The organism is Aliiglaciecola lipolytica E3 (assembly GCF_000314975.1).
Taxonomy (GTDB): domain Bacteria; phylum Pseudomonadota; class Gammaproteobacteria; order Enterobacterales; family Alteromonadaceae; genus Aliiglaciecola; species Aliiglaciecola lipolytica.
Genome location: NZ_BAEN01000022.1, coordinates 115,344 through 173,014, shown reverse-complemented (window position 1 = coordinate 173,014; position 57,671 = coordinate 115,344). Strand labels below are relative to the sequence as shown.

The following is a 57,671-nucleotide window of genomic DNA, read 5'->3' as shown; positions in this document are numbered from 1 at the left end:
ATTTCACTGGCAAACCTATTGCTCAGTTGAACTGTTTGAATAATGCTGCTGAGTTCGTGCTACAAACCAAAAAGCTTGAGCATCGCTTCATGGCATTGGTGAAACGATTGAAGGCAGCCTATGACGTTTGCTGTGGTAGCGAGAAACTTAACCAAAAAGACCGAGACCTGATCCACTTTTATCTTGCAGTGCGTTCCATCGTGTACAAGCTAACCAAAGGCAATGCGCCAGATACTGCGCAGATGAATGCCAAAGTACGCGAAATGATCACCGAGGCCTTAAAGGCTGATGGCGTAGAAGAAATCTTCAAGCTTGGACAAGGCCAAGATGGAATAGATATCTTCGACGATGATTACCTTGCCAAGATAGAAAAGATAAAGCTGCCAAATACCAAAATACAGTTACTTCAGCAGATGCTGGCAAAAGCCTTGGGCGAGTTCAAAAAGGTTAATAAAACTAAAGCGTTTGACTTTTCAGAGCGATTTAAATCACTGGTCGAAAAATATAACGAGCGAAAAGAAGAAGACGTTCTGGTGAGCAAAGTACTGGAAGATTTTTCAGACGAAATCATCAACATGTACAACGACCTCAGAACCGAAATGAACTCCTTTGAAGATATGGGCATCAACTTCGAGGAAAAAGCGTTCTATGACATCCTGCTTGCCTTAGCCGCCAAATACGACTTCAACTACCCCGAAGATAAATTACTAGAGCTAGCCAAGGCTGTAAAAGAAGTTGTAGACGACAAAGCCAAGTACACCGACTGGAGCCAACGCGACGATATTAAAGCCGAGTTGAAAGTGGACTTAATCATACTACTAGCTAAGCACGGCTACCCACCAGTCGATCGCGACGAGGTGTACAAGGAGATCTTCGAGCAGGCTGAGAACTTTAAGAAGAATAGGGAGAAAGTATGAGCAGTAAGACGCGGGTAGACATGATCATCGAGACGTTGCGTGATCATAAACGTGAGAAGCTGACCGCACGTGATCTTGCTCAACTTATTAAGATTTTGAACACGCACTAATTTAAGTAGGGAAGAAATATGACCATGCCTAGGCCTGTGCGCCTATTTCATATTACCGCTATTGATAATCTTGAAATGATTTGTCGGCAAGGAAGCTTACTTAGTAATACTAAAAGTCAGCAGCTCGGTTTGCAATATCATAATATTGCTCATAGCGGAGCCCAAGGGGCTAGGGCGATTAAATCTGTGAGCAATCCACCCGGAGGCTTGGTACATGAATTTGTGCCTTTTTATTTCGCGCCTCGATCACCAATGCTTTCTGCCATTCATAATGGAACAGTTCAGAATTGTAATTATGAGCAAACGGATATAATTTATTTTGAAACAACAATTGAAAACGCTCTGCACAATGGTTTGCAGGAATTTGTTTTTTATGACCGAAATGCGACGCTAGATTACAGTCAGTGTTTTACTGACCTAAATCTCTTGGCAAGTTCTGTCGATTGGTTGACAATGACCGAGTCTCCACGGTTAGACGGGTTTTGTAAGTACTTTATGAACTCTCATGCCAATCCAAGGTATGTGGATCGAGGAGAAAAAAGGCAAGCAGAGTTTTTGATTAAAGAGCAGGTGCCCTTGAGTTGGATGACGCGAATTGGTGTAGCCAATGAGGATAAGGCAACTGAGGCTAGATCAATCCTAGCGCAAAGTAATATTAACTTAACCGTCGATGTAATGACTGATTGGTACTTTTTGGGACAGTAGATGACGATAATTTCCACAAAAGGGGATCTGCTTAAACAGCAAGATGTTGATGCCATTGTCAACACGGTTAACTGTGTCGGCGTAATGGGAAAAGGCATAGCACTACAGTTTAAGAAAAAGTGGCCTGAGAATTTCAAAGCGTACGCCGCTGCTTGTAAACAAGGTGATGTAAAACTTGGGCAGATGTTTACATTCGAACTTGGTGCTCTAGCAACTCCCCGTTATATCATCAACTTTCCTACTAAGGGTCACTGGAGAAGTGCCTCGAAACTGGAGGATATTGAATCGGGCTTAAAGAGCCTTGTAGACAATATTCAAAACAAAAATATTAAATCAATTGCTATACCACCTTTGGGTAGCGGTTTAGGCGGGTTGCCTTGGATTGAAGTGAAGAAACTAATCTTTGCTTACTTAGAACCAATTGATGATTTAGAAGTCAGGTTGTTTGAACCCAACGATAGCATTAAGGCAACACAGTTAGACATTAATACCCCCAAGCCAAAGATGACAGCCGGACGAGCGGCTATTTTGGCCTTGTTAGAGACTTATCGTTCAGTAAATTTTGGTTTATCTAAAATTGAAGTGCAGAAGCTTGCTTACTTCCTTCAAGAAGCTGGCGAGAATATGAAGCTTCAGTTTCAAAAAGATACTTATGGTCCATATGCTGACGCTCTAAGGCACGCACTCAATACTATGGATGGGCATTATATTCAGGGTGTCGGTGATGGTGTTGTGGAATCAGAAATAAGGCCAATCGAATCAGCTTTGGAAGATGCTAGGCAGTTTCTTGAAAGTTCAAATGAGACTATAAATAGTAGAATTCAAAGAGTGGCAGAATTAATTGACGGTTATCAGTCACCATATGGTGTTGAGCTTCTTTCTACTGTCCATTGGGTCAACAAGAACGAGGGAGCTTCGAATCCGAACGAAGCCCTTAGAGCTATCCATAAGTGGAACGATCGAAAGAAGGTACTGATGACGCCTTTACATGTTGAAGCGGCTTGGAAGCGACTTGAACAAACCGGATGGATTCACTAGTAATTTGATTGCGGAACTAGCTGCTGTTAATCACCGCCGACATCAAAAATGTTCGCAGCGATAACAACTATAAATAGCTCCATTTTAATATGAATTAACACTGACTATTTTATCTGAGCATTGAAAGAAATCGTCGTTCCTGCCGAGTTGCTAGCGATCAGCAACTCACACCCCATCAGCATTGCTCGCTCATGCATCGAGACAACACCTAAGGAAGAGGGGGCACTCGGTTGCTCGAAACCAACACCATCATCTTGGATTGTTACTGCCAAATTGGATTGCCCATAGTCTAATTGTATTTTTACTAAAGAAGCATCAGCATGCTTTATGATGTTGGTTAAAGCTTCTTGAATAATGCGATAGGTATTTATTTTTAAAGTATACGGCAATGCATCGATTGAGCCTTTTGCATCTATTTCTACTTTTAGGCCAAGCCTCTTCGCAGATTTGATAATGTCTGAGTTGCGGATAACCTCCTCAATAGGCAATGTGTCGATACCATGTGGCCGTAGTTTCCCAATACTTTTTTTCATTGCATGATGCAATGCGTCAAGCTTATCTGAAAGGTTGTCAAAAAAAGTAAAGTTTGGGCTACTTGAAGTTTTGGCTAAGCTAAGTTGTAACTGTAGTTCAACAATTCGATGACCAAAATCGTCATGAAGATCCCTCGATAATCGCTTTCGCTCATCTTCTTGAGAAGAAATCAATTGATTGGTTAGACGGTGAATGTTGTCCAAAGCGTCTGTAAGAAGAGTGTTCTTAGCGTTTATCTTGTCATTCGACAGCTCAAGTCGACGTTGCATTTGATTTGTCTGATAAGTCGCCGCACCTAGGATAAGTGAGCTTATAGACATGGCAATAACATAAAACTGATGCTCAAGTGGTGTAACGTCTGAATCAATTGATGCTACGAATGCCGTTATTCCTATCAATAGGTTTGAAAAGGCAGCCCCCACAATCGCGTATCTGTAAGCTAAAAATAAGGCAGGAAGAATAGCAAGGTGTTTCAAATGCTATGAAAAATCAAAACCACTCGTTAGAAACAAGTGAGACACAACGAGCGTGAGAAGCCACATTGATACAGACAATGCCAAACCTGACGAATATCCATTTCGCTGTGTGGAACTCAATAGTAATAGGAGCGGTGATAAAACGAGAATGCCAACGATATCACCAAGCGTAAATTCAAAAAGCGTCGACCAAAAATGTTGACTTACTTGTGAACCTTCAAATGCTTTTCTTCCCAAGAACAGCAGACCGAAAGACATGCTCATTATCAAGCTATAAATGAGAAACGAGATCGTTGATTCAACAGAGGCAATGTAAGGTGCGGAGAATTTTCTTTTAATGACCCAAGCTCCAGCCATAATGACGCATGGCGCGGCTATAAAATGAACCAAATACCATCCGACAGAGCCACTGAAAAAGTAGTCTTTATCTAAAGCCGCATTCGGACTAAACAGAACATAAAAAAGTACTTTTTCACAGACGATAAGCATTGGCCAACTGCGGTAAGGAGCAATGATGAACGCTGCTAGTCTGAGACCGGCTGGAAGATACCAACTCACTGTGTTAACTACAGTTTCAAGTTGAGTACTCAAATACCACAAGCCATGAAAAGTGGTTGAGTATAAAGCGCCCCAAAACAGAAATTTAAGGGTTAAGTACTGCCTCGAATATCGGACAACGTTTTCTGTTACATCTTTTGCACTTAAGACAGGTTTCAAATTTAATTCCATCAATTTTGTAAAAGTGTTAAGGCGGTCTGAGGTCTGATATTTGCCTGAGCAAGCACGGATAATGATGCCTGCTGTACTATCTGGCTTTTGCTCAACTCAGCGGTCTCAACGGCATAATCAGTATCTTTAATTCGACTTCTTGCGGCTTGGACATTTTCTTCGATATTTGAAAGGTTTCTAATCGTAGACTGAAATCGGTTTTGTAAAGCGCCGAGTTCTGCTCTGAAAGAACCTATTCGAGAGATTGCACCATCAATTATCGATAAATTTGATTCAAAACTATCTGTAGATAGTGAAGTTAAGAAGTTAGTTGAAATACCAGTTAATGAGTTGATGGTGGCTAAATCGCCTGTCGGTCCAATTTTGAATGCGATTGAAATTGTACTCCCTGACAGTAATAAGTTACCCCCTGTAGCAGCAACAGAAGCACTTCCTGGAATTAATGTAGGATCGGTTATCAAATTTATTGCATCAGCTATTGCAATAGCATTTGGACCGGACCCGCCTGGCAAATTTAAAGATGGTAGGTTTACAAATCCTTGATTATCAACACTAACTTGTAACCCTGCCAAAACACCTGAGGAGCTAGGTACTGATGCGAATACTCCCCCAGGCACGGTCCCTAGAGAAATTAAGTCACCTCCATCGTCGTCGACAATCGTAGGAGAATCCGGTGTTCTTACATCAAGTCCTCCTATGCCAATATTTTCAGTGCCGAACCCCCTGCTGGTTGCAAGAGACACGGTGATATTTTGTCCTGCATTTGCACCAACAAGAAACTGGCTGCTGTATTGGCCATCGAGCAAGTTCTGCCCAGCGAATTGCGTTGTTTGCGCAATTTTGTCAATCTCCTCTTTAAGCTCAGCAACTTCCTTTTGAATTGCTTGTAGATCGCTACCTGAGTTAATTCCGTTTTGCGCCTGCACCGCCAAAACACGCATGCGCTGCAATGCAGTTGTTATCTCTTGCATAGCACCATCAGCCGTTTGAACTACAGAGATGCCATCATTGGCATTTCTAACTGCCTGATTAAGCCCGTTCACCTGAGTTGTCATCCGGTCTGAAATTTGTAGCCCTGCTGCATCATCTTTGGCACTGTTGATACGAAAGCCAGATGACAAGCGTTCATAACTTTGAGTGAGAGAACTTTGAATGTTACCCACTTGTCGAGTCGCTCCGAGCGATGGCACATTTGTATTGACGAATATGCTCATAACTCGTCACCTCTCCTAACACAGCTTTCACGTTCGCAACACAAAGGTCACAACGAATGTTTTTGTTGTTTGGAATAGGTAACGTACAATTAAAAAATAACTGCATAAGTAAGAGCTTTATGCGTTCTAAGCGGATTGCTTAGTTTTGTGAGACGTTGAGAATATCCTCAACATCCAAAATACCTTCTGCAAGTGCAAGCCGGAGTAATTCAAACTGAGAACTGGCACCAAGTTTGTTATAAATGTTGGTGCGATGAACCATGATTGTTTTTGGCATGGTATTCAATACTTTGGATATTTTCTTGGGCGGTAAGCCTTTTGAGAGATGAAGAAACACCTCTTTTTCACGGTCGGTTAATCCATTGAAAGAATTATTTTTACTGAATGCGAGTGAATTACTTATATCTGAACTCAGATAGTTATCACCATTTTCTACAGCTCCCAACGCTGCCATTAACTCTTTTGTGGCCGCAGTTTTGGTGACATAACTATCTGCTCCTAATTCCAGAGCTTTACTTACATATCCTATGTGATCATACATGCTCAACATGACACACTTTATATGGGGGTAGAAAGATTTAATTTTCTGAAGAATACTGAAACCTGACTCAATTTTTAGTGAAATGTCTAGGATTGCCACGTCGGTGTTATCAAATAAGTCATTGCCATTATAGTTCGGTAATTGAGATGCAGAATAAATAACTTGCCAGCCAAACTCTTGTTCTATTAGGCCCTTTATTCCGTCACGGATAACTTCATGATCGTCAATTAGAATGATATTCACATTTTCTCCTTTTCTATATTTCATTCTATTGAGATTTTTTCGTAATGAGAATAAGCCTTAGGCTTAGATACAGCCGCGTGTCTTATACTCAGCTGCCCATTCTTTAAATCGTTTCTCATCGCGTTCCATATTTTTGGAATCCACAGTTTGCCTTTTTTTGGACTTTGGCAGTGGCTTCTCTTTGTCAAATGTCACACCTGACAGGGCAACTGCAAACATCTCAGGTTTAACATGACTGTAGTGCTGCTCAATCATGGCGACGCTGGTGCCACATTGTTTGGCAATGACATCCATAGTCTGACCATTAAGCAATTGCCATGTAATGTAAGTGTGTCTAAGCGAGTAGAGTGTACGTGGCCCCATAGGGGATTGCTTTAGATTTTCACGTTGCAGCACTTTTTCAAATGCTTTGCTCAACTGTGGAGTAGACTCTCCGCTCGCTAATCGCATCAATATGTCTGTAGGTTTTCTGTTTGGGAATCGCTTCCTGAGTCTTATAAGGGCGCCAATCACGTCTTTTTTGCAAACTACTTTTCTGGTACCAGTGTGTTTGGTTGTTTTACCCTTCCGTACGTGAATAAAAAATTGAGCCTTTTCATTCTGGCTGCGTAATTCAATATCACCCCACGTTATGGCCTCCATTTCAGTGCCAGGTCGAATTCCTGTGTTTACTGCAATCTCGCAGTAGTCATAAAGCAGCTCTCGAATTTGTCGTGTTTTTTCAGTATGGGCATTGGATTCACTCTCATATATGCCTTCGAGTACAACTTCATACTCTTCCTCTGAGAACGCCGCTCGTCGAGTACCCGACTCACCTTTAGATGATAATACTGGCACTTGAGCGGCAATCATCCACCTTCGTTCAATTGCTTCCTTAAACACTAATTGGAGTGCAGCATTATGAGTTTGCAATGTGGATGAAGCGGGTTTTCTTCCTAACTTATTAGCACGCCATTCGTCAAACTCACTGATTGCTTCTTGGTCTACGTTTGTGATGTACTTCTTGCCAAAGTAGGGGATATGGTAGTTTTTGAGTGCACGTGAATAATCATGGAAAACGGGGTCATTGTCCTGTCTCTTAGAGCCAATCCGATCATTAGCTTCAATATAGTCGACTAGCTTTTCAGGCGGCACTTGTTTTGACCTTAGTGCCTGCTTCATTGCGAATTCGGCTTCTAGTTTGTCAATTACGTTATCTGCAATATGTTTGAAGCGTTTACTTTCAATTAGCGTTCCTGCTTCAAAGCGAATTTCTTGGTCAAGGTAGATTCGATGAGCCATAGCAATGGCTTCATCCTTATCTTTTTTCTTGGTTGATTTGGTACGCCACTTGGTATCTTGTTCGAATCTAAAACGCACATACCAACGCTCGCTGTTATCCTGTTTATAGATATACAGCGTGTCATTGATGTCATGCCGAGCAGTGTATTTAGCCATGCTGATAGTAGATCATGAATCAACAAATTATGCAAAGTTTTTGCAAAGCTAATTTTTATGCATGTAACTATTTGATTTTATAAGTTGTTTGGCGAAGCTGTTTATTGAAAATCCGCGTGTCCCTGGTTCGATCCCGGGTCGAGGCACCATTTATTCCAAGAGCCCTGCATGAAAATGCGGGGCTTTTTCGTTTAGGATTAAAACAAAAGAATCGTACCAGCGCCACGCTCGTGTCCCGCTGCTGCGCGTGCGTATCGACAACGAGTCTGGTTTAACAAATACCTTTACTGTTATTCACAATGTAATTTCATATAAACAAAAATTAACTACATTAGCCTCATCTAATAGTTAGTTTGGGATTTTCATCTATTTGATATTTAAATTAAATTTAAAAATTTAAAATCTATTTCACTTTTTAATTTCCTGACATCGCATTTTTGTTTTTTTTATACATTCATAAAAACCTCAACCTTAAATTGTTAAATATATGTTGAATCTTTATTGTTTTAAGTTTATAAATATAAAAAGACAACGTTGTTTAAATGAATTGCACTCACATAAACAGGATGAGATACATGATAAAGCCAAAATTAAATCAACTATCGTTAAGCATAAGGGTGGCGTTATTTAATTGCTCTTTAATGTTCGCGATCCCTGGCGTAACGCATGCGCAGGATGTTGATAACCAAAATTCCCAAGTACCAGCAGGCGAAGATAATTCTGCCAATTATGAAGATATCGAGGTTATACAGGTTAGTTATGGTTACAGCTCAGTAGAAAAATCTGATTTAACAGGCGCTATATCAACAGTAGATTTATCGGAAGTTGTTGATTTACCAGCTGGAAACATAATGCAAAATTTGCAGGGGCGGGTACCTGGTTTACAAATCACCACTAATGGCAATCCCAGTTCAAGCGCAACTGTGCGTATACGTGGGCAAGGCTTAGGTCCATTAGGAAACAATGATCCCCTATACATTGTAGACGGCATTCCAACCAAAGGTGGCATGCACGAACTAAATGGCAATGATATTGCTGATGTGCAGGTACTACGTGATGCAGCTGCGGCGAGTATTTATGGAGCGCGCTCCGGCAATGGTGTCATCGTTATCACTACCAAAAAAGGTTCCGACGACTTTAACGTCAATTTCAGATTCAACCAAAGTTTTGAGGATTATTCTTTTGATCTTAACCCGTTAACAACTACCGAACGTGGGCAGGCAGTATGGCGGGCAGCCGTAAATGATAGACGAAATCCAGATTCAGTCAGTCCTTTATACACCTATGATTGGAATGAGGATTTTGATAATCCTGAATTGAATAGTGTCATTTTACCCGCGTTTACTGATGCAGACCAAGTGCAGCGTCCAGCAAATACAAACTGGTTCGATGAAGTCACGCGCTCTGCAATGACTACAGATATGAATTTGTCGATTTCAGGTTCAAGTGATACATCACGATTTTATGCTTCAATAGGTTCGTTTGAAGCGGAGGGTATTGTAGATGGTTCGCAATTTGAGAGATTGTCGTTTCGCGTGAATTCAGAACACGAGATTATTAAGGACAAAGTTACAGTTGGTCAGAACTTTACAATTACCAATCAACGAGAAAATCTAGTTAACGCGCTTGCTGGCAATATTTTAGGCCTATCTATAGAGCAGCAGTCTATTGTCCCTGTTTACAATGAAGAAGGTGGTTGGGGAGGGCCGGTATCTGGCATAACCGATCGTGATAATCCAGTTCGTTTAATTGAAATGAATAAAGACAACGTTAATCGCTATAACAAGATTATGGGTAACCTCTACATTGAATATACACCGATTGAAAACCTTAAACTACGGAGTAATTTTGGTGTTGATTACGGACAACTTTATTTTCGAAACTATACTCGCAGTTTTCGGGCTGGGAATTTAAGTTTTGGCGATTTATTAACAGTAGATGAAAATTGGAACCGTAGTTTAGTGTGGTCGAATACCGCAGAATACAAACTAGTTCTGAATGATGATCACAAGTTTACCTTTTTGTTAGGTACTGAAAATATTGAATTTGATACAGAGTACACGCGTGGATTCGGTTCAGGCTTTGCATCTGATGACCGTGATTTTGCATTTTTATCCCAAGCCACTGACGATGTCAGAGTAGAGGGGGGAGGAGATAGTTGGAAAATTAATTCCTACTTTACTCGTGCAGATTATAATTATGACAAACGTTATTTAGCTGGTGTGACTCTAAGACGAGATGGTTCGTCGCGTTTTGGTAAAAATAATGAGTACGGTAATTTTCCTGCAGCCTCTGTAGGGTGGGTTGTTTCGAACGAAGAGTTTTTTGATATTGAACTAATTTCGTCGCTAAAGTTTCGTGCCAGTTGGGGTGAAACAGGAAATCAGGAAATTAGTACAAGTGCTACCAGTACAACTTATCAACCACGCTATGCCACTCAATCACTATTTACGGACCTTCAGGATGAAGGTACTGCTTATGATATTACAGGGGCTAATTCAGGTACGTTACCTTCTGGTTTTACACGGGCTCAAACGGGTAATCCGGACTTGAAATGGGAAACTTCAACACAAACTAACTTCGGTGTCGATTTCAGCCTTTACTACGGTACGGTTTACGGCAGTTTTGATTATTTTGAAAAAGAAACTAAAGACATACTTACTCTTACTCAACCGATTGCTACTTTGGGTGAAGGGGCCCAAAAGTTAGTTAATGGTGGAACGATCGAAAATGTTGGTTACGAATTCATTATCGGATACGAAGATTTTGTGCAATTTGATTTCCTAGCAGAAGAGTTATCATTTGACCTTACCTTTAACATTTCAAAAGCAGATAACAAAGTTATTTATTTACCCACAGATGTGGTCAACTCATTTGGTGGAAATGGACAAGACAAAACTATTGTCGGTCATTCAATTAATTCTGTATTTGGCTACATTGCTGATGGTTTGTTTCAGTCCCACGAAGAAGTTGATGCTCATGCTGAACAAGCAGGAGCAGGTCCAGGTCGCATTCGTTGGAGTGACCTCAATAACGACGGCGTAATTGATGAGCAAGATCAAGATTTCTTTGCAAGCTCAGATCCCGATTATATCTACGGAATGAATTTTTCGGTGAGTTACGGAAATTGGGATTTCAACATGTTTTGGCAGGGAGTTGAAGGTGGTTATGTTCGCAATAACTGGCGAACTTTTACCGACTTTACGTCACTGAATATTGGTTCTAACTATGGCGATCGCGTGTTAACCGCTTGGACCCCTGAAAATACGCAGTCAGATGTACCTGCTCTCACTTTAATTGATAACAATGGCGAAGGTCGTCAATCAAGCTTTTTCTACGAAGACGCTTCTTACCTTAAGTTGAGAAACCTTTCAGTGGGCTACACGCCCGATGAATCTTTACTCAATGATTACGGCATTAAGTCTGCTCGGGTTTACTTGCAGGGCTCTAATTTACTGACAATTACGCCTGACGGCACGTTGAGTCAGGATCCTGAAACACCGAATGAAGTATTCCCGGTAGCGAGACGATTCACAGTGGGAATAGAGGTAACGTTCTAGATGAAACTTGCCTTGCAAAGAACCCGATTAAAGTTCAGAAATCAGAGAAAAATTATGAAAAATGTATATCAATTATTGACAAGTAGTTTACTCGCGCTATCGGTTATTTCTTGCGGCGGGGGAGATTTAGATGTACCTCCAAAAGCAGTATTAACCGAATCTCAAGTAACCAACGCTGAAAATATAGATGGCTTGGTAATAGCCGCTTATTCTTATTTAGGCAACGATCATTACACCGCACCAATGTTTTTATGGCCAACAGGTAATTTACGTGCCGGTGATGCCCATAAAGGGGGAAATGGTCCTAGTGATATTTTCGCTTATCATGCCTTATCCATGTTTGCGCCGTTGGTGCCTGATATGGAATCTTTTCCGCCTGACTTGATTGACCTAAATAATAAAAAGTGGACCCGCAACTATACAGGTATTTCTAGGGCCAATGCCGGTCTACAAGTCATCGCTAATGCCGATGCGTCATCTATCCCAGACGCGGCAGCTAAACAAGCTGAACTACGTTTTATTCGTTCTATTTTTTACTTCGACTTGAAAATTCATCATAAGCATATTCCGTGGATTGATGAAACTATGACACAAGAGCAAATTCTGGCGACCACTAACCGAGATTTAACGGATCAGCAACTATGGGACAAAATTGCCGATGATTTTCGGTTTGCTTCGCAAAATTTGCCTGATGTGCAACAAGAAGTAGGTCGTGCTTCAGCTTTGTCTGCCAAAGCGTATTTAGCTAAAACCTTACTATATCAAGCTTACGAACAAAACGATGTACATGAGGTGGTTTCTATCGACCAAGAAAAACTCAATGAAGTCGTGAGCTTGGTCAACGATATTGAAGCTTCAGGCGTGTATGCATTATTGGAGGATTTTGGTAATAATTTTCAAGCTGAATATGACAACAATCAAGAATCTGTTTTCGCGATACAGCGTTCCCTCAATGATGGCTCGCCAGATGGTCGTGGCTCCTGGCCTACAGCCTTGAATGCCCCTCAGGCTGGTGGCTTTGGCTGCTGTGGTTTCCATGTTCCTACTGAAAACTTTGTCAATGCCTTTAAAACTGACAACAACGGCTTGCCTTTATTTACCACGTTTAATGATGCTGTCTACAATATGAACAGCGATCAAGTGGACCCACGTCTTGACCATACCGTTGCGATGGAAGGTAAACCGTTTAAATATGACGCTAGTTTAATTCACGGTGGTGATTCTTGGGCACGTGCACCTGGGATTTATGGCAATTTTACCAGTATGAAGGAGTTAGAGCATCCGGAGTGTGATTGTCGTGGTGAAAATGGCCCCTTTACTATCTGGTCTATGAATACGGTTTTAGTCCGCTATGCCGATGTGCTTTTATGGAAAGCCGAGGCATTGATTCAGCTTGATCGTTATGACGAAGCTTTGCCGATTATCAATCGCCTGCGCACTCGCGCAGCCAACAGCACTGATATGCTAAATGATGCCAGTATCTACAACATCAAACCTTACAGCAGTTTTGCCACTAAACAAGAAGCCTTTACTGCTTTGCGTTGGGAGCGTCGTCTAGAGTTAGGTCTTGAAGGACATCGCTTTTTTGACCTTGTGCGTTGGGGGGTTGCAAAAGAAACCCTTGATACCTATTTCGCGATTGAACGCGGCAGAAAGGCCTATCTCGACGATGCGGCTTTCACTAAAGGTAAACACGAGTACTTGCCTATTCCAAATCAGCAGGTCAATTTGAGCGGCGGAATTTACGTTCAAAATCCCGGCTATTGATTTTATTTAATATCGCTTAACCGACAATGAGCTTGTGTCGGTTAAGCGCTTGAAAACAGTAAATGAAGAGTAATTATTATAATGGGTAAAATCGCCTTTTGGTCTATCACTGTCGCTGTCGCTGGATTTTTATTTGGTTTCGATACTGCAGTTATTTCAGGTGCTGATAAGCCAGTTCAGGCTTTATGGCAATCTTCTAATTTATTTCACGGTTTGTTTGTCATGTCGTCGGCATTGTGGGGAACTGTCTTAGGGGCATTAGGTGGCAACTATCCTTGTGACAAATTAGGTCGTAAACCAACATTGGTTTTAATTGGTCTGTTGTATTTGGTTTCGGCGATTGGTTCTGCCTTAGCTCAAGACCCTTATACATTCGCAATATTGCGGTTTATTGGCGGCATTGGTGTGGGTATTTCTTCTATTGTGGTCCCAGCATATATTTCTGAAATAGCGCCTGCTAAACATCGTGGAAGGCTTGTAGCGATTTATCAATTTCAAATAGTGTTTGGGATTTTGATCGCTTTTTTATCTAACTATTTGATATCAGGTATTTCAGACTATGACTGGCGCATTATGCTGGGAGTTGAAGCCATCCCAGCTTTGGCATATTTCCTGTTAATTATCCGTGCACCAGAGAGTCCGCGTTGGCTCATATTACATGGTAACAATGTCAACAAAGCCAAGGACGTGTTGCGACAATTGGGTGATGACGATGCAGATAGTATTGTCGCTGCCGTTCAAACAGAAGTAAATACACAAAAAACCGCTAAGTTATTCTCAAAACACTATACCTTGCCAATGTCGTTGGCTTTTTTGATTGCCGCTTTTAACCAGTTGTCGGGAATTAATTTTATTATTTATTATGCGCCACGCGTGTTCGAGCTAGCTGGTTTAGATGCCAGTTCATCCTTATTGTCCTCTGCCGGTATAGGAATTGTTAATTTGGTATTTACAATGTTGGGCATTTACTTAATTGACAAAGCAGGACGTAAAACTTTGATGTACCTAGGGTCGGTCGGCTACATCATTTCTCTTTCCGTGGTGGCTTGGGCGTTTAACAGTGGTCAAGGAGGCATGCTGGTGGTGTTTTTTGTGTTTTTGTTTATCGCCTCACATGCAATCGGTCAAGGAGCAGTTATTTGGGTATTTATTGCCGAAATATTTCCCAATAGTGTGCGTTCTAAGGGACAGTCACTTGGTTCGGGCACACATTGGGTATTTGCGGCGCTCATTACTCTATTTATGCCCTTTTTCTTAGAGCAGTACAGCCCAGGGGCGGTGTTTAGTTTCTTCACTTTTATGATGTTTTTGCAACTCCTATTTGTGTTTTTCATGATGCCTGAAACCAAAGGTAAATCATTAGAAGCGCTTTCTTCCAATTTATCTAACAATCAAAAGGCGCAAAGCTAATGAGATGGATACTATTACTTTCGATCAGTCTACTTACAACTGGTTGTTTTATGACACAACAAAACAAAAATGCTGATACCAATTCTACAACGGAGGCAGAAGCGTTTCGCCCTAAATATCATTTCACACCAGCCGAAAACTGGATGAACGACCCTAATGGCATGGTTTACTATGCCGGAGAATATCATTTATTCTATCAATATCATCCTGAATCGACGGTATGGGGACCCATGCATTGGGGCCATGCCGTTAGCAGGGATATGGTAAATTGGGAACATTTGCCCATCGCTTTATTTCCCGACGAATTAGGTACTATTTTTTCAGGTAGTGCAGTGGTTGATTGGAATAATACGTCAGGATTGGGCACAAAAGACAATCCGCCAATGGTGGCGATATTTACTTATCACAATGCTAAGTCAGAAAAAGCAGGTAACAACGATTTTCAAACCCAAGGTATAGCCTATAGCACTGACAAAGGTCGAACGTGGACTAAATACAGCGCAAATCCAGTGTTGAATAACCCTGGTAAAGTTGTGTTTCGCGACCCCAAAGTATCTTGGCATGAGCCGTCTCAGCGATGGATTATGGTGTTAGCGCAAGGTGATAATATCGGTTTTTATTCATCTACTAACCTGCGTGATTGGGTAGCCGAAAGCAGCTTTGGTCAAAACTGGGGTGAGCACGGTGGAGTTTGGGAATGTCCTGATTTAATTAGAGTTAACGTTTCAGGCACCGATGAATATAAGTACGTATTAATCGTCAGTGTAATGCCGGGAGCTCCAAATGGCGGCTCGGGCACGCAATATTTTATTGGTGATTTTGACGGTTCGGTATTTACGCTAGCTCCAGAAATACAAAATGCACTACAACCAATACCAGGTGTATTTCCGAAAGGTCAGGTATTTGAAGACTTTGAAGGAGATTTTAAAAATTGGACTGTGTCTGGATCGGCGTTTGGCAATACCCCTGCCAAAGGAGCCTATGGCAATCAGCAAGAAGTAACAGGTTTTAATGGTAATGGGTTAGCCAATTCTTTTAATACCGGCGATGAAGCTACAGGACGACTGAGTTCACACGCGTTTACATTGACACATCCATTTATTAATTTTTATGTAGGTGGTGGCAGTCATGTCGAACAAACAGCAGTTAATTTGCTAATAAACGGCAAGGTTGTGCGTTCGACATCAGGACCCGAGTCGGAGAAATTACAACCCGCTAGCTGGGATGTCGGTGAATTTATAGGGCAATCCGCAAGTATTGAAATTGTTGACTCTGCACAAGGTGGTTGGGGACATATTCTTGCAGATCAATTTGTATTTGCAAATGAGCCAGCGAATGCGGCAAAACATCCTGCTTTGTGGTTAGACTATGGAACCGACAATTACGCAGGAGTTACTTTCTCTGACGTACCTAAAGACGATGGGCGATTGATGTTAATGGGGTGGATGAGCAACTGGTTTTACGCCAATCAAGTGCCTACCCAAAAATGGCGTAGTGCAATGACGATACCCCGCTCGTTGAGTTTGCAAAATACCCGATTGGGTTTGCGGTTGATTTCTAAACCTGTCACTGAGCTCGACTTTATTTCCATTCAACAATTCCAGCAAGACAATCTACAAGTACATAAAGAAACCCCCTTATTTAGTGATGTAGATCTGCGTGCCGGATCAAATAGATTACGTATTTCGTTGAAAGATTTTAATGGCAAAGAGCTCGTTTTTGAATATCTCAATAGTTTACAGGAAAAAGTATCGATAACCGTGGATGTATTATCAAAACAGATGTTAATTGACCGCACTCAGTCAGGTAATGTGGATTTTGAAGCCCGCTTTGCGGGTGTGCAACACGGTTTACTAGATACTGATTTTAATCATCTTGAGTTTGATATTTTTTATGATAATTCATCCATAGAAGTATTTGTAAATGGAGGGGAACTGGTTATGTCAGCATTGGTCTTCCCCAACGAGCCTTTTAATAAAATTACGCTAAGCAGCGACACACAGACACACGTAGAAAAAGCAACATTGGATTTATTGTCAGCTGACATCAAATAACTACAGAAGTTATTTACCTATTATAGACAACGTTGTTTAGCTCTGTGTGATAAAAAACACGATTAACAACAATTTGAACAGTTGGACTAAGTGAGAAACATAATATGAGAATTTCTAAATTAACTAGCATGACTGTTTTACCAGCACTAGCGCTAGGTTTAGTCGCATGTAAGACAGAGATCGAAGATCCTGCAGGTAATCGAGTCGATCCGCCAGCAAATTTAATAATTTCACCCGATCCGGTACCAGAGGTACCGGTGGACAACGGGTACAGCGAAGAAAACGTTAATGAAACACTGATAAATATCAGTGTTTCAGTGGACGCATTTGTACAGGTAATCGGCAGTTTTGATGATGCTACCACAAATGAATGGACAGCCACCGGCGCTTTCGCCAATCCAGCAGGTGCAAATGCGTGGAAAGGTACCAGCGGTAATACTGAATTTGACCCTGCCCCTGCATATGTAGGACTCGGCGCAGTCAGTACCTGTGAGATAAATGACAATGCAGAAGGTTGCGATGCGCCAGTGGGTACCTTAATTTCACCTTTATTTCGGGTTGATGCTAATAGACCTATTCTTAATTTTTTAATGGCAGGTGGAAATGGCAGCGCGGCAGTAGGAATGCGTGTGTTGGATGATAGCGATAATGAAATATTTTCCTTTACACCAGATACCTGTTCGCCACCCCATGTTGATAATGACGATGATTGGCAAGCTATTGATTTAACTTCAAAGATAAATGATTTTGTGCGGGTAGTTATATTTGATGAAGAAAGTGGCGGATGCGGCTTCATCGGCTTTGACCATTTTTATATGGGAGTAACGGCAGGCCCAGGGCAGCAAGATTTTCGTGAAACTAACGTTGATGAAACCGTATTTAATGTCACCTTGAATGATAATGCATTTGAACAAGTGATTGGTAGTTTTGATGACGCAACCACGAATCAGTGGTTGGCAACTGGCGCGTTTGAAAATCCCGCTGATGCAGATGCATGGGTGGGAACGGCAACAGAAAGCTTTGACCCCCCGGGTGCAAAGGTAGGATTAAGATCAGTTACAACCTGTGAAATGAACGCCAATAGTGAAGGTTGTGATGCGCCTGTGGGCTCGTTAACTTCCCCACCTTTTTTAATTAATGAGGCACGCCCACTCCTTTCCTTTTTAATGGCGGGAGGGAACGGCTCGGCACCCGTCGGTTTAAGGGTGTTGTTAGCTTCCGATGATTCAGAGTTAGCCTTATTTACACCCGATTCCTGTGGACCTCCTCACATTGATGGTGATGATGATTGGCAATCCATCGATTTGACTGCTTATGCAGGACAATTTGTTAAGGTGCAGGTATTTGATGAAGAAGCCGGTGGGTGCGGTTTTGTTAGTGTCGACCATGTGCACATGACTGGAGTAGGTATGGAGGATTATGTCGAACAGAATGTGAACCAGAGTAATACCGGTTTAACCATTACAGATGACACATTTGTACAGGTTATCGGTAGCTTTGATGATGCATTAACAAATGGATGGACCGCTACAGGCGCATTTGCGGATCCTGCCATTGCTGGCTCGTGGAAAGGCACAAGTGGCATTACAGATTTTGATCCAGCACCTGCCTACTTGGGCGTTGGTGCGGTCTCTACCTGTGAGATAAACGACAATTCACAAGGCTGTGATGCTCCTGTTGGAAGTTTACTTTCGCCAACGTTTAAAGTTGATGCTGCTAGACCCATATTGCGATTTTTGATGGCTGGTGGTGATGGTAATGCGCTGGTTGGATTGAAAGTACTGAACGCAAATGACGATACTGAAGTTGGCGCATTTACGCCCGATACATGCTCGCCTCCTCATGTTGATGGTGACGATGATTGGCAGGAAATTGATTTAACTGATTATGTTGATAGTTATGTACGTGTGTTGATCTTCGATGAAGAGGCGGGAGGATGTGGTTTTGTAGGATTTGATCATGTGCACATGAGTGAATTTAGTGCTCAGCCCTAGTTTTAAATATCGTCACTGACATTATGGTTAGTGACCGCTTTGCAAATTATCGGTCAATCACTTTAAGAAGGTGATTTGACCGGTGAGTCATTAAGGTCAATTCTCATGAAAGTTAATCGTGTTCTTATACTACTGTCATATACTGTCATCCTCACTGCGTGTTTAGGTGGAAACGAAATTAAAGCCCCTAAGTCCACTCCTACTACTGAGCCAGAAGCGCCAACCCCGGTCGCTGTAGAATCTAAACTCTACTTACAGTTTGATGAAGAAGATGGTGTTACAACGGCTCATAATAGCGCAGGTGGCCCCGAATTTATTATTACCACTGCTTTCTCTAGTCCTGAGCGCGTGAACGCGGTGCAAAATACAGGTATTCGCACAGATGGTAATTCGAGCTGGGTATCCGGACCACTTGAGTTACCAGCTACGTCAGAGTTAACTCTACAATCGTGGGTGGCTATAGAAAATTACCCAGCAGATGCTGAAGTGCCATATGCACAATTAACACCATCTGCGTTGTTGCATCAAGCCAGCGAAGATGAAGGCTTTAGCATCAATATAAATGCTTATGGCCGCTGGTCTTTCAGAATAACTATGGGGGGCAATCAATACACTCTTGAAGCGCCAGAAACATTTCCTTTGTATAGGTGGAATCATGTGGCTGCAGTGGTTGATGGTGTAAATGGTAGTATGCATTTGTATCTAAATGGCATTGAAGTCGCCTCAAGTGAAGTTATTCCAGTGGGTGAGGAAATTGAATTTGCTGATACTGATTTTGTTATTGGTAAGGGCTATATTGATAAATCTTTGGGTGTCTTTCCATTGGTAAATGGTATCAATGGCATTTTCGATAATACCGAAGTGTTACTCGGTGTCCTGAATAGTGATGAAATAAAAGCGGTGTATACGGAACAAGTTGATGCCATTAGCTTGAGTGCTGAGCTTGCCTTACAAGTTCCTGAAAGTCGATTTCTAAATGATTCACAGCGGCCGATTTACCATGCGATGCCTCCTTCAGCATGGACTAACGAACCTCATGGCTTGGTTAAATATAATGGCCAATATCATATGTTTTATCAAAGAACACCTAATGGACCATTTAAAACCCAAATGCATTGGGGACACATGATGTCACCTGATTTTGTAAACTGGACACATTCAAAAGACGCATTATGGCCAGAGGTCGATCTGGGAGATACGCAAGGCTCGGATATGAAGGGGATTTGGTCCGGTGATGTGGTAGTCGAAGATGACACCGCTTATGCATTTTATACAAGTGTTAATTATTCAAACGACTTTAATCCTGGTATCTCTGTCGCCACCAGTTCAGCTGATAATTTACAAGATTGGACTAAATTAGGTCCTATTATTGATCGAACAGGTGCTGACGATATGCGTGATCCTTACTTATGGAAAGACGGGGATGACTGGCACATGATTATTGGTGCAATTAAAGCAGGACGCGGCTATTTATTACATTATAGTACTCAAAATATTAGTGATTCTTCCAGTTGGGTTAGGTCAGAGTTTATGTCTGCAGAAAATTTTGCGGCAATGGGACCAGATAATACCTTATGGGAAATGCCTATTTTTGAGAGAATCAGCGATAATAAATATGCCTTGTTAGTTAACCCGGTTGGTGGAGGATACCAGCCACGGGCTTTATATTGGATTGGGAACTGGACAAATGGAGAATTTGTACCCGATGACACCGAAGGGCAGTTTCTTGATCTGATAATCGGGCATATTTCTCCGACACTGGCGCGCAATGCACAGGGGCAAATTACCGGCATTGGTATAGTCGATGAACGTCGAAGCTCTGAAGCACAACTCGCTGCTGGTTGGACACAAACATTCAGTGCACCGCGTGTTTGGGGCTTAGCAAATGATAATGCCACAATTACACAAAAAGCCGCCCCTGAACTTAGTTCCTTGAGAATTGATAGCAGTCTACGTACGCAAAATGACATTAAAGTCAATGGAGAAACCCTACTGCATACAAGAGGCCGTCACGTTGAAATTATTGCGAAATTAGATGCAGACAATACGGCTAATAAGTACGGTTTAGTAATTGCAGCTTCTGCTGATGGCAGGGAAAAAACAAGTATTTATTATGATGCTGAGCGCCACAACGTTGTATTGAACAAAAGTATATCGTCGTTATCACCAGCAGCTAATGGATTAAGTGAGCAAACTGGTGCCTACAATGAAGAGGTGTTTGGTAAGCCTGAAAAATTCCATGTTTTTATAGACGGTTCAGTGGTGGATGTTTTTATTAATGACAAAGCCGCATTTTCATTTCGCATTTATCCTACATTGAACGATAGCACAGGTATTGCACTTTATTCAGAAGCTGCGGACACACTATTTACTCAGGTTGATATTTATCAACTTCGTGATATGCAATCAAAACGCACCTATATTGGAGCAGCGTCTGATGCTGATGGCATAGTTGAAGAACAAGAAAATGGGGAAATAATCGCGCTATCTGTGACCAACAATACATTGGTTGATAATTTGGATGCTGCACAGTGGAGTATTAATAATTTGCCTCAAGGAGTTAGTATTGGCAGTATTCAGCGAATTGATGACAATCGTGCCGAAATCACCCTTGCGGGCAATTCATCTGTTGACTTTGATGCGGATTTAACTGACCTCATCTTGACAGTAGAAGGATCTCAATTTGTCCAAGCTCAATTACCAAACACAGTATCGGCGCTTGCGCCAGTCATCACCGCACAAGTCGAAACGGTTACTTTTACTAATTTATCATTGGTAGGTAATGCTGATAATCAAGTTTATGAAGGTTCTGAGCTGGGTAAACAAATTCGTGTAGAGTTGATTAACAACAGTTTTACGACTGAATTAAATAAAAATCATTGGATAGCCAATAACTTGCCTTCAGGGTTAGACTTCACGTTAACTCGTATTAGTGATACTGAAGTCATATTTGAGATAATTGGTACAGCAGAAAGTTATGCTAATTTAAATAAAGTTGTAACTTTGGCGATTTCACAAGATGCGTTTAGCAATATCGATCCTGAATTGTTTGGTCAGTCCGCAATGAGCACCGCCATCACATTCGTTGCCAATAAAATTTACAATGTAACATTAAGTGCTGATGGGCAAAATAATGCTCTAGTGATAGGGCGTTTTGATACAGCCCAGTCAAGCATATTGCAAGGATGGGTTGGATCCGGGGACTTTGCCAATCCTGCTACCGAATCAGCATGGCGAGGCTCCACCGTGAATGGTGCAGCAGCACAAATTGGTGAGGGAGCTGTGAGCACCTGCGAAATGAATGGAAATATTAATGGGTGTGATGTTATAGAAGGTCGCTTAACCTCCCCTCTTTTTACCTTAACTGAAAATAATCTGTTTATGTTGTTGACTGGCGGTGAAAATAATCCCAAAGCCGTGGGTATTCGGGTGTTAGATTCAGTTGGAAATCTGTTACATAATTATTCTCCAGCAGGTTGTGTTCCTTCATATATAGACGGAGGTGATGATTGGACAGTGATTCAAGCAAGTCAATTAGTGGGAGCTACAATTCGAGCACAGTTTTATGATGAGGAGTCGGGAGGGTGTGGATTTGTTAGTTTTGATCATCTTTATCAAAGCAGCGAATCTCCGTCAGACAACATGGTTGACGGTGGAGTCGTTACTCTCACACAAAGTCAGTTGGCAAATTTATCGTATCGGGTTAGTCTGCCTTATCAGGATTCGGATGAGAGCGTTATCGCCACGTTTGATGATGCTCAAGTCATGATTGAACAAGGTTGGACGGCAACGGGCGTATTTGCAAATCCAATATCGGCAAACTCTTGGTATAGCTTAACCACAACTGCAGACGACGCTGCGCGTGTTGGTTTAGGTGGTTTAACGACGTGTGAAATTGCGGGAAGCGGTTGTGATATTTGGACAGGGACATTAACTTCACCAGAATTTACAGTTAGCGCCGAAAAGTCGACCTTGGCATTATTAATCTCTGGTGGTAACCCACAGATGAGCAATGATGTTGGAATACGTGTGCTGGATATGGCCAATAATGAATTGATACGGTTGAATCCGGGTACCTGTTCAGATGCATATAGCAAAAATGACTCAAATTGGGAAACCTTAGATTTGTCTGCTTATGTAGATCAAACAGTTAAAGTTGAAGTGTTTGACAACGAAACTGGTGCTTGTGGTTTTATTAGTGTCGATCATATTCATATGACATCTCTAAGTAAGGTGGATCCGTCGTTAGTCGACTTCAATTATGTGGCCTCTGACTTTGCTGAAACTAACCCTGATCAAAGCGTATACAATGTAACAATAAGTGACGACGCTTTTACCCAAGTGATAGGGACTTTTGATGTCCCTGCAACTGCATTAGTTGATGGTTGGCTTGCAACAGGTGATTTTGCAAATCCAGCAGATGCAGACGCATGGTTAGGTGCAACGTCATTTGCTGATAATGCAAAAGTCGGTTTGCGGGCAGTAAGTACTTGTGAGCTCAACCATAACTTAGCCGGATGTGATGCGCCAATTGGCACTTTAACTTCACCTACTTTCAAAGTAGATGCTAGTCGTACTCGATTAAACTTTTTGATGTCAGGCGGGAATGGCACCGCAGAGGTAGGCTTAAGAGTAGTTAACTCTGCCAATGGAGCAACCATCATTCAATATCGTCCTAATACGTGCAGTGATTCACGTATTATGGGTGACCAGCATTGGCAATCGCTAGACTTGTCAGATTGGGTAGGGCAATTTGTACAAGTGACTATTTTTGATGAAGCGTCTGGAGCGTGTGGCTTCGTCAGTTTTGATCACGTACATATGAGCGCCACGGCACATTAAATGTTACTTTACGAGAAACAAAAACCGCAAATATTGCGGTTTTTTCGTATACATGTCGTATCGTTTAATGCCAAATTGATTCTAAGGAATAAATTTGTGCTGACTTTATTTTCATCGGTATGTCATTGTGACCAGATTGAATATCAAGATGACTCAAAGGTGCTTCAACAAAGTAGGTTGTGGTTGAAACACAAAGTCCGTTATCGGTGAATATTTCTATTGAAGAAGCGTCTTTCAAAATGATTAATGAGATGTGTTTTTTACCACCCAACTCGACAGGTGCTTTTATCTGGTTGTTAAACTCTTTTATGTGGGAAAGGCGATAGTTTGCTTTACTGCGGTCAATTTCAAGTTGATTAATGGAAGAGTTGAAGTCAATGATCAACGCTTCTCCAATCTCATTGTGAAATCGTAAAATCCACTTGTCACTTAAATGCTCAGACCAATCAATCGTCAAGTGTAATTCGAGGCACTCGGCTAAAGCCTGACCGCTATCTAGTGAGATAGGCTTATCGAAATATATTTGTTGAAAGTTGATAGGATTAGGTAATCGCAGCATAGACAGTTCTGCAATAGGTTTAGCACTTAAGCGTATTCCGTGGACTGATTTGACCAATGTCAACTCGCGTGGAAACGTCATGGCACCTCGCCAAGGCGCGGTAGGCTGTTGGCTGGCATATAGCCAATTTGTCATCCAAGCTAACATAATTCGACGGCCATCTAGTTTTGGAATGTCACTAAATGTAACGCCAGCATAACAATCTGGGCCATAATCCATCCATAAAATTTCGGTGTGTTGCTGAACAAACCGGGTGCCGTCAAATTCGCCAATAAAATATTGTGTGGCAGATCCTTTGTTAGGGCCACCAGGACTAATGCTCACAAGAAGAACCCACTTTTCCTCTTTGCTACCATCAACCTTCAGTGGGAAAAAGTCAGGGCATTCCCATACACCACCGTGTGCGCCAAAGTCTTTTCCAAAATCGACCATATATTGCCATTCAAGCAAATTTACCGAACTGTAAAACTGAACTACATTGCCAGCGGCTAAAACCATGATCCAGCGCTTGCTATCATTATGCCAAATGACTTTTGGGTCACGAAAATCTTTCAGCCCCGGATTTTTGATAACAGGGTTTTTGCAATACTGTTGCCATTGATCACCACCATCAACACTATAGGCTATACTTTGAACTTGTTTATCATGTCGGGAGTTATGGGTGAAAATAGCCAGTAGAGGGGGATGTTCGCCTTGTTGTAAACCGCTGCTATTATGCCAATCTACTAGAGCACTGCCTGAAAAAATATATCCTAGTCCATCAGGTTCTGAACAAATGGCTGGGGAATGATGTTGCCAATGTATTAGATCAATGCTGGTTGCGTGCCCCCAGTGCATATCCCCCCATACTTTGTCACTGGGATTATACTGAAAAAATAAATGATACTTTCCATTATAATAAAGCAGTCCGTTTGGATCATTTAGCCAATTTATAGGCGATGAAAAATGAAAAAGAGGCCGATGCTTTTCTGTATATAGCTTAGAATTTTTAGTGGCTGAGGACATTTATTTACTCTGAGTGATCAAGACTTTTATGGATATATTCTAACGACTAAAATTAACTTATACAACGTTGTCTAATTTTGCTATAACTATTTTTTAACAAATGGCTGATCCAACGCTCAGCATCAACTACTATTGCAAGCGACCCAATTTATGCATTTAAAGAGTTGTAAAAGTGAGTAAGTCTATTAAAAATTATTGGTTACTGAGCGGTGCTTTTTTTACCTTTTTTTTATGTTGGTCATTTTCATTTTCGTTATTTCCTATTTGGTTAAACCAGTACATAGGTTTGAGTGGCGAATTAACGGGTACGATATTTAGTTGCAACGCAATAGCTGGTCTGTTTGTTATGCCGTGTTACGGCTATCTTCAAGATAAGTTAGGTTTGCGCAAACACCTACTGTTATTTATTGGGGTAATGCTTATTGCCGTTGGCCCATTTTTTATTTTTGTGTACAGCCCTTTATTGCTCAGTCATTTTTATTTAGGCGCATTGTTAGGAGGCGTGTTTTTTGCTGTAGTTTTTGGAGCAGGGATTGGGGCATTGGAAAGTTATGTAGAAAAGGTGGCTAGAAGTCAATATTTTGAATTTGGTAGAGCACGAATGTGGGGCTCTTTGGGATGGGCTTCGGCGACCTTTTTTGCAGGTTACTTATTTAATAAAGGACCAGATATTAACTTTTGGTTAGCTTCACTCAGTGCTTGCGTTTTTATGTTGCTTATCTTTTTGTTAGAACCCCTCAACGAGGAAAATTCAATATCTACTGTACCTTGCTCATCGCAAAGAAAATTAGATTTAAAGCTAGTCTCCGGGTTATTGCTGATGCGAAAGTTTTGGGCATTCGTGATTTTTGTGATGGGGGTAACCTGCATCTACTCAGTCTACGATCAGCAATTTGCAGTTTACTATTCGTCAATGTTTAGCGATCAACAAAAAGGCAACGCTATGTACGGCTACCTGAATTCAATGCAAGTATTCTTGGAAGCTGGCTGTATGTTTTTCGCGCCTTTTTTAGTTAACAAGATAGGCGCAAAAAATGGTCTAATTCTTAGTGGATTTATCATGGCTCTGCGTATAATTGGTTCCGGTTTAGCCGATGATATAGTGATGTTGTCGATTATGAAGTTGTTACACGCGGTAGAATTACCCATTATGTTAGTGGCGGTGTTCAAATATATTACTAATACCTTTGATACTAGGTTATCAGCCACCTTGTATATAGTTGGATTTCAATTTTCGAGTCAAATTACTGCATCGGGTTTGTCTATTTATGCAGGTATAATGTATGACAAACTGGGATTTTCGACTTCGTATTTGATTCTTGGTGGTATTGTATTCATATTTACCCTGATATCGTTTATTTTATTGAGCTCAGATAAACCTTCAATCTAGAATACGGCCTAATAAGACCCTCTTTTTACTAACGTGAAGGGCAGTTTTTCATGCACTTTGTCTTCCCGTCCATTTAACAAGTACTCTAATGCCCACGCGCCCATTTCAAAATGTGGTAACGCCATTGTTGATAATGCTGGTTGCAGCAGAGTTGGAATAGTGTCCCAGTCATCGAAACTGGCGATTCCTATATCCTTACCAACTTGCAGTCCCATTGATTGCAGAACGAAATAAGCTTCTACTGCTATGGGATCCTGACCGCAAATGATTGCGTCTGGTTTAAATTCATGTACGATTTTAGCAGTAACTTCACGAGAGCAACTAACTTCTTGTCCTGCAGGGCCATAAAATACTGGTTCAATATGTAAATTTTCTAATGAGACGCCACGGCGATTAAACGCATTAATAACCCCCTTTTTTCGATCTTGGGCTGCAATAATTAGCTCATTTAGATTCATAAACGCAATTTTTTTATAACCTGCATCGATTAGCGATAGCGTGACGGTTTCTGCTGCCTGAATTTCATCTGGCACAATACTGGGAAAGCGCGGATTCTTACAAAAACAATTGGCTAATATAGTTGGGCATTCTTGCAAGATATCCGGTAGCACCACTTCATGGTGATACATGGCTGCATAAATTATGCCTTCCACTCTATGTTCGATTAAATTTTGTGCAGCTTTCTCAGCGGTATAACGATCTTCGTTGACGTTCAACACCATTAGTTCTTTATTATTTTCCCAAGCAACTTGCTGTGCACCTCTAATGAGATCAAAGGTATAAGGTACTTTGAGTAAATCATCAGCAATAAACCCAAATATCCCTGACTTTTTGCGGCGGGTTAAGCTTGCGGCTCTATTTGGCCGATAACCAAGTGCCTGAATCGATTGCAACACTTTTTCACGGTTTGCTGATTTTACCGTTGGATCATTATTGACCACCCGTGAAACAGTTTTAAAAGAAACACCTGCATGTGATGCGACTTGTTTAATAGTTACCATATTACTTCTTATTTTTTAGCTAAACGGCTTATATTCATTCGACAAAAAAGCTTGTTAACTAGAAATTATCACTACTTGATAAAAATACACAATTTATCTGTGAATATCTTTAATTTTATTTTTAACAACGTTGTCTTTTATGTTATCTTTTTGTTACTTAGCAACAAGATTAACGAAAAATAGAGTTTTGAAAAGTACTTTGCATTATTTTTGTGCGTGGTATAAGAAAAGACTCAATAAGTGGAAAGTTGAAATGAAGAAAATAGTGTGTGTTGGCGAGATGTTAATTGACTTTGTGTGTACTGATTCCCAAAAAGGGCTACATCATGGTGGTCAATTCACTAAAAAGCCTGGCGGTGCGCCAGCCAATGTAGCTGCCTGCGTGGGTAAACTTGGCGGCAAAGCAATTATTGTATCATCAGTCGGGAGAGACCCGTTTGGTGATTATCTAATAAATGTTTTGCAAAATTATCAAGTGAACACGACCTATGTTCAGCATTGTGATTTTAAAAATACAACGCTTGCTTTTGTTTCGCTTTCTGAAGATGGTGAACGAGATTTTGTTTTTAGTAGAGGAGCCGACGAACAGTTAACCATTTCAGATGCAACAATGCATACTATATTGGACGATAGCATTGTGCACTTGGGGTCGGCTACTGCTTTATTAGGTGGGCCTCTTGCTGATGCATATGCTGGTATTGCTAAAGCCGCAAAGAAAAATGGTAACTTAATTTGCTTCGATCCTAATTACCGTTCAGACCTGTGGAAATATAACTTGTCTTTGTTCCAAAGCCGGTGTGATGAAATTTTGCAATTAGCCGATATTGTTAAAGTAAGCGAAGAAGAAATTTTGTTATTAAGCTCACAAGAAGAAATTGTTTCTGGCTGCGACTACTTACATCAAAAAGGGATTAAAATCGTATTGGTTACTCTCGGGAGCAATGGCTGTCTTGTGTCTTACTCAGGATCTCATTTTATTGTTCCAGCATATGAAACCAACGTAATGGATACGACAGGAGCGGGTGATTCTTTTATTGGAGCAATGCTCTATCAACTAGCGACTCTACCCGTTCCTGACGATTTCTATGCATCCAAGATTAAATCATTTGTCGAATTTGCTGAAAAGGTTAGTAGTTTAGTTTGTTCTAAATTAGGAGCAATGACGGCTTTACCAACGTCCGAAGAAGTGAATTTAGCTACTTTTAACGTAATTTTACCGTGTGAAAACATATATAAACCCGTCAGTTAGCTTATTTTATTCAACGGTATAAATATGGGTAACACGTGTCTTTAAACATAGCGTTGGTTGTAGGACCGTATTTATCCCAGGGAAATCTTTGCCTGACTTTTGGGGCTTTTTTGTTTTTGGGTAAAGATTAAAAAATAAAAAGGGGGCGGAGGTAGTAAAAATTCAATAACTCAAATAATTCCGCAGCCATAAAATATATGGTGTTATTGATCTCTTCCAATAGCGTCAATTCACTCCGACCCCTTTTTACTTAGTATAGAGCGTATAGCCGTTTAGCCCATCAGAATTTGAATTGAAATCCGCTATAGCCATATAGCGTATCGTCTGGATAATTCCCCTGCGCAATTGCATCGCCCTTCATCATGTATGCGCCACCAAACTCAAGACGTAATTTTGGTAAAAGCTGATGGCGCCAGCGGAATTCTATTTGATTACCAATATCACTTGAACTATCAACCGGAGTTTGGTGATAACTGAAATTCAAATAACGTACTAAAAGATTGTCCTTTTTAGAAAATTTACTAACCATTTTTAGCCCCAATGACACTAAATTACGGCGGGGCATGGCCTGATATACATCGGTAGGGCCAAAATCGAAACGCCGCACTCCATAAAGTGAATCAAAGTTACGGTTAGTATCATCACCATTATTGTTATCGCCACTTATGATGTCCACCACCGCTTGAAGGGAAGTATTATCAGTAATCATTTGGCCTAGTTCGCCATGAAATAACCAAGCGCGGTGATCAATTTCATTTAGATCATCTGGTGATGTGGTTTGATGAAGGGTCCCAGATTGCAGTATGAGCTCTGCGTCACCGAGCCAATCGGTCGTTTTGGGTAACGTATAGTGTGCGCTCATAGTGAGGAGTTGACGATTAGCAGTATTTAAATTTGGGCCGTCTTTCTCTTTAAACCAATAAGTCTGTATCTGCCACGTTTTAGATGGTGACGTTGCATATACGCCGTAGAGTCGACGTTCACTGAAAGATTTATCTAATGCTCGATCATTGCTATCAATGCTTTGAGCATCTCCTGGGAGGCGTGTTACTGGCAACAGATATAACGCTCTTACGTTCCAGTCTTGCCATTGCCAGTCACTTATTACGCCATCAAACGAATTCACCGCGTTTCGAAAATAACCACTTCCAATCAGTCGGCGGCTACCATGGTCTATAACAAAACGCCCTAAACTGAGCTTTTGCATGCTTATGCTTCTACTCGTTTCCGAGTTACCCAGAAATGAAAAATGCAATTGCACGGGTTCTAACGTATTAACTTGTCCGCTACCTAACGTTGGATCGTTATTATCTAAATACACTCTTGAGTCGCCAAGTTCACCCACCAACTCGAAATTTGACCATGTCATTACACCTTTCACCATTAACTTCGAAGAAAGACGTTGGTTATGCTGATTAAAACGTTCGTCGGTCGTTGGAAATAATGGATTGGTTAGATTTTCAAAGCGCAAATCCCATTGCCCTGACAGATCTATTTCTGGTGTATCAGCTAATGCTAGTGATGATAAACAAAATAAAGTTGCAGCACTTAACTGGCAGAAAATTTTCAAATAAAGTGACCTCATGCTGTCTCTCCTGATACTGCTGGGAACGCATTAGTAATTAATGCTTTCAAGTTTGACATATTCATACTCGAATCATCAACTACTGGTTGCACCGAGCTGCTTACGTTCGAGGTAATCTTCACATTCTGCTAATTCTACTGACTACAGTATCTCTTATTTTCAATATTCTAGAGAAGTCTATTTTCAGCGGTCATTATTTTGTTTATCACCCTAAACGCCATTCGACAAATTTAATGTCTACACGCGAATTTACTCTTTGAATCTGCTTATCACTTGCAATTAGTGATTATCTTCACTATCTTATATGTAACCTTTAAGTTACATGTTTGGTTTCTTTACGAGAAATGGACGATACATTCAGCGCACTTGCCAATAAAACGCGACGTCAAATTCTTGATTATGTGAAGAACAATCCTGCTTGTCTGGTAAATGATATTAGCAATCAGTTTGCTATGAGCCGGATTGCCATAATGAAGCATTTGAAAATTTTAGAATCAGCCAACTTGTTAGTAACTGAAAAAGTAGGCAAAGCCAAACATCATTATTTTAACGTCATACCCATACAGCAAATTTACGATCGCTGGACAGACGAATATAGTCGTTTTATGGCTTCTCGTTTAACCGGTTTTAAAAATCAAATAGAACAAGAGTTAAAGGATACTGAAAATGAACCAAAACAAACTAAAAAGTGTTCATAAAATATTTATTGCCGCACCGATTGATAAAGTCTGGCAGCAAATAACTAAACGAGATGGTCTGCAAGCGCAGTTTTTTAATTCACGGCTTGATACGCCTGGGCTCGAACCAGGAGCTCCAATTCGAATGCGCACTGGAAAGGAAGGTAAGTACACGTCTGTAGTAGGAGAGGTGCTGGAATTTGATCCTCCTTATACGTATTCCCATACATTTAAATTCACCAATTTAGACGACCCTTACTGCAAAGTGACATACAAGCTAAAAGAGGTTGAAGATGGGACGGAGTTTACATTGATAAATGAAGATATGCCGGCAGGAACAAAAACAGCTAATTATATGGAGCAGGGAGCAACATTTATCTTAAACACCCTAAAAGGAGTGGTCGAAAATGGTAAACCCCCACTTAAATATCGTCTGATGCTAGTGATGATAGGCGCATTATCGTTCACTACACCGAGTAAATGTAAAAGTGAAAACTGGCCGTTTTGAATTGTAAAAGAGATTAAATTGTAAGCATTAATGGAGGTGTCAAAAAAATTTTACACTTAACAGCGCTTCGCTCGCAGTTTGTTGGTTTGTTTAATATAATCAGTATGTTAGTGTTTGGCATAATTGGTGCTTTAAAGTTAATCTATTTAATGTTGTAGCATAAGAAGCAATCATATGAAGTGTATATTTTTTGCGTTATTAATCTCTTTTTCAAGCTCCGCACTGGCAAGTTTGATTACTTTTTCTGAGGATACAGGCTTATTATCTTCAAATGGAAATGTCGTTCCAAACTCTCCTAACCTTGCGGGGTATCAATTACTTTTAGGCAACGACAATTTTTTATTCGGTACTTACCGAAACCGAACTCATTGGTGGGGGACAAATGTATCCCGTATGTACTTTTTGGTCGCAGATGGCGAGGTATTTCGATTTAATTTGGATGAGTTAAGTAATTACACTCCAGCCGGCTCGTTACCTAAACTTTATTTGGCAGCAGGTACTTATTTGCGCAACGGTTCTGATTCAAGTTGGCAAGTTATGGGTGGTCCTAGTACATACTTCACAGACAATTTTGAGATCGACATAAGTGCTGATAGATCTCGAGTGACATTGATAGGTGAAGGGTTACATGTTGATTTGTCGTCACAAAATGGAGGTCGTAATCTCAATTTGACTGGGAGTTACTCTGTATTGCCTGGCGAGAATTTGTCAGGGCTATTTAGCCCTTCTGGTTATCCAACACCTGTGGAAAGTCCTTTACACTCCTACTACTATCCAATCATTGATGATATAAATTTTGATACAAACGCTGCTAGAGTTGGGGATTCATTGACGCTTTATGCTAACAATAATTTGCTGTGGGACCTAGACAATGACGGCGAATTTGATGATGCGACTGGAAATCAAGTGAATTTTATTCCAGGCGACTCCAATAGCACCATTAGTGTGCTGGCAGACAACGGCTATGGTTTTACTAGCACTAGAAGTTTTCAAATTCAGGCAGCTCCAGAGATAAATGTCAATGATCCGCAAGATGACCCTATGGCAATTCCTGAACCTAGACTGACTTTTTTATGGTTCACTTTAATCACCTTTATATTATGTAGAAAACAGCGTGTAGTTGCTCGTTCCAATAGACTTCAAACGTTTATGTGAAAGGCTTAATCAATACTTTCTCAATTTCATTATTGATAAATTTGTTCGATATCAAGTAAAGGCCCGTTAACAGCGGGCCTTTGTTAATATGCAGTAGCCGCTAACTATGTAATGTGCTAGCTTTATCAAACAACTAATGAGCGGAATGAGTCGAACGATTAATGGAAAGCATAAATGATTTGGCTGCTGGTTGGGGTAAGAGACCGGTAAACTTTGATAAAACTTGGATGGATCTTTCGCAGTTACCTACAGATTTGAAACTGATTGATGAATTGCTTCGTCAGATGCCGGCAAATCAAGTTTTCGTTCGTGTCACGTCACCTGATCCGGCAAATTCAAATATTCAAAGATTATCTTTAAATGAAGTACCTGATTTGGTGTCTAGATTGGAAAGTGGTGATGGCAATATACACCTACAAGCTATTCAACTGGATGAACACTTAGATACATATCGCGAATTTAAACGCGCTTTTATTGATAAAGTGGCTCAAAGTGTACCATCCTTTTCAACTAACAAATTAATTAGCAGCAGCGTTGGCTTGTTTGTTTCTACACCAGGGGCTGTTGCTCCATTTCATGCTGATCCGGAGCATAATTTTTTACTACAAGTTATCGGTAACAAAGTGATGCATAGCTTTCCGCCAATGGATTTTGAAACTTTTCCTAGTGAAGCCAGAGAGGCTTTAGCATCAGAAAAGATTTCTATGCTAAAGACTTATAAAACGGAGTTTGAACAAAGAGCAACAGTGTTGCCATTAAGCGCTGGTGATTTTATATATCATCCGCCCATGTCACCCCATTGGGTAAAATCTGGGACTGAAAAATTTTCATTGTCATATACCATTTCGTTAGTGACAGAAGACGTGGATCACACTCTGTTATTACACAAAATTAATCGTAGGTTACGTAAATTTGGAATTGTTCCAAGTCAGCAAGGAAGATTTCCGTTTTTCGATTCGTTAAAAGTGCAAAGTGCCGCATGTGGACGCTCGATTAAACAATTATTGCGTCCAAGCTAGATCTTTTTAATCGTTTTTTAACACCACTTCTGTAATGTGCGCTTCGAGCATTTTAGTGGCTGATTCTGCACTTAGGTGCTTTACCGAGTCTGGGCCATTTGCAGCTAAACTTGCTGCTTTTTCTCTATTTTTGAGTAGATCAACAATCGCATCTTTAAGGCTTTCACTGTTACCAGATTCCACCAGTACTCCGTTGTTCGCGGTGATTATTTCAGAAGGGCCTGATGGGCAATTATAAGCCACTACCGGCGTGTTCAATAACATGGCTTCAACAATCACACTAGGATAGGCTTCAAAACGAGAAGTAAGTACTAATATATCTGCGTGCTTAATGGTTGGAAATGGATTGCTCACAAATCCTTCGAAACTAATTCTATTGAATATTTTTAACTTTTTAGCTTCGTAAATAAGTTGTGACTTCATAGAGCCATCGCCCACAAATTTAGCATGCCAATTAATGTCGCTTGGAATTTTCGCTAACGCTTTTAATAACCTATCTGGTCCTTTTACTATTTCGAGCCTACCTACGAATACAATTTTACCTTTATCACTCGCATTCCAAGTAGATTCAGGCAATTGGGATTTTGCGACGAGTTGGTTTATTTCAAATGGATTATACTGCACAAAAGTTTTGCCTTTTTTGCCGTTTAGAAGGCTATGGTCAATGTCATTGGCAACCGATTGAGATACAGCAAGAATGCGATCCGCTAACTTATATAACTGCTTTAAAAACAGATATTTTAATGTTCCAAAGCGCTCTTTTGAGATTGAAATGGGAACGGTATGGAAACAGCAAATAGTTTTGGTTTTGAGTCCTAACTTTGCAAGTAGTTGTATTACGTCCGCATACCATAAAAAACTAACTACTATGTCAGGTTTATATTGTTGAAGATGTTTTCTGAATCGCCAAATAAGCATAGGAAAACTAAATGCGGAATTTTTGCGTAAAGAGTGAACAGGCACATCTTTAGGAACAGAATCAAGATGAATCCCTGTTTTACTACACAATATCAATGAAGGCTCAAATAACTCCCTATCTAATCTATGTAAAAATGTAATAGCAATTTTTTCAGCACCGCCACCCGAAAGGTCTGGTACTAAAAAAGCAATCTTAATTTTCGATTTTGAATTCATAAAAACTTGACCAGACTTCCATTGCAAAAACAATGCTGTGCAGCGTTGTACATAATACTCATTATTACCATAACTAACAGTAATAGATAAATCTATGTTTATTAAGCGGAAAGTTTTTTAACCGAGTCGCAAAAATTGATTAAATTTGCGTCAAATTCTTGACTATACCTGATTCTGATGTAGTCTAGTTTGTAATCAGTTTTTGGTTAAATTTCGACTGCTTGAAGAAATTTTTCCTATCACTAGAAAAATAATATTATGGATGAAGTGTTACGGAAGCGGGTTAATGTCTTGGGTTTAGCAATTGATCCCATAGAGTTTACCGAAGCTGTCGACAAAATTATTTTCTTTGCTAAGAGTCGGCCGACTCAGTTTGTCTGTGTTAATAGCGCTCAAGATGTCGTAATTGCACAGCATGATTCTCGATTTCGTAAAATTGTCAATCAAGCCAATTTAGCTACGGCGGATGGCTGGCCTGTGGTGTGGAACATTCGCTCACAAGGGTTACAACTGAGTGATCGAGTCACTGGGCCAGATTTGATGTTGGCAGTTTGTGATAAAGGAAGATCACATGAATTAAAGCACTTTTTGTATGGTGGTGTGGAAGAAGTACCGTCTCTACTAACCGGCAAACTTAAACAGTCCTTCCCTGATATTAATATTTGTGGTGCATATTCCCCGCCCTTTAGAAAATTGACCGCAGCAGAAGACCAAGCCGAAATTGACCTGATTAATCAATCTGAAGCGGATGTCCTTTGGATTGGTATTAGTACACCAAAACAGCATTTTTGGGTGGAAGATCATCTCGACAAATTAAACGTGGGTGTGGTGATAACTGTCGGAGCAGCTTTTGATTTCCACAGCGGTAGAGTAAAACGTGCTCCTAAATGGATGCGAGAAAACGGACTTGAGTGGTTCCATCGCGCTGTGAAAGAACCAAAACGTTTAGGTATGCGTTACCTAAAATATTTACCACAGTTTTTTATAATGAGCATTTTGCAGCGTTGCGGATTAAGACAATTCTCAATTAAAGGATGCAAAACAGATTAGATAGTAATGCAATGAATTAATTGAAGTAGGGTAGATACATGGAGACTGCATTAATTACCGGTGGTTGTGGCTTTGTTGGAAGACATTTTACCGCAGAATTAGTCAAGCAAGGATATAAAGTAACTGTGGTAGATGATTTGTCTACCGGATTACATCCAGACAAATGGCCTAGATTTTTAAAAACCTATAAAAATTTTACATTTATTAATCAAGATGTTCGTAGTTATTTCTGTGCCAATGAACAATCGTTTGATTTAATACTGCATTTGGCCGCTGTGGTCGGTGGACGAATGACAATTGAGGGGGATCCCCTTAAAGTCGCAACAGATCTTGCGATTGATGCCATGTTTTTCAATTGGTTGCCGAAGTTGAATCCAATGCCTCAGGTGGTATTGAATTTTAGTTCGTCTGCGGCATATCCAATAAATTTTCAGACCCAGCAAAAACAAATTATCTTGACTGAAGATATGATCGACTTCAAAAAAGATATAGGCGTGCCAGATATGACCTATGGCTGGGCAAAACTCACTGCTGAATTTTTAGCGAGTTATTGTGTAGAAAAATACGGTATGAAGGTATTAAATTACCGGCCTTTTTCGGGGTATGGCGAAGACCAAGATCAAAGCTATCCTTTTCCACGTATTTGCAAACGAGTATTTGATAGAGAAGACCCAATGGTTATATGGGGAAGTGGTCAACAAGCGCGAGACTTTGTACACATTGATGATATTGTGAAATTTGTACTCAAGTCCATTAACTACATGGAAGCTGGTGAATCAATAAATATCTCCAGTGGTATTGGAACCAGCTTCTTCGAATTAGCCCAACAAATCCAAGCTGTCGCTGGAGTTGAGTTGGAACTGCGTAATGACCCTAGCAAACCTGAAGGTGTATTTTATCGGGTAGGTGATAATAAAAAGCAGCTCAAGTTTTATCAATTGGAAGTGAGTTTGGAAGAAGGGATCCAACGCACGTTGGAACATTTTACGACGGAGCTTAATTATCATGTTAGACCCCAAACAACACAGAGAGTTGTTGGCAAGTGAATCAGCGAGTTTAGTTCCTGAGGTTAAGAGTTTTCCTGCGGTCATGTATTTGGAGTCGCAGCGAGGATGTCCATATGACTGTATCATGTGTACAGTACCAAAAACTTATGGTCGTAAGCCCTCTGAAATGCCAGATGAGATTTTAGACAAGCTCAGCCCTTATTTTAGATATGTAGAAACGATGGCAATCCATGGCAACGGCGAAGCTTTGCTCAGTCAAAAAATGGACCGTTACATTGATATTGCGAATGAAAATGACAGTTTTTTGCATTGTAACTCTACTGGGTTTCCGTTAAACACTCGTCTTACTAATAAAATGGTAGAAGCCAAACTGGATATACGGTTTTCCATCCATGCAGGAACCGCAAAAACTTATCAAAGAGTCATGGATGCGGACTTTAATAAAACGATTAATAAAATAGATAGATTGCTAGAGTTATCTAGACAAAAGGGACATAAAGATAATATTTTTTGGCTGAGTTTCATTGTGATGAAAGACAACGTCAATGAAACAGAAGAATTTATCGATTTAGCTCATCGTCTTGGAATAAGCGAAGTGCGCTTTATGAGTTTACATCCCAATAAACGCACGATTTTCGGTACACGCAGAAGTGACGATGAAGAAAAATTTAGTCACTTTGACCAATCAAATGCTGAAGTATCTAAGCGATTTAATGATTCGCTTCCTGATTTAAAAGAGAAAGCGGAGCAATTAGGAATTAATATTGGCTCGGGCAGCATGAAACATTGGGCAGGCCTTAATGCGGGTTTGCGAGATGTAACCAATCGATTCAGCAATAAAGTAATCAAACAAAACATATTTCCCTTAACTCGTCCCAAAGGTTCTTGTTTAGCACCTTGGACGGGACAAGTTCAAATAGAACAAAATGGTGATGTTGGATTATGCTGTTCGGTTAAACATGTGATCGGAAATTTATACAAACAAAGTTTCGAAGAAATCTGGCATAGTGCTCATATGAACGATATCAGGCATTCTTTTAGTGAAAATAAACAGCCTAAAGTTTGTGGATATTGTCGCGGTATTGGTACTAGTGAATATGCGATACCGGTGAATAAGTTAATAGACGTAAAGTATACCGAAGTGTGACGTTTGTTTAGATGCTTGAGCATGGTGAAAAGTGATAAATTGTTTGCGTAATTAAATAACGCTGGTTTGGAATTGGTAAATTTTTAAGAAGTAGGAAAGCAATGAAGCTAGATTCACTAATTCAACGCCCAATCTTATGGTGTTTGTTCTTAAGCGTACTTGTATTAGCTTTAACTGGCTGTACTAGCAGAACGCCATTGCCTATGGCTTCTGCAGAAAAACTGGAAAACGTAAAGCCACAACGTGGAGAGCCCTTGTTGAGTAGTGGCGATGTGATTGCTGTAGGCTTTTTGGAGGCCACTAGTTTAATCGATAGTCCCTATCAAATTTCGCCAGGCGATATTTTGAGAGTGGATGTAATGGACCATCCTTCATTAACTAAAGAACGTGCAGTCGTGTTACCTGATGGACATGTCTCCATTCCATTAGTAGGAAGGTTGCTCGCAGCTGGCAAAGGGGTGGATGAGCTGAGCCAAGTACTCACCACAGAATTGACTAAACGCAAAATTAAACAGCCTAGCGTGGTGATTTCCGTAGAACAAAGCCAAGATCCTCTCGACCCCTTATTACGTTTGGTTAGCCGCAATGGACAATATGAACCAATGCGCTTTATCGTAGGTCATTCAGAATCCATTGACCTGCCTTTCATTGATCAAGTTAGCGTTAAAACGACTTTGTCTGAATTGCGTCTAACGATAAAACAAAAATATCAGCAAAAATTTGGTTCACGTCTGTATGTTATGGTGCGCTTAGTGGATACAGCTCCACCGGTAGTGTATGTGATTGGGGAGGTGAACCGCCCAGGACCGGTACCTTTTTCAGCTCCTTATAGTCCACTCATGGCTGTGGCTTCGGCAGGCGGTTTTATGGATACCGCTGAAAGTGCAGACATTCGCTTATTTAGACGTCAGGAAGACAACAGTTTCCAAAATTGGTCTATTGATTTACTTGGACGTTTAGAACATGGGATGTCAGAAAGTGATCAATTTGAACTTATGCCAAGTGACGTAATTTATGTGCCAAAAACCGGTATTGCAGAAGCCAATCAAGCTGTAGAGCAATACATTCGTAAAATGATCCCACTTCAATTTGGCATTGGCTTTTCATATTCAATAAACGATGGAACCAACTAATGGCCTCAAAATTAATCGGTTCTGACAGCTTAAATCAAAATGCTGCATATCAACATGTAAGACTGAGATTGTTATCAGAAGGTATGTTAGGGAAACCAGATCTGAGCAAAGTCATTGGCTTAATGGCCCGTTCTTCTGGAGAAGGGGTGACCACAACCGCAGTCGGTTTAGCTTTAGCAATCAATGCGCGTTCGGCTGGGTCAGTGTTATTGATTGATGCCAATCCATCTTCACAGCGCGTTTCTGATTTGCTGGATTGTAAAGCACCATATTTACAGGCAAATGATGTATCGTCAGACAATTTCAATATTGATAATTACATTGTGCATGCTGGAGAACCCGCATTAAATGTACTTAGCTTAGCTAAATTAGAAAACTCACAAACTTGCTCAAGCAGCGAATTTTCGCTGTGTTGGGAAACATTAAAAAAACGCTATGACACCATTATTATGGATATTGGAGCATGGAGTACGGAAGCACCATTAGGCTGGATTGAGCAAGTAGATGATTTAATTTTAGTGTTAGATGGAAATCATACTACACGAGAAATGCTTTCACATTTCAATAAGACCATTGATAGATGTGGTTGTAAATTAAGTGGGTTTATTATGAATAAACATGAAAGGCCCATTCCCGATTTTGTGTATAAATTAATTTCATAGTGCCATTGATACAAATTAAAAACAGGAAGAGTTTGTGACTAAGCGCGATATTTTTATCTTTTTATTTAAATGGCACCGAAGAATAATCGGTATGTTCGTTTTTATTGTAGCAGTGGCTATTTTAATGCAATACATCTCGCCACAGCCATTCTCTGCTAAAGCCGTGGTACTAGTGGAACATAATCGTGCACCTATGATGCGGGCTGACATTTCCCCTGGCCTGCAAACTGTGGATGTACTAAATACGCAAGTAGATATTATTCTTTCGCATACTGTCATTGCCAATGCTGTTGACATGGTTAAACCTCACGAGCGTCCAGAAAAACCAGGTTTCATCAAGGACATGAAAAAGAGTTTTCGTTCAGCGCTCGTCTCGGTCGGTTTATCTGATGAGGCGACTAAGCGAGACAATTGGATACGTTATTTACTGAAAAATGTAAGTGTTAAAGCCTTAGTTAGTTCAAGCATTATTCATATTAAATATACTGATGAAAATCCAGATTGGTCATCCGATATGGTCAATGCCATCGTACAAAGCTACATCAAACATCACGTCGAATTATATAATTCATCAGGTACTGCTGAAGTTTATAAAAGACAAATGGATCAATTGCTCAGCCAATTAGTTGAGCACCGCAAAGCGTTAGATAAATACAATCAATCAGAAGATGTTGCTGCGACATCCGAATTGCGAAAAAGCTTGATTCAGCGGCAGTCTGCATTGCAAGAACGAATCGCAGTACGAGAACATGAACTTGGCGACTTATTACTTAGATTTTCTGCTGAACATGAAAAAGTGATAGCGTTAAAAGGTCAGATTGAAGCCAATCGTCAAGAAATTTCTGGTATCCAAGAGCAAATGCAAAACCTTGAAGAAAACCTATCAGAAACCACTCAAATGCGGCTAAATATTGAAACTGAAGAGGCCTTGTATCGTTCGTATAAACGTCGTTATGACGAAGAGCGACTAAAAGAATTGGCCAACGCAGACTTGATTAACGTGCGTGTAGTAGAGCTTTCGACGCCCGCAGTTAGACCTGACCATTCACGTTTGTTTTATATCGCCATTGCAGTCATAGGGGCGTTTATCTTTTCGTTTGGCATCGCTTTTATCTTTGAATATTTTGATCGACGGGTTAGCAGTTCAGGGATTGCAGAAGAGATTCTAGACGTACCTGAACTGGGTTCTATTGATAAATTTTAAAGCACCTAAAGCCAAGCGTGAATGACAAAGGAGCCTCTTGCAATGCTCGCTACCACAAACTCTAAATTTTGGATGCTTCCAACATTTTTTATTTGTGGCGTGTTTGCACTGATGGCCGGAAAAGGCTCATTGGCAGGAATGGGGGCTTTAATCGGTTTAATTGCACTGTTGCTAATGTTGTTTTCTGGCATTCGCGTTATTGCAATTTTGCTCCTAATCGGTGTTCCAACTATATTCGTATTTCCCAATACTGCTATTCAGGCACTTCCTTTTGTCAATACCGAGCGCTTTTTATTCGGCTGTATTATGGGATTATTATTTCTAAACTTTTTGTTTAGCCACAAGTCTATTGAACCATTAATTAGTCCTGAAAAATTTGCCATGGGCTTTTTATTGGTAGCTATTCTGTCCTACTTTTTTTCAGTCTTGTCAGGTGCATATGTACCAAAACCTAATCAAGACGCCTTCTTTGTAATTCAGTATGTTATGGGTTTTTCTGGCTTTGTGGTTGCACGCCGTCTCAATTGGGATTTACAGTTAATTCTGCGCTTAATTGATATTTTGTTGATAGTTGGGCTGTTTATGACCGCCCAAGCAATTCTACAATATTTTTTAGGGATGGATGTTTTTGTACCTGATTATTTGGAAGTTCCCCACGCTGACGAAGGACGGGTAACCGGTACGTTTGCTAACTCTTCAGAATATGGCGCGGTAGCAGCGACAATATTATTTCTTGGCGTGTTTCGCTATAGCCAGACCAAAGATCACCTAGCGAGAACGGCGATCATTGGTATTTTAGGTATGGTTTGTGTAGCGATATTTTTGTCTAAGACTCGAGCTCCGTGGTTAGCAGTTGCAGTGTCCATGATGCTTATTGCGTATTTGGATGCCAAAGTTCGTCCAATGATCGTCTTTTGCGGAGTGTTAGGGACTGTTGCGGCGATAGTACTTTTACCTTTTTTAGTGGATTTTAACTCCATTCAAGAACGCTTATCTTCTTTGGCACCAATTTATAATCGACTGTCGTTGTGGGTTTCTGGGATTAGTATGGGCATCCAAAATCCGCTATTAGGCGTTGGCTTTGGAACTGAAGGATTTCAAACGGCGCATCCACATTACACCATCGATATAGGTGGAATCTCAGCGTATTGGGCAGCAGGCGTCGGCGTTCCCCATAACGAATTTGTACATATTTTTGCACTTACCGGATTCACCGGTTTGGCACTGTATCTAGGTGTGCTTTGGACTTCATTTAAGCAATTGAAGTTGATATCTGCCAACCAAATGATTAGCCCTGAATCTAGAGTTTTTGCAATGTATGCGGGAGTGATATTAGTCAATTGGATGTTAAATGGCCTTTTTGTTGATACTGGCTTATTTTGGTATCTAATGTTCTTAATGTTCTTTATTGTTGGCGCTGCAATTTCATTTTCTAAGCAAAAGGCCGCAAATCAATAATGTCTGAAGTTAAAACAATTGTTGATCATGGAAAAATCTATTTAATTGCCAATATAACCAATCGTTCTGCGGGCTTGTTACTTTTGCCGGTATACACTTATGTATTATCGGTAGAAGACTATGGTTTGTATGCCATTATTATGGCAGTGAGCGATCTGTTTACGATTGTGTTTGGAATGGGATTTGCGGGTGCCATGAGCCGCTTTTATTTCGAGCGAAATAACAGTAAACAGCAACAAAATTTGGTTGTTAGTACCACCATGTTGGGCTTTTTCGCGATTGCCAGTTTGATTTTAGTCTTTGCTTATCCGTTGGCCAGCCTCACTGTTGAGGTAATGTTTCAATCTCAACAATACTTGCAGTTGTTTATGTATACCATCGCAGGTCTGGTTTTTACTATTTTATATGAACTGCTAATGGGATATGCGGTGATCCGCAAACGAGCTTGGTCTTATTTTGCCATGGCACTTAGCAAAGCGGTGCTATTTATCGGCTTAAATTTACTCTTTGTAGTCTACTGGAAACTCGGTGTGCCGGGAATAATTTACGCCACAATAGCCTCATTAGGTAGCTTATCTCTCGTTGCGCTGGCAATTACATTTTCTCGTGTCGGCTTCGGGTTTTCTAAAACGCTATTTAAACAAATGTTGTTGTTTGGGTTACCACTGGTGCCCTCTGCATTCGCAAATTCAGCGCTCACCACAGTCGAGCGATATTACATTAATAGTATTATCGGCCCTGCTGCTGTGGGGGTTTACTCATTAGGGCATAGATTAGCGTCAATGTTACATATGTTTATTGCGGCACCGTTTTCACAAATATTCTTCGTTCGTCGATTTGAAACACTGGCAAAAGGTGAAGACCAAAGCGCGTTTCATCGAATATTGCTGTTATTCGTAGCGGTAATGATGTTTTTTGCGTTGTTACTTTCGTTGTTTGGTACAGAAATAGTCTGGCTTATTTCTCCTGAAGCGTATTTAGACGTTGTGGTAGTTTTGCCTCTGTTAGGTCTTTCCTTTGTCCTGTCGTCGTTAAATTTGAATATCGAATTAGGTATTTTCTATAATAAAAAAACTTGGGCGATTCCGTTGATTGGATTTATTACTTTAGCGGTTGGGATCCCAGCTAATTATTTATTAATTCATCAATTTGGCATATACGGGGCGGGCTTAGCGTTGTTATTTGTGAACATCGTCCGACTCGTCACTACGGTTTTAATTAATTCTGTTTTAGGCTCGCCCTTTATTACTCTAGATTGGTCTAGAGCATCATCTATTATGACAGTCGGTACGGTGCTGGGAATTTTGGTGAATTTGGCAATGTCAGATAGTGTGAGTTTTTATAGTGTGGCGCTAAAGCTAACTGTAGCGGCTGTATTTTTAATGATGTTGTTGAAAACGCCATTGTTAGATAAACAGACGAAACAAGACTTGGCCTCATTTCGTCGTTAAGCGTATCCGAACTCCAATTTTGTTAAAGTTCGGATTGCAAACTGATGTTTGTATTACAGGCCGACATCGCTTAAGCGCACGTCGTCCACATACATAATGGTTTCAATAGCGGCAGGCGCGGCAGTAATACCTACTTGTAGACTATTATAAACCGCATCAAATAAGGTTAAGGTACGACCGGCTTGATCAATCAGTTTTTGATCATCCATCCAAAGTCTTACGCGACCAGCATCAGAATCCATTAGATAAATATGTAGTCTAACAAACACCCACTTTCCGGTAGGCATAGAATAGTCTTTTCCAGAAGCCATATTAAAAGTAGGTTTATGGGCAAACTTTAACTCAACGCTTGGACGCAAATCATCATCCAGCATTACTCTAATGCCAGGGGCTTGAACCATATAGGTACTTTCTAAATCAATTATGCTTGTGGGCTTTCCTTTTTCAATGTAAAACCAGCCGCTAAACCAAAAGTCGTCGCCTTTTGTGAAATATACAAGTTCTGAATCTATACTGGCCTTATTGACAGACAAACCAGAGCTAGCTGCTTTGGTAATGGCTCTTAGAGATTTTGACCCAGCATGCTTCTTAGTATTTGACGGATCTAAGCGATTATCTTCGAAATCTTTCCCTTTAAGTACGTCATGGCGCAATTTTACATAGGATTGAACATCTGGTGACGCTTTTCCTTGGATCGTCATTGAAGTCCAGTTGTGCTCAGGACCAATCAAATCACGAACATTCGATCCTGATTCAAAGCCTTCATTGAAGCTACGCTGTACTTTCAACTTGCCATATCCGGGCACTAATCTATAAACCGTGTTGTTTTGCTTGGCATATGAATTTTTAACAAAGTCGGGATCATAAAACTGCTCCACTTTTTTGCGTGAACCTTGATTTACTTCAAAAACAAAACCTTTATCTACTTCGAAGGTTTTATTACCGGCTACAATTTTGGTTTTATCACCAATTGTGGTTATTGAATTGGCGGCAGTAGAAGTGCCGCTACAAGCGACCAAACCCATTACCCCAAATGTTACTGCGAGAAAAGACTGACGAAAATTAATAAACATAATGAATCCTGAAAAATAAAAAACAAACCTAATACTTTCTCCCTTAAATACTAGCGTTATGAATTGTACGAAAACCAATCATATAGTAGATGATTATAGAAGAATATTTATTAATCAATACTAGCGTATACAATCGCCCTACCGAGGGCGTGTTTTGCTTTATTTGCTGCTACATACAGCAAGACGAATAGTTTTAGGTGTCGAAAAATTTTACAGTTAAGCATTGAGCTAATTGTAACCCCACAAAGCCAAAATTTAAATTTGTATAAAAAACAAGCGGATATTGTTTTTGTAAATCTAAGTTTACGATTTGTGCATAAAAATTGCAGAGACAAATCACGTATATAAAAGTAAATTTAATTTAAAAAACGCTAAGGAATAAAAAATGATTTCCGTTTCAAAAGCCTTGAAGCTTGTTAGTGCAACGGCCTTGCTAATCTGTTGGTTGCCTGCTCAGGCATCATTAATTGGCCAGGATGTAGATATTGCGCTAGTGTCTGTTGAAACTCCAGGGAGTGCTCCGGTATTCATCGGTTCAGATACATTAGCTAATCCGATTACGGTAACGGTAGAAGAAGGTAGTGCAGAAGCTGTAGGCTTTTTGGACGGCTTTGTTACTGCAGATATCGAAGCTAATGCACTCGGGTTCATTTTCCCAGGGGGGGTGGTTGTACAAGGTGAAGCAATGTCATTGAATGAAGCTTTAGGACTTGGTCCTCAAGAGTTTATTGGGATGTTGTTTGCTAATCTAAGCTGGGGTGTAGATGATCCTGGCATGTTAGTTGGATTTGACAATTTACAAACTAATATCGCAGGGTTTTCAGAAAGCAATGTACTGTTTGATAGTTCAAATATTGCTTTTAACATTGCTGATTTGGTCATTGATGCAGGAAGTTTTGTGATTGTTGAATTATTGGTTGAACATAACGCTGACGTTATCCCAGAACCATCCGTGCTTGCTTTGTTTGCATTAGCATTATTTGGATTAAGAGTTTCACGCAAAAAAGCATAACCCCATTATTTGCGTAATATATGTGAAACCTGGCTGTTTACAGCCGGGTTTTTTAATTGCGTTATATTAAGTGATTAAGGCCTACCCCAACAGAAAGCATAGTTCGGTCAGTTTGCAGAAATAAAATCGCGCGTGAAATGAGATTAATTGAAACTTGTAGTCAGTCTTATTTTGAATGTGTGATTGCCCCAGTGTCCTGATTGATTTTTCCCTTCACTAAGGATTTCTGATAAGCCGATAACCTGTAAGAGCGTTAAACAACCCTTATAATTTAGGACGTTAAGTGATATTTAGGTGTTACCAAGCACCTAATACACATTTTTGTTAAATATGCATGCCTTGAAAGTCATAAATAGTATTTTCAAATCAAATAGCAATGACCAGTTGCGAATATAAAACAGATCAAACTCCACACGTTTCTTCATCTTGTCGGTTGTTTGGGTTTCTCCTCTAAACCCATTGACTTGTGCCCAGCCCGTAATCCCAGGTTTAACCGTATGTCGTAACATGTAACGATCAACTATTTTTCGATATTTGGTATTGTGGACAACAGCATGGGGGCGTGGGCCTATTATCGACATTTTTCCAGACAGAACGTTTAAAAACTGCGGTAATTCATCGATCGAGGTTTTGCGAATAAAACGCCCTACTTTAGTGATTCTTGGGTCATCTTTAGTTGCCTGAGGTACATTTGTTTCGTTTTCAATGTGTTTCATACTTCGAAACTTCCAAATTGAAAACTCTTTACCATTAAGACCATAGCGTCTCTGTTTAAAGATGACTGGACCAGGTGATTCAAGCTTGATTGAAATCGCTACTATTAAACAAGGAATGCTAATTAACATTAGGATGGGAATACAAATTAAAATATCCTCTATTCTTTTAGTCCAGTCGTTCACACCGTGAAATGGACTTTCGTGAATGCTAAGAATAGGGACTTCGCCCAACATATCCCATCTGCCGCTTAAGATATTATAGGAATCGAAATCATGAGCGAGATATACATTGGCTGTTGTGTCACAAAAGGCTCTAATAATCTCTTGAATACGCTTTTCGGCAAATATGGGAAATGTAATATAAATAATATCAATATCGCCCAGTCTAGCCATTTTTACTAGATCATCTAAATTGCCTTTAAAGAATTCATCTTCTAAATCATCTTTAGTTAATCGGCTGCCATCACTGCATATTCTGTCATCGTAATAACCACAAAAATGTAATCCCATCCAAGTCGCATTATTGACTGTGTTGGCTAAGCGTTTACTCAACTCGGAGTAGCCCAAGATTGCGACGCTTCTGGAATTGAAATTCCGAATCCTCAAAAAGTGTGAGACTTTCCTAGCAAAGACATGCCAAACACACAAGCATATTGGTGTCGCGATTAACCATGTAAATATTATTTGCGGACGGAAATATTGAAGTTGCTGTAACAAATAGCCTAAAAAAACCAATATAATCAGGGAATATAGCCATATTGTGCAAATGTTGAATGACTCTTTGACGACTGTTGATATTCGCCAAGAGCGATACAGTCCATATTTTTTTGCAATAACAAAAAAAACGACTAACGATATCAATATTAGCAATGTGTCTTTGTCTTGCCAAACTATCCTATGGTTGCTGTGTATAATTGCATAACAACCAGCTATGAGTATCCCATCGACCAACTGAAAAATAGCGGTGAGTTTTGTCATATGAGGTCTTAATAAACCATTCATAACGATCTAAATTCCGTATTTTGTTTTTAACATTAATCTACAATTATTGGTTCATTGATTAACGATGTATCCTTTATATATTGATAATATTTTTGTTTAAATTGTGGCTTCATATGCCAATCAAACAAGCCAAGCAACGTGCCCCACATAACACCTAAATCACGTGCAACAACGATCCCAATCGATTGGAAAATAAATTTATGCTTACGTAATTTCCCGTCAACCTTAATAACTTTTGAAACACCAGATTTCCAAAAATACATTAATGCCCCTATAACAATAGCAGTTAAGAGTATTTTCGTTGGAAAAAATGGTATAAAAATCAATGGTAAGATGTATATTGCGAGTAACTTCAGAAGATATTTTTGTAAGTATCTGGTCCGCCCATTTCCTCTGGAATAGGTTTGCATTTGTTTGAAAACATCTAACAGGTTACTGCGCATATGGTGCTTAATTCTGGCTTCAGGAAGAAGTGCGTAAACCGGCTTAAAGGTCATCATTTTCCGACCAAATAATTTATCTTCAGCCGCTCGTAACCAATCTGGCATGCCTTGTACCTTGATCCACATATCTCGACTGATGGCTAAACTTAATGCTCCGGGGGAGTGGTCAGTCGGCATTTGCTGCATTAATTTTTCGATAGGGATTTTGTCTAACAACGCATTGTTGTGGTACAAAATTGAAGCAACAACATGTTCGAAATCGCTATCAGCATCAGGAATAAATGCGCCACTTACAAACCCCATTTCTGGATTCTGTTCGAACGGTACGGCCATTTTTTCTATCCAATCTGGGGCGACAGTATTCCCAAAGTCCATTAACATTAAAATATCGCTATTGCAGGCAGCGAATGCGTAATTTCTTCCAGCGCCGGCATAGACATCAGGGTTATCGATTATTATTAACTTAACCCCTCGATCTTGATATTTCGCTACAACTTCACGAGTTTTATCAGTACTACCGCCATCCGCTACAATGATTTCGTCAGGCAAGCGAGTTGACTTGAATATTGAATCCAAGGTTTCAACTGCTGAAGTTTCCTCATTCAAGGCAGGCATCAATAGTGCTACTGACTTAACCATAATAAAAACTTTTCCTTGTTATCACGTTAATTTCGCCAATATTGCTTACCGTGCTTAAGACCCACTACGAAATGCACTGGCGACATTAAACGCACAGGCAAAAGGCCAACTCTTATTTAGTGTAAATCGCGGGTATTCATACTTATCACTCGATTGAGTAATCACACCATTATTGGTTGTAAATGCACAGGTATAACCATTATTAGCCACTTCTTTTGAAGCGGCATGGGTATAGTGCGAAAACGTACCGTAAGGATAAGCAAAAGTTTCCACGGGGCTTTTTAGTTTTGACGACAAATCTTGTGTACTTTGATTAATTTCATGGGCGTAATCGTTCGTTTCTGCTTTACCTAAATTGATATGACTTGCAGTATGTCCACCAATTTCAAAACCTTGATTTTGTAAGTCGTGAAGCTGTTCCCAATTCATCAGTGGGTGGTCTCTACCAATTTGTACGGCAGCAACTGCTAGTTCTTTCGCTAGTTTTAGAATTGTTTGTGGGATATCACAAGGTTTGGTGTGGCGAAACGCAGCGGCTAGTTTTTTCTGTGCTTCCTGTACGTGCACCGCAGAGTCTAAAAGTATAATTTTAGGGAGTTTTTCTTGCTCTAACCAAAGTGGATAAACTTGGCTTATATCAATTTGCTTTTTTTGGGTATTTTTTAATAAGTAAGCTAATTGCTCCCACCAAAATAATTTGTCGGTTCCTACATAATCACTCACTACATAAAACGCACCCGATATTCCCAGCTTCTTTAAAATTGGTGCGGCAACAGTGTAATTGTCTTCAAATCCATCGTCGAAGGTGACGGTAAAATATAAACCTGGCTTTTTTAATGCTTCATTGACTTGAGAAGGACGAATCGGTGTGAAGTGTTTTAACATAAAACGCATTTGTGCTTCGAATATATCCGCGGGAACACCAAGCTCATCTGCGAGCAATCCGCTATTTACTTCATGACTATCTACAATTCTATGATAATAAGGTACGGCTACAATTCCCTGAGTTTTCGCTTTTCTAGACCAACTCCTTTGATAAAAACCTAAAGAATATAAGATTGGGCTAATGGCTTTATGGGCCAACTCAACAACATCCATTCATAAACTCCAACATCCTACTCACTTATACATTTAGACATTAAATGTCTTGATGATGTTATTTTATACAATATACTGGATTCAACAACAAACTAGTCAAAAAACCTACAATTTTTTTGGTTTAACGTTTTGATAGTGAAAGAAATTGGGCGAGCGCGTAGATTTTTACTCAAATACTATATTGAGAAGCATACTCTAATTATGGAATGCTAAAGGAAGTAATAAATAGGACGACATTTACATGCATGGTAGTAACTTCGAACAATTAATTAGTGACCACCCTGGTATAACGGATTTCTTTCTGCATAACAAAGCAGATAAGAGTGGAAAATCAAAGTCGATATTATTCGTTGTTGTTGATGAATTTTATGCTGAACAAGAAATTCAAAATTCAATTTTTGAGTTTCTACCGCCTAATCATTCGGTTGATTTCGTTGTACCCGTTACAACCATTCCTTTAAATCAATTTGGCGAAATTGATACCACCGCATTGGATAGTTTATATATATTTGAGCAGAATAATCTGAATGCAAATCTTGAACAGCATTTTGCAAGTCATAATCGACAAGATGCAGTAGCCCTGCTAACTCCCAACAGCTTTGACACCCCTCCATTATATTTAAACGATTTAATTCAAGTAAAAACAAGCCCACAAAATACGGCTAAAAAACAACAAAAAACGAGTCAAGTTAACGCAACAACAAACAATCAAATTGCCTATAGTGATGGCGGTAAATTGGACGTGCCAGATAATGCCCCTAAAGTACTCGTGGATTGTTTGTTGCGTGCTGCTAGTGCAAATAATGGCAATAATATCGTCTCGTATAAACAAGGAGTGGAACGCAGTCTTGATTATCCGCAACTATTAGAACAAGCCAGCAAGGTTTTATGTGGATTGCGTAAGCAGGGACATAAGGTAGGCAGTCCTTTTATTTTCCAGTTTGCCGATAATGCAGAGTTTTTGATAAATTTTTGGGGATGTTTGCTTGGCGGTTTTGTCCCGGTCCCAATGGCTCTAGCTGCAGATTATCAAAATGACCAAAGTGCGATTGATAATCTTCAGCGGGTAAGTGCGATGCTAGGTAACGCAGCTATTTTAACTTCAACTGAATTGCATGCCGACATATCTGCCATGCAATGGTTACAACAAAAAAATGCTGTGCCTGTAATCAATTGTACCGAACTACAAAGTAATTCAATTGATAGTGATTATTATCAAGCGTCAGAAGAAGATGTCACCTTGATTATGTTGACCTCTGGTACCACTGGAACGCCTAAAGGTGTCCCTCTTACCCATAAAAATTTAATTAGTCGTTCCATAGGAAGTGTTCAAGTTAATGGATTTTCTGAACAGACTCGTTCATTGAACTGGATGCCTTTGGACCATGTGGCAGGGATTATCTTTTTCCATTTGCGCGATGTTTATTTAGGCTGTACTCAAGTGCACGTTGCGGCGGCGGATATTCTAGCTGCCCCGTTATCTTGGATAGATTTACTCGAGCAACATCAGGCAAGTGTTACCTTTGCGCCCAACTTTGCATTTGGCTTGATCGCTGGCTTAAGCGAAGAAATAGCACAACGCAATTGGGATTTGTCGGCACTTAAGTTGGTATTAAACGGTGGTGAGGCAGTCGTTGCTAGCACTGCAAGACAGTTTTTACAGTTATTTGAATCCTCTGGGTTAAGCAAACATGCAATGTGCCCAGCTTGGGGCATGTCTGAAACTTCTTCGGGAATTACTTACGCCAGAGATTTTGAATTGGATAATACCAGTGACTCTGACTCGCATGTTTCCGTTGGACCTCCAATGCCGGGCGATTTTATGCGCATAACAGATGCCCAGAACCAAGTGCTAAACGAAGGTGACGTGGGACGTCTACAGGTTAAAGGTCACACGGTTTTTCACGGCTATTATCAAAATCCGGAAGCGAATGAAGAGGCGTTTACCGAGGATGGTTGGTTCAATACCGGTGATCTAGGTATCTTAGTCGATGGCAAACTTACCATCACCGGACGAGAAAAAGACGTTATTATTGTAAACGGCGTTAACTACTCGGGTCCAGAAATTGAGAGCATCGTAGAAGATATTGAGCAGATTAGCCGTTCGTTCGCAGCAGCCTGTGCAGTTGCTGATCCGCATCAAGGCGGGAAAGAGTGCTTGGCAATCTTTTTTGTATGTGATGGTAATCTAACCGCTTCATTATTGCGCACCATAAAAGGTCAGGTGACGAGCAAAGCTGGCGTAAGTCCCCAATATCTTGTACCACTGCAAAGAGATCAAATTCCTAAAACGTCGATTGGTAAAATTCAGCGTACAAAGTTAAAAAATAGCTTTGAAGCTGGCCACTTTTATCAGCAAATAAAAACAGCTGACATGTTATTAGGAAATCACTGTATTCCAGCATGGTTATTTCAACCAAGTTGGCAGTTGACTCAACCGGTCCTTATTCAATCGTTAGCGCAAAAAAAGGTGGTAATATTTGCACACCAAAACACCATTAGTATTGAATTAGTAAACCAGCTCAAAACGCTCGGGGCTGAACCTATTTTGGTTACTGGGTCTGATACATTGAGTTTGAACGGCAATGACCCTTTGCAAATTAGGTCAGTGCAAAGTGAAGATTATACAGCCGCAATGGCTCACATCGCAGAATCAGACAATAAAACATCTATAGATTACGTTCTATGTTTATGGTCTCTTCAAGACGAAGATGATACATCAACGTGGGATGAGAACTCGCCGCAACTATACTCGGCAATTGTAGCGTGTGCAGCAGGGATATGTTCATATGTCGAGAACGATCAACAATTGCAGCTTATGTATGTCACCCAAGGTGCTCAATCTTGGCAGAGTAGTCAGGTTACAGCCGATAACGCTGGGCTTCCCGCGTTAATCAAAACCCTAAAGCAAGAACTGCCTGACATCAACTATGTGCATATTGACCTAGCGTTAAACGAACCTGATGCTGCGAGCAAAATTATAATCGAATTGCAGTCTAAACAAGCTGGTAAGGATATTATTTGGAGCAATCAACAACGTTTTAGCGCTGAACTGAATCCTTGTCGACTTACTTCCATAGAAACAGATCCACTCGCTCCCAATCAACCTGCTGGATTTGTTTTATCCGGCGGACTTGGGGGGATCGGTCAGCAACTGATTAAAACATTACTGCATTCGGCTCATGCAAAAATTTTAATCATCGGGCGCAGTTCCTTGGAGGATGTAAAACAACAGCATGTAAACTTGTCAAAATGGCTAAAAAGCACCGCCAATCTATCCTATGTAACAGCCGATGTAACAAACAGCGAGGCTGTGAACTTAGCTGTTAAAACCTGGTTGTCAGAACAACAAGTTACCTTGCACAGTATCTTCCATTTAGCTGGTGGTTATCATGAAGCAACGTTGCAAGAAGAGAGTGTACAAGGTTTCTCAGATTTGGCCGTGGCAAAGCTGGCGGGCGCTAATTCGTTTGCCAACATTCTTACACAATTCCCAGCAGCTAATTTAATTAATTTTTCGTCAACCGCTGGTGTGTTTGGTGGTGCAACGATAGGAGCTTATGCTGCGGCTAGCTGTGCCCTAGACGGCTTGTCGCATAATCTAAGACAACAAGGTTTAAGGTGTTTCGACATCAATTGGTCATCTTGGCGCTCAACGGGTATGAGTGAAGGAAATACTGCAATCGAAGCGCTACGAGCAAGAGGGATTCTTGAATTAGATATTGAAGCGGCCTTAAATAGCTTGCGCTTAATCTTAGGGCAAGGTGAAGCAGGTCAATATATTGTCGGCCTAGATCCTCAGAATCCCATTATTCGTCGCTTAATGCCAAATTGCTTAAATAGCCTGACGCCAACTGTATTTAGCAGCTCAGAAGGAACTGCGGGCTCTGAAAAGTTAGATTTTGTCGATAACTTTGCACAATCTTTCGAAACGCCGCTGTTACAGATCGATAAGATACCACTTTTAAGTGATGGGCAAGTCGATGAAGCGGCGCTAACACTTATTGCCACGCAAGGTAACACTGAAGTTGTGCCAGCTAAAACTGAGACAGAAAAAGCCGTTGTCGAAATCTGGAAAAAAATTCTAAATCTCGATACTGTCAGCATACAATGGAACTTCTTTGATGTTGGCGGACAATCTATCACAGCCACTAAGTTGATCGCCGCTATTCGCACTCAATTTGCGGTAAATTGGACCTTAAAAGATATTTTCAGTGCCGCGACTTGTGAACAACAAGCGGCCGCGATTGAGCAAATTGTCAGTCAGTCTGAGTCGAACATTTTAGAGCAAGCTGACATCCCCATATTAGATCGTAGCGAGCCACTACCTTTGTCTTCTGCCCAAAAGAGGTTGTGGTTTATAGAGCAGCTGGATATTCCATCTAGTGCTTACAATGTCACCGCCAGTATTCGTTTTGACCATACGCCTGAACACGCGCGTTTAGAACAATGTCTTGAAGCCATAATGCGTAGTCAGGAAAGTCTACGTGTCGTGTTTCCATCTCTAGGTGGCGTCCCCAAACAACATGTTTTGGAGTCAGTCTCAGCACACATAAACACGAAATCTGTTGCTTCAATTAGTGAATATAATCAGCTTTTAATTTCGGAAGGACGCTTTCAATTTGATTTAACGCATGGGCCTTTGCTTAGAGCGACATTAGTTAATTTTGAAGATGAGTTCACCTTGGTGTTAACGCTGCATCATATCATTAGTGATGGATGGTCTATGCGAGTACTGTTTCAACAATTTGAAGCAATATATACCGGTCAAAAATTACCTGTATTGCCTGCAAATAGTGTGCAGTACGCAGATTATGCGGCTTGGCAACAAGGCAAATTGGAAAAAGGCGACTATCAACAGCAACTCGCGTACTGGCAACAAAATTTAAAAGGCGCTTTGTCTGGATTTGGCATTCCAACCGATTTCCCTCGGCCACAGGTGCAAACTTATAATGGCAAACGCATTAAACAGTGCATTCCCGCAAAATTGAGTGGGCAGTTACAAGAATTTGCCAAACAACGTAATAAAACCTCTTTTGTACTTTTGTTAACCGCGTTTAAAGTGCTGTTAGCTCGCTATGCACAACAATCTGATGTGTTAGTAGGAACCGTGGTTGCAAACCGAGATTTTGCCCAAGTGGAAAATTTAATCGGCTTTTTTGTGAACCCCGTCGTACTGCGAACGGACGTATCTAAACAAAGCAGTTTCGAACAACTATTGGATGCTGTTAATCACACCACCTTGGATGCAGTTGCAAATCACAATATTCCGTTTGAATATCTTGCTGACAAGCTCCAACCGCCCCGTGATACCAGTCGTTCTCCGTTGTTTCAAATTGCATTTGATTTTCGTGATCCGGATTTAACTCGTAGCGAAAACCAACAGCTATCCTATAACGTAATGGAGGCCGACTTAGGTACGGCAAAATATGACTTGCACCTCACTTTAGAGGAGGCGGGTTCTGAGATTCTCGCTTATTGGGAATACAATACAGACCTGTTTGCCGCACAGACTATTGAGCGAATGACTTTGAATTATCAACGTTTATTGGAAAACGTTATAAACGCTCCTGAGCAGACAATTAGCTCGATAGATTTGCTGTCACCAGTTGAAATTACGCTACAAAATAGTTGGAATCAAACTGATGCGCCCTATAAGAATGCATTATGTATGCATCAACTCTTTGAGTTGGCAGTGCAAAATAGGGGAGATGAAGAAGCGCTCCGATTTGGTAACCAAAGTTTAACTTACAAACAACTTAATCAAAAAGCGAATCAGCTAGCCCGAGAACTGATAACTCATGGAGCGGTTAGAAACGGCTTAGTTGCCATGTGTGTCGAGCGTTCTTTAGATACCGTTATCTGTGTTTTAGCTATTCTTAAATCAGGCGCTGCTTATATGGCGCTAGATCCGAGCTATCCACAACAACGCTTAGACTTCATGTTAGCGGATTCTGGCGCTAGCTTATTACTAACTCGCGGTACTTATGCTGATAAGTTCGCCAGTCAAAATATCAAAACCGTCACTTACGACGATTCAGATTCCGTGAGTCATCATGATCCCCAGAATTTAGATATCAATTCGAATCCTCACGACCTTGCTTATGTGATTTATACGTCGGGTTCTACGGGTACGCCAAAAGGTGTGATGCTTGAGCATGGTGGATGGTGCAATATTGCACAGGCTCAAATTGACAGCTTTGGTTTGCAGCCAGGTATGCGAATATTGCAGTTTGCATCTATGAGCTTTGATGCATCGGCATTTGAATTAGCAATGGCATGGGGCTCGCAAGGTACGCTAGTCATGGGAGCAAAAGAAGCGGTGTTACCGGGGCCAGCGTTGGCTAACCTGTTAAATCAACAGCATGTGCAAGTTGTTACTTTGCCACCAACAGCATTGAGCGCTCTAGGTGATGAAAGTTTACCTGACTTAAAAGTTATTACCGTTGCCGGAGAGGCTTGCTCCGCTGAACTGGTTCAAAAGTGGGCGGGACCAGAACGCCGTTTCTTTAACCTTTATGGTCCAACTGAAACAACTATTTGGGCAAGTTACGCGGAATGTTATCAGTCGGATGAAGGGTTACCCGTCATCGGTAAACCGGTAGCGAACACACAATTATTCGTCTTAGATGAACAACTCAATCGATTACCTGCAGGTATGCCGGGCGAGCTGGGGATAGCAGGTGTTGGTGTTGCTCGTGGCTACATTAATCGAGCAGATTTGACCGCTGAACGTTTTATCGAAAATCAATTTTCGAATAGTACCAACTCAAAAATTTATCGTAGCGGAGATTTGGTTAAATATCGAGCCGATGGAAATTTAGAGTTTTTAGGCCGTATTGACCACCAAGTAAAAGTGCGAGGGTTTAGAATAGAATTGGGCGAAATAGAAGCGGTTTTACGTAAATACCCAAATGTGACCGAGGCCGTGGTGGTAGCACATCAAACGCAAGCTTACGACAAAACCCTGTTTGCTTACGTAAGTACAGTTAACTCAAGTAACACAGATGCTTTGGCGATTAGAGAATTTCTAAAAGAGTCGCTTACCGACTATATGGTTCCATCACAGGTGTTTGTACTTGATTCATTACCGTTAAGCCTCAACGGTAAAGTTGATCGTAAGGCTTTACCCTCTCCCGAATCATTACGCGCGAAAACCCAAACTACGGTGAGTAATGCTAGCTCATCGATGGAAAGCTTGGTCAGTGATATTTGGAAAAATGTATTGGATTTAGACGCAATCGACATCAATCAAAACTTTTTCGACATAGGCGGGCATTCATTAAAAATGGCCCAAGTGCAAACTCAGCTTGTCGAGAAGTTGAACAAAGAAGTGTCATTAGTCGACTTATTTCAATATACAACGATTAAGACATTAGCGAATTATTTAGATTCATTGTCTGGCGAAAAATCAGAATCGACACCAAAAGTAGAGAAACAAAAAAGTAAAGTAAGTGGTCAACAACGACTTGCTAAAATGGCAGCCATGAAAAAGCGGCAGGGACGATAATATGTCAGAAGACGAAGAACGCTTTAGCGGATTTGAAATTGCGGTGGTTGGGATGGCGTGTCGCTTTCCTGGTGCAAATAATGCGGATGCGTTTTGGCAGAATCTGAAAAATGGCGTTGAATCAATTCAACGTTTTAGTCAACAAGAACTGATTGCTTTGGGGCATGATCCAGAGGTAGTGAAACAGGATAATTTCGTTCCAGCGCACGGTGC

39 protein-coding genes (2 of these 39 cut by a window edge) are annotated in these 57,671 nt (G+C 40.5%); 26 read left to right on the top strand and 13 right to left on the bottom strand.

Annotated features, from left to right (window positions below; all coding sequences use genetic code 11):
- From GLIP_RS05275 to darG, 3 genes are all read left to right on the top strand, one after another.
- Positions 1–917, top strand: the final stretch of a protein-coding gene (locus tag GLIP_RS05275; protein WP_040521991.1) for a type I restriction endonuclease subunit R. It extends 2,392 nt beyond the left edge of the window; 917 of the gene's 3,309 nt are visible here — the last part of the coding sequence; the start codon falls outside the window, past its left edge; the stop codon is at positions 915–917.
- A gap of 128 nt (positions 918–1,045) precedes the next feature.
- The gene (darT, locus tag GLIP_RS05270; RefSeq protein WP_008843552.1) at positions 1,046–1,732 is read left to right on the top strand and encodes a type II toxin-antitoxin system toxin DNA ADP-ribosyl transferase DarT; all 687 of its coding nucleotides are present in this window, start codon (positions 1,046–1,048) and stop codon (positions 1,730–1,732) included.
- Positions 1,733–2,770, top strand: coding sequence for a type II toxin-antitoxin system antitoxin DNA ADP-ribosyl glycohydrolase DarG (darG, locus tag GLIP_RS05265; RefSeq protein ID WP_008843551.1), 1,038 nt, complete (start codon positions 1,733–1,735; stop codon positions 2,768–2,770).
- Between the two features lie 104 nt (positions 2,771–2,874).
- On the opposite strand, the gene GLIP_RS21325 is transcribed toward darG, so the two are convergent.
- The 5 genes from GLIP_RS21325 to GLIP_RS05245 form a co-directional block, all read right to left on the bottom strand.
- A complete protein-coding gene (locus GLIP_RS21325) occupies positions 2,875–3,780 on the bottom strand; it encodes a sensor histidine kinase (protein ID WP_052154933.1) in 906 nt (301 codons plus the stop codon).
- Between the two features lie 3 nt (positions 3,781–3,783).
- Positions 3,784–4,497, bottom strand: a complete 714-nt coding sequence (locus GLIP_RS21320) for an MASE1 domain-containing protein (RefSeq protein ID WP_161602040.1) — start codon at positions 4,495–4,497, stop codon at positions 3,784–3,786.
- 11 nt (positions 4,498–4,508) lie between these two features.
- Positions 4,509–5,723, bottom strand: coding sequence for a flagellin N-terminal helical domain-containing protein (locus tag GLIP_RS22435; RefSeq protein ID WP_008843550.1), 1,215 nt, complete (start codon positions 5,721–5,723; stop codon positions 4,509–4,511).
- A gap of 139 nt (positions 5,724–5,862) precedes the next feature.
- Entirely contained in the window at positions 5,863–6,507 is a 645-nt protein-coding gene (locus tag GLIP_RS05250) for a response regulator (protein WP_008843549.1), read from the bottom strand.
- A 63-nt stretch (positions 6,508–6,570) separates the two neighbouring features.
- On the bottom strand, positions 6,571–7,944 hold the full coding sequence (locus GLIP_RS05245; RefSeq protein ID WP_008843548.1) for a tyrosine-type recombinase/integrase: 1,374 nt from the start codon (positions 7,942–7,944) through the stop codon (positions 6,571–6,573).
- A 575-nt stretch (positions 7,945–8,519) separates the two neighbouring features.
- Here GLIP_RS05245 and GLIP_RS05240 point away from each other — a divergent pair.
- The 6 genes from GLIP_RS05240 to GLIP_RS05215 all read left to right on the top strand — a co-directional run bounded on the left by GLIP_RS05240 (position 8,520) and on the right by GLIP_RS05215 (position 23,571).
- Entirely contained in the window at positions 8,520–11,504 is a 2,985-nt protein-coding gene (locus GLIP_RS05240; protein WP_008843547.1) for a SusC/RagA family TonB-linked outer membrane protein, read from the top strand.
- Between the two features lie 54 nt (positions 11,505–11,558).
- Positions 11,559–13,271 carry a RagB/SusD family nutrient uptake outer membrane protein gene (locus GLIP_RS05235; RefSeq protein WP_040521988.1) on the top strand — a complete coding sequence of 571 codons (1,713 nt, stop codon included), beginning with the start codon at positions 11,559–11,561 and terminating at the stop codon, positions 13,269–13,271.
- An 81-nt stretch (positions 13,272–13,352) separates the two neighbouring features.
- Positions 13,353–14,681, top strand: coding sequence for a sugar porter family MFS transporter (locus tag GLIP_RS05230; protein ID WP_008843545.1), 1,329 nt, complete (start codon positions 13,353–13,355; stop codon positions 14,679–14,681).
- Between the two features lie 50 nt (positions 14,682–14,731).
- Positions 14,732–16,735, top strand: coding sequence for a glycoside hydrolase family 32 protein (locus tag GLIP_RS22430; RefSeq protein ID WP_008843544.1), 2,004 nt, complete (start codon positions 14,732–14,734; stop codon positions 16,733–16,735).
- 104 nt (positions 16,736–16,839) lie between these two features.
- On the top strand, positions 16,840–18,729 hold the full coding sequence (locus tag GLIP_RS05220) for a hypothetical protein (RefSeq protein WP_008843542.1): 1,890 nt from the start codon (positions 16,840–16,842) through the stop codon (positions 18,727–18,729).
- 105 nt (positions 18,730–18,834) lie between these two features.
- On the top strand, positions 18,835–23,571 hold the full coding sequence (locus GLIP_RS05215) for a GH32 C-terminal domain-containing protein (protein WP_008843541.1): 4,737 nt from the start codon (positions 18,835–18,837) through the stop codon (positions 23,569–23,571).
- Between the two features lie 64 nt (positions 23,572–23,635).
- Here the strand turns inward: GLIP_RS05215 and GLIP_RS05210 are convergent, their stop codons facing one another.
- Positions 23,636–25,135, bottom strand: coding sequence for a glycoside hydrolase family 32 protein (locus GLIP_RS05210; RefSeq protein WP_052154931.1), 1,500 nt, complete (start codon positions 25,133–25,135; stop codon positions 23,636–23,638).
- A 172-nt stretch (positions 25,136–25,307) separates the two neighbouring features.
- Between GLIP_RS05210 and GLIP_RS05205 the strand changes: the two genes are divergently transcribed.
- Positions 25,308–26,525, top strand: coding sequence for an MFS transporter (locus GLIP_RS05205; RefSeq protein ID WP_008843539.1), 1,218 nt, complete (start codon positions 25,308–25,310; stop codon positions 26,523–26,525).
- A gap of 8 nt (positions 26,526–26,533) precedes the next feature.
- On the opposite strand, the gene GLIP_RS05200 is transcribed toward GLIP_RS05205, so the two are convergent.
- Positions 26,534–27,526: a LacI family DNA-binding transcriptional regulator gene (locus GLIP_RS05200; protein WP_008843538.1), complete on the bottom strand. Its 993-nt coding sequence runs from the start codon at positions 27,524–27,526 to the stop codon at positions 26,534–26,536.
- 253 nt (positions 27,527–27,779) lie between these two features.
- Between GLIP_RS05200 and GLIP_RS05195 the strand changes: the two genes are divergently transcribed.
- Positions 27,780–28,775: a carbohydrate kinase family protein gene (locus GLIP_RS05195; RefSeq protein WP_008843537.1), complete on the top strand. Its 996-nt coding sequence runs from the start codon at positions 27,780–27,782 to the stop codon at positions 28,773–28,775.
- Between the two features lie 280 nt (positions 28,776–29,055).
- Here the strand turns inward: GLIP_RS05195 and GLIP_RS05190 are convergent, their stop codons facing one another.
- On the bottom strand, positions 29,056–30,360 hold the full coding sequence (locus GLIP_RS05190) for an alginate export family protein (protein ID WP_008843536.1): 1,305 nt from the start codon (positions 30,358–30,360) through the stop codon (positions 29,056–29,058).
- A 326-nt stretch (positions 30,361–30,686) separates the two neighbouring features.
- Between GLIP_RS05190 and GLIP_RS05185 the strand changes: the two genes are divergently transcribed.
- From GLIP_RS05185 to GLIP_RS05170, 4 genes are all read left to right on the top strand, one after another.
- Positions 30,687–31,058: an ArsR/SmtB family transcription factor gene (locus GLIP_RS05185; protein WP_153886269.1), complete on the top strand. Its 372-nt coding sequence runs from the start codon at positions 30,687–30,689 to the stop codon at positions 31,056–31,058.
- On the top strand, positions 31,027–31,545 hold the full coding sequence (locus tag GLIP_RS05180; RefSeq protein WP_008843534.1) for an SRPBCC domain-containing protein: 519 nt from the start codon (positions 31,027–31,029) through the stop codon (positions 31,543–31,545). The genes GLIP_RS05185 and GLIP_RS05180 overlap by 32 nt, the downstream gene beginning before the upstream one ends.
- A 174-nt stretch (positions 31,546–31,719) precedes the next feature.
- Positions 31,720–32,700, top strand: coding sequence for a hypothetical protein (locus GLIP_RS05175; protein WP_008843533.1), 981 nt, complete (start codon positions 31,720–31,722; stop codon positions 32,698–32,700).
- A gap of 161 nt (positions 32,701–32,861) precedes the next feature.
- On the top strand, positions 32,862–33,719 hold the full coding sequence (locus GLIP_RS05170) for a cupin-like domain-containing protein (RefSeq protein ID WP_008843532.1): 858 nt from the start codon (positions 32,862–32,864) through the stop codon (positions 33,717–33,719).
- A gap of 6 nt (positions 33,720–33,725) precedes the next feature.
- Here the strand turns inward: GLIP_RS05170 and GLIP_RS05165 are convergent, their stop codons facing one another.
- Positions 33,726–34,853, bottom strand: a complete 1,128-nt coding sequence (locus GLIP_RS05165; RefSeq protein WP_008843531.1) for a glycosyltransferase — start codon at positions 34,851–34,853, stop codon at positions 33,726–33,728.
- 258 nt (positions 34,854–35,111) lie between these two features.
- Here GLIP_RS05165 and GLIP_RS05160 point away from each other — a divergent pair, with 258 nt between their 5' ends.
- The 8 genes from GLIP_RS05160 (at position 35,112) to GLIP_RS05125 (ending at position 43,965) form a co-directional block, all read left to right on the top strand.
- The gene (locus tag GLIP_RS05160) at positions 35,112–35,903 is read left to right on the top strand and encodes a WecB/TagA/CpsF family glycosyltransferase (RefSeq protein ID WP_008843530.1); all 792 of its coding nucleotides are present in this window, start codon (positions 35,112–35,114) and stop codon (positions 35,901–35,903) included.
- 38 nt (positions 35,904–35,941) lie between these two features.
- Positions 35,942–36,949, top strand: a complete 1,008-nt coding sequence (locus GLIP_RS05155) for an NAD-dependent epimerase/dehydratase family protein (RefSeq protein ID WP_008843529.1) — start codon at positions 35,942–35,944, stop codon at positions 36,947–36,949.
- On the top strand, positions 36,909–38,057 hold the full coding sequence (locus GLIP_RS05150; RefSeq protein ID WP_008843528.1) for a radical SAM/SPASM domain-containing protein: 1,149 nt from the start codon (positions 36,909–36,911) through the stop codon (positions 38,055–38,057). Before GLIP_RS05155 ends, GLIP_RS05150 begins: the two co-directional genes overlap by 41 nt.
- 101 nt (positions 38,058–38,158) lie before the next feature.
- Positions 38,159–39,190, top strand: a complete 1,032-nt coding sequence (locus GLIP_RS05145) for a polysaccharide biosynthesis/export family protein (protein WP_008843527.1) — start codon at positions 38,159–38,161, stop codon at positions 39,188–39,190.
- Complete coding sequence (locus tag GLIP_RS05140; RefSeq protein ID WP_008843526.1) at positions 39,190–39,852, top strand: P-loop NTPase family protein; 663 nt, start codon at positions 39,190–39,192, stop codon at positions 39,850–39,852. The genes GLIP_RS05145 and GLIP_RS05140 overlap by 1 nt, the downstream gene beginning before the upstream one ends.
- A 34-nt stretch (positions 39,853–39,886) precedes the next feature.
- Positions 39,887–41,056: a GumC family protein gene (locus GLIP_RS05135; protein WP_008843525.1), complete on the top strand. Its 1,170-nt coding sequence runs from the start codon at positions 39,887–39,889 to the stop codon at positions 41,054–41,056.
- Positions 41,057–41,098: 42 nt separating this feature from the next.
- Positions 41,099–42,514, top strand: coding sequence for an O-antigen ligase family protein (locus GLIP_RS05130; protein WP_008843524.1), 1,416 nt, complete (start codon positions 41,099–41,101; stop codon positions 42,512–42,514).
- Positions 42,514–43,965, top strand: coding sequence for a lipopolysaccharide biosynthesis protein (locus tag GLIP_RS05125; RefSeq protein WP_008843523.1), 1,452 nt, complete (start codon positions 42,514–42,516; stop codon positions 43,963–43,965). Before GLIP_RS05130 ends, GLIP_RS05125 begins: the two co-directional genes overlap by 1 nt.
- Before the next feature lie 53 nt (positions 43,966–44,018).
- On the opposite strand, the gene GLIP_RS05120 is transcribed toward GLIP_RS05125, so the two are convergent.
- Positions 44,019–45,038, bottom strand: a complete 1,020-nt coding sequence (locus GLIP_RS05120; RefSeq protein WP_008843522.1) for a heparin lyase I family protein — start codon at positions 45,036–45,038, stop codon at positions 44,019–44,021.
- A 385-nt stretch (positions 45,039–45,423) separates the two neighbouring features.
- Between GLIP_RS05120 and GLIP_RS05115 the strand changes: the two genes are divergently transcribed.
- A complete protein-coding gene (locus tag GLIP_RS05115; protein ID WP_008843521.1) occupies positions 45,424–46,050 on the top strand; it encodes a PEP-CTERM sorting domain-containing protein in 627 nt (208 codons plus the stop codon).
- 308 nt (positions 46,051–46,358) lie between these two features.
- Here the strand turns inward: GLIP_RS05115 and GLIP_RS05110 are convergent, their stop codons facing one another.
- From GLIP_RS05110 to GLIP_RS05100, 3 genes are read right to left on the bottom strand one after another with little or no spacing between them, the layout of a single operon-like run.
- A complete protein-coding gene (locus GLIP_RS05110) occupies positions 46,359–47,744 on the bottom strand; it encodes an undecaprenyl-phosphate glucose phosphotransferase (RefSeq protein WP_161602039.1) in 1,386 nt (461 codons plus the stop codon).
- A 56-nt stretch (positions 47,745–47,800) separates the two neighbouring features.
- Positions 47,801–48,850, bottom strand: coding sequence for a glycosyltransferase (locus GLIP_RS05105; RefSeq protein ID WP_008843519.1), 1,050 nt, complete (start codon positions 48,848–48,850; stop codon positions 47,801–47,803).
- 54 nt (positions 48,851–48,904) lie between these two features.
- The gene (locus tag GLIP_RS05100) at positions 48,905–49,948 is read right to left on the bottom strand and encodes a polysaccharide deacetylase family protein (RefSeq protein ID WP_008843518.1); all 1,044 of its coding nucleotides are present in this window, start codon (positions 49,946–49,948) and stop codon (positions 48,905–48,907) included.
- Between the two features lie 241 nt (positions 49,949–50,189).
- Between GLIP_RS05100 and GLIP_RS05095 the strand changes: the two genes are divergently transcribed.
- A complete protein-coding gene (locus tag GLIP_RS05095) occupies positions 50,190–57,458 on the top strand; it encodes a non-ribosomal peptide synthetase (protein WP_008843517.1) in 7,269 nt (2,422 codons plus the stop codon).
- Between the two features lies 1 nt (position 57,459).
- A protein-coding gene (locus GLIP_RS21315) for a hybrid non-ribosomal peptide synthetase/type I polyketide synthase (RefSeq protein WP_008843516.1) crosses the window boundary here: on the top strand, positions 57,460–57,671 show its beginning. It continues 8,839 nt past the right edge of the window; the window shows 212 of its 9,051 coding nt (coding positions 1–212); its start codon is at positions 57,460–57,462; its stop codon lies off the right edge, out of view.

Coding starts and splice junctions, on each gene's coding strand:
- darT (WP_008843552.1), top strand. CDS start 1,046: ATGACCATGCCTAGGCCTGTGCGCCTATTTCATATTACCGCTATTGAT.
- darG (WP_008843551.1), top strand. CDS start 1,733: ATGACGATAATTTCCACAAAAGGGGATCTGCTTAAACAGCAAGATGTT.
- GLIP_RS22435 (WP_008843550.1), bottom strand. CDS start 5,723: ATGAGCATATTCGTCAATACAAATGTGCCATCGCTCGGAGCGACTCGA.
- GLIP_RS05245 (WP_008843548.1), bottom strand. CDS start 7,944: ATGGCTAAATACACTGCTCGGCATGACATCAATGACACGCTGTATATC.
- GLIP_RS05240 (WP_008843547.1), top strand. CDS start 8,520: ATGATAAAGCCAAAATTAAATCAACTATCGTTAAGCATAAGGGTGGCG.
- GLIP_RS05235 (WP_040521988.1), top strand. CDS start 11,559: ATGAAAAATGTATATCAATTATTGACAAGTAGTTTACTCGCGCTATCG.
- GLIP_RS05230 (WP_008843545.1), top strand. CDS start 13,353: ATGGGTAAAATCGCCTTTTGGTCTATCACTGTCGCTGTCGCTGGATTT.
- GLIP_RS22430 (WP_008843544.1), top strand. CDS start 14,732: ATGACACAACAAAACAAAAATGCTGATACCAATTCTACAACGGAGGCA.
- GLIP_RS05220 (WP_008843542.1), top strand. CDS start 16,840: ATGAGAATTTCTAAATTAACTAGCATGACTGTTTTACCAGCACTAGCG.
- GLIP_RS05215 (WP_008843541.1), top strand. CDS start 18,835: ATGAAAGTTAATCGTGTTCTTATACTACTGTCATATACTGTCATCCTC.
- GLIP_RS05210 (WP_052154931.1), bottom strand. CDS start 25,135: ATGTCCTCAGCCACTAAAAATTCTAAGCTATATACAGAAAAGCATCGG.
- GLIP_RS05200 (WP_008843538.1), bottom strand. CDS start 27,526: ATGGTAACTATTAAACAAGTCGCATCACATGCAGGTGTTTCTTTTAAA.
- GLIP_RS05195 (WP_008843537.1), top strand. CDS start 27,780: ATGAAGAAAATAGTGTGTGTTGGCGAGATGTTAATTGACTTTGTGTGT.
- GLIP_RS05190 (WP_008843536.1), bottom strand. CDS start 30,360: ATGAGGTCACTTTATTTGAAAATTTTCTGCCAGTTAAGTGCTGCAACT.
- GLIP_RS05180 (WP_008843534.1), top strand. CDS start 31,027: ATGAACCAAAACAAACTAAAAAGTGTTCATAAAATATTTATTGCCGCA.
- GLIP_RS05175 (WP_008843533.1), top strand. CDS start 31,720: ATGAAGTGTATATTTTTTGCGTTATTAATCTCTTTTTCAAGCTCCGCA.
- GLIP_RS05170 (WP_008843532.1), top strand. CDS start 32,862: ATGGAAAGCATAAATGATTTGGCTGCTGGTTGGGGTAAGAGACCGGTA.
- GLIP_RS05165 (WP_008843531.1), bottom strand. CDS start 34,853: ATGAATTCAAAATCGAAAATTAAGATTGCTTTTTTAGTACCAGACCTT.
- GLIP_RS05160 (WP_008843530.1), top strand. CDS start 35,112: ATGGATGAAGTGTTACGGAAGCGGGTTAATGTCTTGGGTTTAGCAATT.
- GLIP_RS05155 (WP_008843529.1), top strand. CDS start 35,942: ATGGAGACTGCATTAATTACCGGTGGTTGTGGCTTTGTTGGAAGACAT.
- GLIP_RS05150 (WP_008843528.1), top strand. CDS start 36,909: ATGTTAGACCCCAAACAACACAGAGAGTTGTTGGCAAGTGAATCAGCG.
- GLIP_RS05145 (WP_008843527.1), top strand. CDS start 38,159: ATGAAGCTAGATTCACTAATTCAACGCCCAATCTTATGGTGTTTGTTC.
- GLIP_RS05140 (WP_008843526.1), top strand. CDS start 39,190: ATGGCCTCAAAATTAATCGGTTCTGACAGCTTAAATCAAAATGCTGCA.
- GLIP_RS05130 (WP_008843524.1), top strand. CDS start 41,099: ATGCTCGCTACCACAAACTCTAAATTTTGGATGCTTCCAACATTTTTT.
- GLIP_RS05125 (WP_008843523.1), top strand. CDS start 42,514: ATGTCTGAAGTTAAAACAATTGTTGATCATGGAAAAATCTATTTAATT.
- GLIP_RS05120 (WP_008843522.1), bottom strand. CDS start 45,038: ATGTTTATTAATTTTCGTCAGTCTTTTCTCGCAGTAACATTTGGGGTA.
- GLIP_RS05115 (WP_008843521.1), top strand. CDS start 45,424: ATGATTTCCGTTTCAAAAGCCTTGAAGCTTGTTAGTGCAACGGCCTTG.
- GLIP_RS05110 (WP_161602039.1), bottom strand. CDS start 47,744: ATGACAAAACTCACCGCTATTTTTCAGTTGGTCGATGGGATACTCATA.
- GLIP_RS05105 (WP_008843519.1), bottom strand. CDS start 48,850: ATGGTTAAGTCAGTAGCACTATTGATGCCTGCCTTGAATGAGGAAACT.
- GLIP_RS05100 (WP_008843518.1), bottom strand. CDS start 49,948: ATGGATGTTGTTGAGTTGGCCCATAAAGCCATTAGCCCAATCTTATAT.
- GLIP_RS05095 (WP_008843517.1), top strand. CDS start 50,190: ATGCATGGTAGTAACTTCGAACAATTAATTAGTGACCACCCTGGTATA.